The organism is uncultured Kordia sp. (assembly GCF_947496985.1).
Classification (GTDB): Bacteria; Bacteroidota; Bacteroidia; order Flavobacteriales; family Flavobacteriaceae; genus Kordia.
Genome location: NZ_CANMEZ010000001.1, coordinates 115,344 through 173,014, shown reverse-complemented (window position 1 = coordinate 173,014; position 57,671 = coordinate 115,344). Strand labels below are relative to the sequence as shown.

Sequence of the window (57,671 nt, the reverse complement as noted above, 5' to 3'; positions counted from 1 at the left end):
AAGATGCTGGCGTTCGATCTGTACGTTGATTATCAGTACAATTTAGTATAGGAGCTGTTTCATCTCGCATATCAACTTGATTATTGGTGTCATCATACACTGAACAAGTAGAAATCAAAATGTATTTTTTAAATTTACTTTTTATAGAATTCAATACATTTACAAGTGAATCAGGATAGTAACAAGATACATCAATAACATAATCCCAATCTTCATTTTCAATTTGACGAACATCATTCGTCTCTCTGTCTCCTTTAATTTTTTGTATATCAGGAAATATATCTGCTTGTGTTTGTTGTCTGTTAAATAGTGTAATGTCATACTTATTTAACTTTTGTAGTTGTTGAACAAGTGTACGTCCTATAAATTGTGTTCCGCCAAAGATGAGAATTTTTTCCATGCAAAAAAGATACTATATTTTGAATTACTATAATATTTGATCATTATCATATTTCAAAAAAATAAATATAGCATTCATGCTGAATGGAATGGAAGTGTAAATTCCTTAAATTTGTTAGTAACCAAAAACTAAATCTTGTGAAATCAATCATAACCATTTTCGCTATAGCATTAACATTTGTAAGTTGTCAATCTAATCAAAAAGACATCACTTTTCATCCTTCGCATTTAGCAGAACGTCAAAATACACCTTTTAGTGCGGCAGTTGAAACTGAAAATTTATTATTCTTATCTGGTCAAATAGGAAAAGATCACAAAAAAGGAGTTTTAGTATCAGGAGGAATAAAAGCAGAAACCAAACAAGCATTAGAAAACATAAAAGCAGTATTGGCGCAACATAATTCTTCATTAGATCGTGTAGTAAAATGCACGGTAATTTTAGCTGATATTAACGATTTTAAAGACTTTAATAGCGTGTATGTGCAATACTTTCCAAACAAACCTGCACGTACAACATTTGCTGCTGGCGGACTTGCAATTGGCGCAAAAATTGAGATTGACGTGATTGCTGCGAAATAAAAAAGCAACTCAAAAATAAAATAAAGCAGCATGACAAACTAAATTTATCATGCTGCTTTTTCATCTCTTAATAGGTTGATTACCAAGAAGTACAGTTGCCACAATTAGAATAGCTAATTGTCATGGGTCTTGGATCTTTTGTTGTTGAAGGTGGAGGTAGTGGAATGTCTGTAATAGTAACTACTGTTGATTGTAATGTAGTTGGTAAACCACCTTTTACTTGATTTGTCTGTAAATCAGAAATTGTTAATTTTTTTAATTGTAATCCTGAAATGATTTTCTGTTTTTTCATTTTCAGTGCAAAGAAACATACAGATAGATTTTTGTGTAATAGTTGAAAAGCTATTTTACGAAGATGTAAACACCTTTTTATTCGGGGAAAAATCCCTTTTGAATGCAATTTTAAAAAATAACGTCATTTTTTTTGTAACATATTTTTAAAGTTGATACTTACGGAGCAAATAGAAATTAATTGAACACTAAGATCTATTCAGCTGAAAAGTCTTTTGTGACTAAAAAACAAAAACATGAAAAAATTAACTGTAATCTGTTGCTTTATTATAAGCAACTTTTTAGTAAATGCACAAGATCAAAAACTTGAAAATTCGGTATTGTGGAAAATTGAACACAAAGATTTAGCAAAACCATCTTATCTATTAGGAACGATTCATATTTTATGTGAAGATGATTTTTCCATTCCTGAGAAAGTGACAAAAGCTTTTAATGAAACTGAAAATTTAGTTTTAGAAGTAGATTTATCAAATACAGAAGCATTAGTAGAAGCGCAACAAAAAATGATATCTTCTGGAAAGTTGACTGAAAAATTGTCCCAAGAGCAACAACTATTTTTAGATAGTTTATTACAAAAAGAACTAAAGATGACATTAGAAATGGTGAATAACTATTCGCTAATGGCAGTATATAGCCTGTTGACTCAGCAAGGCTTAAACTGTCCTACTAAAAAAATGTATGAGTTTGAGTTGATTAATCTAGCGCAAGCAAAAACTAAACCAATTGCTGGATTAGAAACTTTAAATGATCAACTTGATTTCTTCGCGAAAGCGTACCCTAAAGATTTTTTATGGCAACAAATAGAATTGTATTCAGCATACAAATTAATGTTTAAAGACATGGTAAAACACTATAAAAACGAAGATATTAGTACATTGTTCGCAGGTATGAAAGACGAACGTTTTTTTAACAAAAATGCTGAACATTGGATGTTAACGGTTCGCAATACAAATTGGATTAAATTAATGCCAGATATGATGAAAAAACAATCGAACTTATTTGCTGTTGGAGCAGCACATTTAGTGGGAAAGAATGGCGTTATTGAGTTGTTGCGAAAAGAAGGGTATAAAGTAACACCTGTACTTTAAAAATAAATGTATTGGAATTAACCGAACAAGAATTTCTAAAAGCGATTACAATCCATAAAGGGATTATCCATAAGGTTTCTCGCATCTATTTTGAAGATGCGATTGACCGAGAGGATTTGGTGCAGGAAATTATTTTACAGCTTTGGAAATCGTTAAAGTCATTTAATGGAAAAAGTCAGTTTTCGAGTTGGATGTATCGTGTGGCACTAAATACGGCAATTGTATTTTTTAAGAAAGACAAACGAAAGCCTGATGCTTATAAAATGCCTGCAGATGTACAACTAGCACAAGAAGACTATTCTGATGAAAAAGAACAGCAATTGGCAGCTTTTTACAAAGCAGTTCAGGAATTAAATAAAATTGAGAAAGCACTCATATTTCAATTCATTGAAGGTTTTTCAGGAGAAGAAATAGCTAAGAATTTAGGAATGTCCACTGTAAATGTACGTGTGAAATTAAACAGAACAAAGAAAAAATTAAAAGAAATTATAAAACTACAGAATCATGGATTTTGATAAAATAAAAGAATTGATGGACGACGAAAATCAAGATGATTTTCAATTGCCAACCAGTTTAGAAAACTTAAAAGAAAGCCAAATGCCAATTGCTAAGATTCGTAAAACGATGAAAGGCGAAATTGTTACGCAATTAGTATGTATTGTCGTCTTTTTTGCTTTTCCAGCGGTTATAAAAATGGAAGAATTGCCACGAGCTGTTTACCTAATTTTAATGTTTGTTACCAGCTTAATGACTTTAGGGTATTTGGCAAAAATGATTTGGTTTTTACGTAGAACCTCAAATGTAGGACAACAAACAAAAGAGACTATTTTGAATTTTATTCATGATATAAAACTCACGATGGAAGTATATAAAACAGGAATTATTGCAGGTTCATTATTATTACCAATTTCAATGGCAGCAATTTTAATGGGAACTTTTCATCTTGAAACCGCTAGTTTTTCAGAATGGTTTTTATTGAAAATGCCAACATCTACACTGTTATTAGTGATTTTTGGATACTTACTTTCAGGCGTTTTTATTTATTATATTACGGTATTATGGGCAGATAAATTGTATGGTATACATGTGCGAAAACTAGAAGAAATTTTGAAACAAATGGAAGAGTGATTTTTGGGATTCAACTTCGCGAGTTAAAATGTTGATGTTCCTTCGTTAGAATTTAAAATTTTAGTTTATTTACTTTACGTCATTCTGAACTTGATTCAGAATCTCACATACTATTATATGAAAACTAATATTTAGTTTTTCTAAAAATCTATAAGCGAAGTATATCTATGACTAAGAAGCAACATATTTTTTATAATATGCATACAGTTCTTCAGGTGTTGCGCCTTTTGATTTTTTAATGTGAATCATGGCAAAATGATATTGCAATTTCCAAGTTCCTTTTACTTTGTATTTTCGAGCAGAAGTTTTGACACTTTTCGGAATGATGGTGAAGTTTTCTTTTTCGTATAAACGATTTATAAACTCGCAATCTTCATAAATAATATACGATTCGTCAAAGCCACCTAAAGATTCAAAAAGTAATTTTTCAATAAATAAAGATTGATCGCCGCCACGACACCAATTGACATTAAAACGTGTGAAAAATTGTGAAACTAATAATACAGGATGCGGATAATCGAACTTCATACGAAAACAGCCAACTTTGTTTCCTTTTGTGATTTCCTGAAGAATATGATCGTCAAAATACTTTGGAGGAAATGTATCTGCATGCAAAAAATACAAAACGTCTTTCGTGGCTTTTTGTGCACCCAAATTCATTTGTTTTGCACGGCCTTTTTCAGAAGAAAACAATTGTATTTGAATGGTAGGTTTTTCCGTTTCAAACAATGAATCTACACATCTTTTTTTGCCCGTAAATTGTTGTTTGTGATATTTAGAAATAAAAGAAGTTATAATTTCTACAGTTGCATCAGTACTTCCACCATCAATAAGTAAAATTTCATGATATGTATATTTCATTCGATCCAATAACGTTTCTAAATGCTGCGTAATATGTTGCGCTTCATTCAGAATTGGTATGATAATAGAAATATTAGGTTGTTTCATTACTTTGTATACGTAACTTTTGGTTTGACGGTTTTTATATCATTTTATGCTATACCTGTCAAATGGTAACTGAGTTTATCGAATGGTAACTGAGTTTATCGAAGTTCATTCAAATTCCAGTTATAATCTTTATAACTCTTTTTTGCGTTTGCGTTAATTTTGATGTCGCTATATTGGTTTAAAAAATCAATTAAAGAACCATTTTGCTTAAAATCTTTTGAAAACCACTTAAAGATTTTAGAAATCTCAATTTTGTTTGCTGCGATTGTATTTCGTTCAGAATCTGCTAAAAATACTTTGGTAACTTGTGTCAATTGTTGTTCTAAATTTTCAGTAGAAAAAGCTTCGTTTAATAAAGGAGGACATGAAAAAGAAGCACAATTAATAGCAAAATGAATTCTAGGTTCGTTCATTTTACGAAGAATTTTATGCTCTACTTCATTTAAATTATACCACTTCTCACCTAATTTCCATAAACGTTGATCCCAAGGTTTTTTGATGTCTTTGATACTTTTTAGCGGATAACTTCTCAGAATTAAATCTACTGTCATCGAATTATAGGCATTAATCCAATACACTAATTTATCTTCCTTTGACCAAATATCTGTTGGTGTGTTTTCTCCTAAATATGTAATGTATGCACGCAATTTTGAATGATCTGTTTTAAGACCTTTATAGTTTACATTTCCTTGCTTTGAAACATGTTTTTGAAGTAAATTATTCCAAGCAGTATGATTAGAAGCTATTTTCTTTTCTTCATCTGCAGCAATTTCTACAGTTACCGTTTCCCCATCATTAGTTACATAACCGTCGGTAGTTCCTTTTTTAGTTTTTGAATTTCCGTTAAAAATGATTGAATCTTTTACTGTCGTAGTGAATTTTGCATTTTTGATAAAAAGAACGCTGTCAGTCTTTTTAATATGGTTGTTTTTGTTTTGAAAAACGTTTAAGGAATCATTTTCTGCAACTTTATCATATTGTGCATTTACAGAATCTATAATTGCTGAGTTTGCAGTAGGAGTTGTTGTTTCTTTAGGCATATTCTCAACTGTTTTTTGCTGTGTTCCACAAGAGATTATTAAGAATGTAGAGAAAAGAAGTATGGTGTATTTCATTTTATTCTTTTTTTAGATTAATAGGATAGATTTCTTGTTGAATGAAATCTTGTGGAAACAATTCATCATTTGTAAAACCTAGTTCAATATCGCGACCATTTTTAGGAACGTAATTCGTTTTAAATATATAATCCCAAATACTTAAGGTTAGTCCAAAATTTACACCATATCTTACAGGAAGCTCTTTACTATGATGCCAAATGTGCATTTTTGGATTGTTGAAAATGTATTTTAAAAAACCATAATCCCAGCCTAAATTTGCATGATTTAAATGTCCGACAGCAATAGTAAAGAAGTATACAAAAGCAACATGATTTACGCTAAATCCGCCAATAATCGCCATTGGAATGTACAACATTGATTTGTATACAAGCGTTTCCATCCAATGGTAACGTAAATGTGCTGCAAAGCCCATTTCCTTCACAGAATGATGCACTTTATGGAAATTCCATAAAAAGTCAACTCTGTGCAGCATTCTATGTGTATTCCATTGTACAAAATCTGCAACTACGAAGAAAATAATCAAACCTAACCACGTTGGTAAATTATCAACATCAAATAATTGAAAGCTATCAATAGATAAATCTATAAGTCCTAAAATATCATTGAAAAATGCAGCAGCTGTATTTGATAGCGCAACAAAAATGATGAGGTTAAAGATGAAAAAATTGAAAAACATATAGAACGTATCTAACCAAAAATCTTTTCGAAAAATTGATTGGTTATTCCGCCAAGGAAACGCTATTTCTAACACCCAAACAATCAATGAAATTACAATTAAACCATAAAAATAGTTTTCCAAATTTTGAAAAAATACTTGTCCTTGAAAGTAATTCCAATAGTCGCTATACGATTGTTTGATGATGTCGATATACTTTTCCATAGGCTAACAAAGATACGGATGATTCAAGTTAAAATTGATACTTTATTCCAAATTGCGCTTTCCATCGAGAACTTTCAGTATCTACAACCCAAGGCGTAGCATCTTCAATATTAAACTGATATGTAGGCTGGTTGTTTTCTATCCCTTGAAAATTTAGTAAACTAAAACTTGAGTTCACCACATTTGGTACAAATACAAGTTTCCCCCAATTTCTATTGACTAGGTTCAACACATTAAAAACATCTAATGAGAAGCTGATTCTGTGCGTTCCTTTTAAATTTAAACCATATTCAAAACGTGCATCTAATCTGTGATTCCAAGGTGTTTTTGCTCCATTTCGTTCGGTATATTGTCCACGACGTGAACGTAAATAATCATTGTTATTGATATAATTGTTTAAATTTTCCCATTGTTCTGCTGCTGTTGTAATCACAACTCCATTACTATCTGTAATGTCAACTAAATTAATTTCACTTTGATCGTTTGGTACATATACCAAATCATTTCTAGAAGAACCATCTCTATTGACATCTCCTTGGTTTACAAATGAAAATGGACTTCCAGAAGTTCCATTGTACAACATAGAAACGAGTAAATCACTTTTATTTGAAATATTGAATTGATAACTGTGTGAAGACACAATTTTATGACGTAAATCAAAGTTAGAAAACGATAAGTCAGGATTATTTGAGTTTATCGATTGATTCCACTCAAAGTTAGCAGCAGGTGAGTTACGAACCGTACTTGAAATATCTTTGCTTTTTCCATATGTGTATCCAAGAAAACCGTTGTATTGATCTGTTTTTTTAGATAAACCAAGTGTTAAGTTGTAACGATATCCTTTGTTTGTATTTGTCAATAAAAATACATTTGTAAAGTTCGGATTGATTTTGATAGCCTCTCCAGTTGATGTAAAATACGAACGATTATCAGCGCCAGAAAATGTTGCAGTTTCGTTTTTTCTATTAATCGATTTGAAGAAAATTCCATTGATTACATTCGTATAACTTCCTTCTACAGTTAATCCGAAATTGTTTGGTAGCTTAAAATCAATTGCCAAATTACTTTTCCATTCACGTGGTAAATCGAAATCGTTATCAATTAAATTGATTTCTGTTAAACCAGGTTGTTGACTTGCCAAATCTTCTACATTTTCAACAATTTGTGTTTCTCCCGTTGGGCGAATATCTACATTGAAATAATCCGTTCCCGAGATGTATTCAGCGTAAGCGAACCATAAATACGGAATACGACCTGTAAACAATCCGGTTCCACCGCGAATTTGTATTTTTTTACTGTCGTTGATATAATAGTTAAAACCAATTCTTGGATTGATTTGTGGTGTTGCATTAATCGTGTTTTCAAAACGACTAAATTCAGGTGTGTTTTTAACTTCATCACTTACAGGTAATTCATCTAATAATGCTTGACTATCTAAACGGATTCCTGCAGAAACTGTTAATCGATCATTAAAGCGAATACGATCTTGTGCATAAAATCCTGTTGTTAAAATGTCTAACGTTGCCGAAGGTGTATTGCTTACAAAATCAAAATTATTATTGGAAGTTCTGTACACACCACGAATTCGTGAAGGTCTGTCGTTGATAAAATTCTCGACAGAATTATATTGCCAACGCCCGTTCCAAGCAGATAAAAACCCGTAATCGATATCGTTGTATTGCAATAATGCACCTAAAGTAAATGTGTGTTTGTCTTTTGTGTACGTAAATTTATTTGTGATTTGAAACGTATTTAAATCGGTATTGTACACCGAAGCTTCTCGGTATGTACCTGCAAATATTCTGTTAGAAGCATCTTGAATAAGCAAATGTGGAAATACACGTCCGTCAAACTCTCTGTCTTCTGTTACTTTGTTATATCCAATAGACAATACATTTGAAGTATTGTTATTAAAGTTTGCATTCCATTCGGCTGTTAAACTATTTGCAATACTATTGTGTCGATATCCTTGATTTCCAAAGTTGAAAATAGATTCATTCCATTCTAAATTATCTGAAAAACTATTTACATAATTATTACGGAGCGTCAGTTTATGTTTGTCTGAAATATTATAATCTAAACGTGCAAAAATTTTGGTGCTAGCTGTTTTCAGTTCTGCATTTGTAAATGTTCCGGGGTCGTAATTATAACGTGATTTTAAGGTTTCAGAGATTAATTGAACTGTTTCAAAATCAATATTAGAAGTTGCACTTCCGGGCGCGTTTAAAACAGGTAAACTACTTAATGATTGTTCTACATTTACAAAGTAAAACAGTTTGTCTTTTTTCAGCGCGCCACCAATACTTGCGCCCACTTGAATGTCATAAAAGTTGTCTACTTCTTGTCTTGTTCCATCGGCATATTTACCCACTAAGCTCTGATTATTTCCAAAGCCATAAATAGACGTTTTTGTCGTATTTGTCCCGTTTTTAGTTACCAAATTAATATTAGCTCCAGTAAAGTTTCCAATACTCACATCAAAAGGCGTGGTTTTTACAGAAAGCTCTTTGATGGCTCCAAAAGCAATTGGCTGTGTTTTGGATAAACTTCCAGGTGTACCATTTGCGGAAGATCCGGCGGCACCACTTGCAGGTTCTTGAAAACCAACCACATCATTGTTGGCAACTCCGTCAATGTTTAAGTTGTTAAATCGATTACTTGCACCAGCAAAAGAGTTTAAGTTTGCTTCGGGAAGCGTTCGGGTTAAATCTTGAATACTTCTGCTAATCGTCGGTGTTTGTGTGATTATCTTTTTAGAAATGAGTTGTTCATTATCTTTTTTTAGGTTTCTTCTATCAACACTTAAAACAACAGCGTCTAAGGCTTCGTCTTCTTCTTTTAGAGTGAAGTCTTTCGTCGTTGTGGCACCAAGATTAATGATGATATTTTCTAATATTTCTGTACGATATCCTAAAAAACTAACTTCAATTTTATAGGTGCTTCCAGGCGGAAGATTGTTTACTAGATAATATCCAGATTCTTGAGAAATACTTCCGTATTTGAAATTTGTTTCGGTATCTGTAATGATAATATTGGCAAAAGCAACAGGTTGATTTTTGGTATCATTTATTTTACCTTCTAAACGACCTGTAGTTTCTTGTGCGCTTAGTATTAGGGGAAAAAGAAAGCATAATAAAGTTATGCGTACTAACGTGTAATTCATGTAATAATTTGATATTCAGTATTAGAGTATTTAGTCTCAAAACTCCTTTAAAACTTACAGGTTTAATGTTTTTTTTAAATATATTTATGGTATGATAAAAAAAATTCTTTTAGGTATAGGTTCGCTTGTTTTGGCTTTATTAATTTTTGGTTTGCTTCCAATATCTTCTTTTGTTAAAGATGAAACCGCAAGTGATACTATAATTGTTGTCGGATCAATTTTAACAGCATTAGCTATTTATAAATTTCTGAGCTCGAAACTTATGAAATAATATTTTTTTGATTACCTGTAAAGTGATGTGATTATTGATTTTGTTGGGTATCATTATTTACTTCTATCCAATAATCGTCAGGATCTTGAAAATACACTTGTTTTATTCCATCTTTTCGGATGTAATCTTTGTTTGACGTATTGCGCCAATCAGAATATGGAATGTTTAATTCGTTTAGAAACATTACAAACGCATCAAAGCTTGCAGTAGTTAGCGCAAAATGAACCGCTTTGTTGGTTTTTATTTGTGCATCTGGACGTGGAATGAGATGCAGTTGTTTTCCATTGCCAATTGCTAACCATCTCGTTGTAGAGTTGGAAGCTGTATTTTCAATTTCTTTGAGTTGGAAAACCTTTTGATAAAACGCAACAGATTTGTCAACATTTTTTACGGAAAGTGCAATATGATTGAATGAAAACGTGTGCATTTATGAAAGTTTAAACGAATTTAGTGTCAAATATCCTAATTATAATAGTTTTTAGCTAATGTATATCAACATATTCTTTACCGTTTTTGTTGAGCCAACCTTTTTGTCCGTTAGGCAATTCAAATCTTGCAAAAAAACCTTGAAAAGCATCTAGTTTTTTAAAACGCCCATTTTGATGAATTCCATAGTAGCCATATACATTATCTTTTTTGTAACAAATATAGTTTCCAACACGCTTAATTTCATCTACTGCGTTGAGTATATATGATGTTGGATTTCTAATATCTAGCATACTATATTTCCCATTATTTAATGCGGCAATAATATATGAATAATGATTTGTTATTATTTCTTTTTTTTCATTTTCAAGAAAGTAGATATCTTTTATACCGCTTTTTGAAATACTCAGTGTATCTAATGAGAATTCATGAATGAAAGCAAATGTATCCGCACGTTCTTCTATTTTTAACATCATTTCTAGTGTTAGTTGTGGCATGTAAGGTGGCGTATGATTTGAAAGCGTATAAACTTCAGTAGTATCATTAGACAATGGAATACACTTTAGTTTATTATGTTGAATAATTTGTAAGTTGTATCGATTGTTGTTGTTATGATAAGCAGCTTGCAGATTTGGTAGTTTCAATTTTTTCAATGTCTGATTGTACACATCGTATTTTTCATTTTTAATCCCAATAATAAAACTTCCTAGAATAATAGAATCGTAACTTTTATGCAACACATTTTCGTCACGATAGTTGTACAAATATTTCTTTTTCTTTTTAGTTATGATATGATAGTATTTGTCGAGTTGAAATAAGTGTGATGAAATATAGCGTAGTTTTTTACTATCGTATATTGGAGTATATGACTGTGTTTGGATGAAATCTAAAAGTACGATACCTAGACCTTGATAGCGTGTCCAAACTTTTAAAACCAATGTGTCTTTCTTAGGAATGATATAGTTCTGATGAGTTTGGTTTATAAGCGTCAAAATTTTTCTCTTACCTTTTAGATTGATAAATGTAAACGGTAGTACATCCAATTTATGAGATTTCCATTCTTTCTTTCCAAGATCATTAATCTCGGTATGAAATTCTTCTAAAATGAAAAATTCTTTATTGAATTGATATAGTTCATATTTGTGATTTCCTATATAAGCAACGAACTTTTTGTGTTGTAGTTTGTCAAAATCATAAGGAACAATGTCTGCAACATTTTGTAGGTTATTTGTTTTGCCCGAAAATTGGCGTAATGATATATCTGCAATTATTTTTCGTCTATATAATTTAAATTTTTCACTAAAAACTGTGTATGTGTTTTGGCGTGTGTGTACACTTATAAATCTTTCTTTTAGAGGAATGTAATGTGCTGCTTTTTTTCTCTTTAATACTCTTGCTTCTTCAGATATAGTTTGCCCAATAGTCATGTGTGAAGAAAGTAAACAGAAAAATATACACAGAAGTTTTTTCATTTTGTTACGTTTTGTGAAACAAAACTAAGCGCTTCTATATTACTAGGAAATGACCAATACGCAAACAGCACAATTCAATGTGTGAACTGTGCTGTTTGTATAGTTTGGTAATTATTTTTTATGTTTTTAGTACTTCTCGATACTATTTTTTCATTTTATTTCTAAAAATCACTCAAAATGACATTTTGAAGTAATAAGAAGATTAGCAACATCCGCCACCATCATAATGATATGTAGAACCAGAAATGAAAATATCATCTCTTCCTAAATCAGCTAAAGCTTGGGCTGTTTTGTCACAGATAGCAATTGGCTGATTTTTTAATAGAATGTGTCCTTTTTCATCATCAAAATAGTCTTCTGTACCAAAATAGATAGCTGCTTTACCTGTAAAGATACATGGACCATCTTCTGGCATTGGATCTTTTATAGCTGCAACTTCAATTGATTCGATATAGATAAGTTCGTCTGTTGGGTAATTTTTCGGATCCAAAATACGATAGGGTTTTCTAGCACGAATTTCAATCGTTCCAAACCCTGCATCTGTCAACATTTTTACATATTCAGCAATTGGTAAACTTCCACTTAGGCATAATGCACGTAAACGTTCATCGTTACGAAGCGTTTCGTTCATTGGTTGCTCGCAAGTTGGATCGCTCATCACAAGTCTTCCATGTGGTTTTAGTACACGATGCATTTCGGCAATTGCCTTTTTTAAATCTTCTGTTTTAAAGATATTGAATAAACAGTTTTGAGCTGCAACATCAATACTATTATCATCTACAGGTAAGTTTAAAGCGTCTCCTTTTCTAAGGTCTACAAACTCACTTTTGAACCAATCGTTTTGTGCTTCCGCTTCAATGAAATTTTTGCGAGATGCTTCTAACATTTCATCTACTACATCTAAACCAATAACACCGCCTTTTTGACGATTGAAATATGCAAATTGCAATAATTCCATTCCGCCACCAACACCAACATATAACATTGTTGGATTGTTTGTTAAATCACGGGCATGTACAGTACTTCCACATCCATAATTCATTTCTTGCATGATTGTTGGAATTTTTAAACCTGGCAATTCCCAAATAGGATTGGTTGTGCAACAAAGTCCAACATCAGGGGTTAAAGCCGCTTCTTTGTATACGTCGTGTGTAGTTTCTAAATAACTCATTAATCGTTTCTATTTATTTTCTTTTTAATAAAGTGTCTAGTCGATATTGATCCCATTCTTTAGGTAATAGGAGTAATGTCAACAGTAAAATTGCTCTGTACATTACCTGTGATAAATCCCAGATTGGCTCTACTAAACCGTGCCCGAAAGTTACAATTATTAATACAGATGCCAAAGCATACAATGTGTAGTCGCGTTTTAGTCCAATTATTAACAGTGCACCACCTAAAAATTCTATGTACGATGTATAATAAGCAGTTGCATATAATAAAAAGTCTGGTAGTATACCATCGTAAGTTTTTGCAAAAAAGTTATTGTATACGTTGTCAACTCCGAATTTGACGATTTTACCCAATCCTTGAAAGAAAAAGATAAAACCTAATAAAAGTCTGATAGTAAGTAGTGCAATTTTTTTGTTGGTATTCATGTTGTTGTTTTTGCGTGAGCGATAAGGCACTTCGATTGGGCTCAGTGCAAGCTTTTGTTGTAGCTCTTTATGAGATGCTGAATCAAGTTTAGCATGACAAAAACGCTTCACTCTACTAGTGAAGCGTTTTGGACACGCCCAAATTTATAGTGTTGTCAATCTGTTTTATTTATTTTTTGTTTATCTGAGCTAGTCAAAGTGTTAATTTGGTCTTCGAATGCCTCAGATCACATTTTTTACTTCTCAATACTCATTACTAAAAACTCACTACTATTTTATAGTGTTTTGATTAGCTCAGTGAAGAGTGTAATCATTTTTGGTTCTGTTTTCCCTGCAATTTCTATAATTTCTGCAATGTTTACAGGAGCTAAGTTATCAGGGTCACATTCGTCTGTTAATACAGAAACGGCTAAGCATGGAAGGCTTAAATGATTGGCAACTATGACTTCTGGAACTGTACTCATTCCAACAGCATCAGCGCCAATGATTTTGAGCATTCTGTATTCGGCACGCGTTTCTAATTGCGGACCAACTACACTTGCGTAGACTCCTTTTTGAATATTTATGTTTTGATCAGTGGCAATTTTTTCCACTTTTGCAATCATATCAGCATTGTACGGAGCGCTCATATCAACAAAACGTTCTCCAAATTCGCTCACACCTTTAAACGCTAAAGGAGATCCACCTTGTAAATTAATATGATCGTCAATAATCATGATGTCACCTTTTTTGTAATCAAGATTGATGGCTCCAGCAGCATTTGAAACCAATAATTTTTTGATTCCAAGTTGATGCATGATGCGAATTGGATAGGTAATGTCTACAAAATCATAACCTTCGTATAGGTGAAAACGACCTTGCATGACTACTACTTTTTTTCCGGCTAATGTTCCAAAGATGAGTTTGCCTGTGTGAAACTCAACTGTTGCTAGTGGAAAGTATGGAATGTTATTGTAATGTGCTTCTGCAATGATATCAATATGATCAATAAGTTTTCCTAAACCTGTACCAAGTACAATACCAATTTCAGGATTGTCAAATCCTTTATTTACTAAATATTCTGTTGTTTCTGTAATGTGTTTTAACATAAATGTATGTGCGTTTTTAGCGCTTAATCAGTTTTTTAACAAGTTTTTGATTGTCGCTTTTTAATTCGACTAAATATACACCAGAATTTAAATTTGCTAAAGAAAATGATTGCTTTTTTAATCGAGATGTTTCTGATGTAATTACTTTATTTCCTAAGATATCGTAGATGTTTACTGAAATTTCATTTTGAGAATTGTTTGTAATTTCAAAGTAATCATTTGCTGGATTTGGATATACAGCAACTGATTCTTTTAAGCTTTTTTCAGCTACGCTTAATAAGTTACAATCTGGTCCACTTGCTGCTGCCATATTTACGTATCCCCAACGTTCATTAATTCCGATACATTGAATTACAATATAATCATATGTGCTTAGGTTTACATTTGGATACATGGTTTGGTTAATGGCAAATGTTTTCATTCCAGTAATTGGAGACAATACAGGCGATGTCATCCCGTTGTCACCTAATAGTGGAGAAGTAGTGACTTCAATTGCATCTGCGCCAACTGCTAGGATATCATCTTCTTTTGATAAATAAACTCTTAAGTCGACACCTTGAACCGTCATAAAGTTTGCATCGAAAACGATGTCTTTTGAGCCGTTTGTTTGAAAAGTTACGCTGGCTGTTCCGCTAATGTTGTAAGAAGGATCACTTTGAACAAAGTTTCCAGATCGTGAACATTGTGCATTAATTTGTAGAGCGCCAAATGCTGCGCATAACATTACGAGTAATTTTGTTTTCATAGTTAGCTTTTTTAAATAGGAATTATAAATACTTTTTAAAAGCCTCGTATGGTTCTAAATCTTCCGCGTGGTCAATATCGTTTAATGTTTCTAGAAGATGAATGGATTGAGTGTCTAAATCGTTCAGCGTGTTTGCTAATACGGTTTCTGTTCCCCAATTTTTAGGTGCAAACGCTTTTTTGTGAAGTGTTTTCATGCCTAATAAATAGTATCCGCCATCTTGTGCTGGGCCAATTACAACATCATTTGTATCCAAAGCTTTGATAGCTTCTTCAATATGTTTTGGTTGTAAATCATACAAGTCGCTTCCTATGATAATTACTTTTTTGTAATTCTGTTGGAAAGCATCTTCAAACGCATGTAGCATACGTTCGCCTAAATCATTACCGAATTGCGCCTTCTTCTGATATGAATCATCGGGCCATATATCGTTCTGTCGAACAGAAACCGAATACCATACACATTTATCTGTATTTATTTTTTGAAGGACATTTTCGGTATGTTCTAAAAGTTTGATGTAGACTTCTAAAGCTGCTTGTTTTCCAATACCTTTTGCTAAACGCGTTTTTACTTTCCCAATTTCGGGATTTCGTGTAAACGTCATGAGTAGCGTTGTACTATTTTGCATGTTTACTGTGGATCTTTTTTTGATTTTTCCTTTTCGAAGATTTTGATTCCTTTTTTTAGCCAAATACTCCAATCTTCGTTGAAGGTGTGTACATTTTCAGTAGTTTGTCCGTTAGTATCTATTACTGTTTGATTTTGGTTTTTCCATTCAAATATTCCACCATAGAGATTGTAGACATTGGTATATCCAGCTTCTTTGAGTTTTTCGGCAACGTCTTCTGAACGAATTCCTAATGAACAGTAGACAACAATAGGTTTAGTTTTGTCTTTTGGAAGTAGTTTTTTTATTTTTTTGAGTTTGAATTTATCATACCCAACACATACAGCATTTTTGATATGACTGGTCTCAAATTCTACTTTTTCACGGCTATCTAATAGAACAATATCTTCTTTTTTTGCTAATTCTTCCACCGTAATGTATGGAATAGATTCTTGGTTTTCTTTTTGTAATAGGCTGTCGAGCGCCGTTTGTCCATTCGCGAAAGCAATAGTAAAAAACGTTAGTATATAAAGAATGTATTTCATGTTTAGTTATTGTTTGATATTATCTGAAATGATGACCTTTTTTGCTTTTTGTTATATGATCATTTTTGTCTTGACACAAAAACGAACCAAAAAGTCAAGACGATCTATGGGAAATTGCTACACATCGTTCGTTCTTGCTACGCATCGCAATTTCACTTTTCACTCATTACTTCTGAAGATCGTCGTTTACAATCATTGATACATTAAAAACTACCGTGCATAATTTAAACTAGGATTGTCATTAATTAAGCAACCGTTCCTTGACAACTACTTCCAGCACCAGCTGTACAGCCATAACAGTGTTGTGAGATGATGATGTTTCGTTTGCTTAAATCTTCTTCGTTGTATTCTGATATGTGTTGTGATTTACTGGCTACTTTTAAATCGAGCATTTGATTGAAATCACAATCGTATAACCAACCGTCCCAACTTACAGAAATTGTATTGGTACACATCACATTAGCAACCGCGCCAGGATTGAATGCTTCTACTAAAGAATACATATAATCTTCATAATTTTCGGAAGCAATAAGGTAATCTAAGAAACGACTGATTGGCAAGTTTGTGATTGCAAATAGGTTGTGAAATTGAATCCCGAAATCGTCCAATAACGCTTTTTTGAAATCTTTTTCCATAGCCATTTGATCACCTGGTAAAAACGCTCCAGAAGGATTGTATACCAAGTCTAATCGTAAGCCACTATCTGGCATTCCATACCCAACGGCATTTAGTTCTTGTAATGCTTTTATTGATTTATCGAAAACACCATCACCACGTTGTTTGTCTGTTTTTCCACGTGTCCAGTGTGGCATTGAGGAAACAACATGTACATTGTGTTTTTTGAAGAATTCAGGTAAATCGTAGTATTTTTTGTTGGCGCGAATGATTGTTAAGTTTGATCGAACTATGAAATCTTTTACTCCAACTTTTGAAGCTTCTTCTACAAACCAACGAAAGTGCGGATTCATTTCTGGCGCTCCACCAGTTAAATCGAGTGTATGCGCACCTGTTTTTTCAATGACATCCAAACATTGTTGCATGGTTTCGCGCGTCATAATTTCCTTTCTATCAGGTCCTGCATCTACATGACAATGCGAACATACCTGATTACACATATAACCTACATTGATTTGTAATATTTCAATTTTTTTAGGTTTTAGGGGAAATTGATTTGTTTCTTTTATTTTTTTTGCGAACGTTGGCAATTCACCACTTTGAAAAATTCCGTTAGATAGAATTTCTAATTGTCGTTGTGTATTTGCTAATTCACTTTCTCTTTTCTTAAGGGACTTTGTCGCCATTGATCAATTTTATTTTTCGCCTCTAGATTGTATACACAAATTTAGCGTATTTCGGTTTTTAGAGATCTTTCAACTTCATTTCGATTTTACTCAATGCAGTGCGCTCAGAATGATTTTTATAATTGAAAACTATAAAAATCACATTTCTAATTTATTTACTTTGTTCATCATTTGTACTCCATGTACTAATGTTGCACCACTTTTGATAGCTGCACCTACATGAATGGCTTCCATCATTTCTTCTTTAGTAATTCCGCGTTGTAAACCATCTTTGGTATATGCATCAATGCAATACGGACATTGCTCTGTGTGTGATACAGCTAAAGCAATTAATGATTTTTCACGTGGTGTTAGTGCGCCTTCTTCGAAGACTTTACCATAATATTCAAAGAATTTATTTCCAAGTTCTTCACTCCATTCTGTAATTGATCCGAATTTTTTTAAGTCTCTTGGGTTATAATATGATTTATCCATGTTGTATGCGTGTTTATATTTGAGAATTGCTAAAATACGCAAAATCAAATAGTCTACATTGAGACGAGTTTTTTTTTAAAACTTTACACCGGAATGAAAGAAAATTACTGTTGCTTGAAAAAGATCGCTAGGCTTTTAGATGTAAGGATAAAGAAGAAACGGTACTAACTGCAGTATATGGTTTATATTTTTATGCTTACTAAAATAATGTCTTTGCTAATGTATTTGTTTTAGATACTGAATTAAGTTCAGTACAAGTTTTTCGAAAATTGAATTGAACTAAAAAATCCTAAGCATTACACTTAGGATTTTCCAAAATTCAATGATTCAATGTGTTTCATTAACTATGAATGACTACAACCTCTATTCATAAAACACATGATTTTAGTTCTTGAACCTTGAATTCGTAAAAATATATGCTTCTAAAAAAGTTTGCATTAGGGAATACCTTAAAATTATACGGGAAAATGACCCTAGTTATGAAGTTTTGGTTGTAGGAATTAAAAAATCTCAATTTCTTGAATGATTAAGAAATTGAGATTTGTATGATTTTGCAGGTTTGTTTTTGAGAATTGTTTTCTTGTGAATACTTATCTATACAACCAAAAAAAGTTGAGGATATTTTAAGGAACCAACGCAGAAGGAATATTCATCATATCGTCTAAACGTAAGTAAAACATTCCTGTTCCTGAGAGTCCTAACATCAACCCTTGATTTTCTTGTTGCCCAATAGTGAGCCCACTAGGATCATTTACGCCACTAGGAAATACAACGCCTGTTGCATCGTATTGCGAAATACCAAAGTCACCTGCTTTTTTTGCAACTTCTACATATTCAGGAATGTTCAGTATTTGATGTCCGTATAATAATATGTCTGCATTTCCAGCCAAACCGTGACATAGTGAAAAGTTAGCTTTTGAGTTAGGATTCGTTTCTTGAATAACTGCTCTTTTTGTTGTTTCTAAAGCAATTTTAGCTTCTTGTAAAAAGTATTCATGTTGCGTCATTTCGTATGCTTTGAGTTGAGCAATGGCAATTCCTGGCGCGCCATGACACCACATAGTTCCATAACTTAACGGTTTGTCGCCTTTATATTCTCGTAAATCTGGCCAGTTTTGTGTTTGATCATTGAACCACTTTTTTTCGTAATTGAATCCGCCCATTGCTGCATGCCAATATTCTTCACTTTTGGTAGTTGCGTATAATTCCATTAATGCAGAGGCAATTCCGGAAGCTCCATGTGAGTATCCAGTTAATGCATTGGTGGCATCTACCGTCATCCATGCACAGGTGTCTTCATTTTTAATGGTTTTGTTTAATAAGAATTGACCGCATTTTTTTGCTATTTCTAAACATTCTTCATCTTGTTCTGCATAGTATAATTTTAATAATACAGAAATTGATCCGGCAGCGCCAGAAATGATATCTACTTCATGATTTGCAATTTCTTTGTCTTTTACAGATTTTACATAGGCGAGTCCTTTTGAGGCAATTTCGTTGTTTCTTAGTTTTTTTCCAATTTTCCATAAGGTATATCCTGCACCAATTTTTCCAGAGTAATACCCGAAGTTGTTTATTTTGTCCCCTTCTAAGTTATATTCAATTGTATTTAATGTGCCTTGCAATGTGTGCATTATGATTGGGTCTTGAGTTTTGTCATATAACTCAGTTAGAAATAGCGCAATTCCTGTAAGTCCGCTGTATAGATCAATACTACAGGCTTTTACAACAGTTTCGTATTTGTCGCCAACGATATTTACTTCGTGACCAGCCCAGTTGCACATATTTTTATACCAAATAGCTTCTTTTGCTAAATACTTTCCAATGTTGTGTGCTGTTTTCACGTACATATTTATAGCTGTTTTTGTAGTGATTTCAATATTATTCATAGCTTGGGAAGGTTGGCGTTAGTGTTGTATGTTTGTTAAGGTGTAAACGGTCTAATGTCATTCCTTTTCTTGATAAAAAGTTGATTACATTGGTAAGTGTTTCCTTTTTGTTTTTTTCTTGTTGAAAAGCATCAACTAATGCTTCTGCAATGGTTGATGATCTGCTCATACCAAAACTTTGCCCTTTCCCTGGATCTTCCGCATATCCAACACCTTTAAAAATTTGTTTGGTGAACATTGGAATTTCGTCTACAAGATACGGTTCTAAATTTGGAATTACACTTTTTAGTATGATAGAAACTAGCTGTACGTGTTTTTTGCTGAGGTATAAAACGGCAGCATCCGATCGTACATATAAATCAGGATGGTTTAAACATTTAAACTGAAATGGAATTTTGTATTCGTTGAGTGTTGTTGTGAGTAAGTTTATTAATGGCGCTGCACCTTCAGGAGTTACATTCCAGTAAATTCTTCCCAATTCTACTTCTTGTGGAAACATTTCATTACTGAATACATGATAAAATACAGGTTGAATGTTTCTGTTTTCTTTTTGACGCGCGATGTTTACTTTTGTATTAACTGCAGCTTGTTTTTGTTGCGGATTTACAAATTGATATCCATTTGGTTGCAACCAACGTAATTCACCATTTTTTTGAACGTATGCATTACCAGTTGAAGTATCTACATTGTATATATTCCAATGGTAATCAAATCCATTTGTAGAAGTGTTTGCTTGAGAGAGTGTTTCCATGAAGGCGTCACGTGCTGCTTTTGGTGGAATTTTAGAAGTATGATCTCCATTTTTGATGCCACAATAAAATTTTGCATAGATGGTATTTGTTAATGCGTTGACAAGATTACTACGTTGTTGTTTTGCATCAACACTAGTGTTACTTCCGAACGATTTAAAATCTTCTGCAAATGTTTGATACGGCATTTGATTTTTCACATATTCTTCTTCTCCATGAACTTTATAAGTGCTAAGTGAAGTAATTTCTATTGCTTTTGTAATTTCCTTTATTTGTTTTGTATGTATAGTATCTTTCATCTCCTTAGTCTATTAAATTCCATTGTTTAGCAATTCCTTCTGTATCTCCTAAAATGTGATTACAGAATTGTAGTATTCTTACGGAATTGGCATGTAGTTGTTGTTGTGCTACATTGTTTTCAAAAGCAGTTTGAATCATTCGAACTGACATGTATGAAAGTGTTTTTAATAATTTTTCTTTGGATACTATAGAAGTAAATTCTTGTTTCTCAGCATAGGTATCCCAAAGTAGTTTTACAACTGGTGTAATGGCGTCTATGGATAAAAATTCGTTTCCTTGTATTTGTTGGTGCTGTTGTATGTTTTGATTGTTGAAACTTAAAACCCAAGCACTAAAATATGATTGAAAAACACCAGCAACATCCCATAAAGGATCACCTAAATCTGCAATTTCCCAATCTACAAGTTTTACGTCTTCATTGTTTGGCATCACAATAAAATTCATCCATTTGATATCACCATGAATTAAACTAGTTGTTTCCCACTTCGTTGCTATTTTTTCTATTTTTTGAACTAAATCTTGGTGTTTGTGAATTTCGGCAATGACCGTATTTGTAATTCCATTCGAACTTGAATTTAATAGTTGTCCTGTGTTTAAAATCCAAGGTAATTGTTTGCTAAAAAACTGAAGCGAACTATTGTCTTTAATTTTTTCAGTAATATCAAAATGAAAAGAAGCTAAAATATGCGCCATTTTAACTGCATGTTGTTTTGATAATTGTTTGTCTCTGTAGGTTACTTCATGTACATTTTTTGTGTTGGCAAAATATTCTGTAACTAAAATATTATGATACGGATCATACCCATAATAATCTGGAATATGGCTTGCAGTTTCTTTGTATAAATCTGATTTATGAATTAAATAGTGACTTGTAGCATCTTTCTGCATTAAGTAACTATTTGTAGAATCTTGGGCAACCAATTGCTTAACAAACAATCCTTGTGCTTGTTGTTGTTGAATTTTAAATATAGAATTTCTGCTTTGCGTTTGCGTAAGCATATAATCACCAGACATGAAAGAAGATGGTTCTAAAAAACCTTTGTCTAGTAGATAGTGAGTAATATTTTTCTTTGTTAAGCGCATAAAAGTAATTTTTTGAGTTTTTTGAAAGCTGCCTGTAATTTACAGGCAGCTTTATATAAAAAATAGCTATATCTGATTAAGATAAGCTATTATTAACATACTGGCCATGCTCCTGTACAACTACGTGTAGGGATACAATCAGCAACTGGGATACTATGGATTTGTGCTTGTGCATTTCCACCATCACATCCTACTTGCGTACATACTGTAGCAGCAGTTCCTTGTTGGTGACATCCTTCGTAACCTGTGCATCCTAAAAGATGAGTTGGTCCACCACACATACTTGGTTGTGTGCAAAGTGTTGCAGCAGTTCCATGCTCTCCACATCCTGGATACGCAGTGTGTCCTAAGGTTTGTGCTTGTGCATCTCCACCGTCACAAGTTACTTGTGTACAAAGAGTAGCAGCAGTTCCTGAACATCCTTGGTAAGCTGTTGGTCCTAATGTTTGTGCTTGTGCAGCATTATCTTGACCACATCCTTGTGTACCAGTTGGTCCTACAAAAGTACATCCTGGATATGCAGTTTCTCCAACACAATGACCTGGTTGCGTGCAACCTTGTGTTCCTGTTGGTCCAACATTTTGTGCGTGTGCAGCAGCTGGGCAACCTATTAAGGTAGGACAAATTTCAGTAGGAAATACAGTTTGTGCTTGCGCAGTACCTGTTGGTTGTGGGCAAACAGTAGCTGGTGGTGTTCCAGTTGGTTGAATGCATCCTCTCCATCCAGTAACTCCAACATTTTGTGCTTGCGCATTTCCACCACATGGAGGAGTAATTGTTGGGCATGGTGTAATTGCTGTACATCCTATTGTATTTGGTACTACGTTTTGTGCATGTGCTCCAGCTGTAGTAGCAATAGTTGTCGTAACTGTAATACATCCAATAGTTGGCGGTATAATAGTTTGTGCTTGCGCATTTCCACCTTGAGGACAAGGTATTGTTGGGCAAGGTGTAATAGCCGTACATCCAACTGTGTGTGGTACACATGCTGGCGGTAATGTTGGAGGCAAAATTGTTTGTGGTTGTGTACAACCTTGCGTTCCAGTTGGCCCTAAACAATGTCCTGGCTGTGTACAACCTTGTGTACCAGTTGGTCCAATTGTTTGCGCTTGAGCGTGTGCTCCTCCAATTGTAGTAGCAACGGTAGTTGTTACAGTGATACATCCAATAGTTGGAGGTAAAATTGTTTGAGGTTGTGTACAACCTTGCGTTCCTGTAGGTCCAACACAATGACCTGGCTGCGTGCAACCTTGCGTTCCAGTTGGTCCTAAAATAGTTGTTGGTTGTGTGCATCCTTGGTAACCAGTTGGTCCAACAATTGTGCACCCTTGTGTTCCTGTAGGTCCAACACAATGACTTGGTTGCGTACAACCATATGTCCCTGTAGGTCCTACATTTTGTGCATGTGCGCCACCAACATTACCACAAGTTAGGGTAACAGGAGGTATTCCACATCCTTGAAAAAATGTAAACATAATAATTAAATTTAAAGGTTAATAATATGATTTTTAATTCCTTATGACTCTCATGTTTTGATTGAGCTTGACTTATTTAATTGTCTATTTTCCACATTGACCACAGCCACATACTGAAGCTTGTGGTTGCGTAGGATTATTTCCTTGTGCAGTGTTTGCATATTGTTGATAGATATCGCCTTGAAAGAATTGTTGTGCATCATCTTGTTGTGATTGCATACCATTTCCTTGTAAGTAGGAAGATGCATTTTTTACCCAGATAATGGTACCACCAATAGCACTATGTGTTTTTGTAATGTTTACATCGTGTATGATATCTTCATCTTTAATTACTACAGAAGTTTTTAGTAGTGTGTCTAAATAAAACGTGATGTTGTCTTCATCAGGACCTTCAGCAACAAACCCATAGATCATTATCACATCTTCTACTTTTTTTCCATCCACAATTAAACGTTTTGGAAGTTCATCTAATGCTAACTTTTTTGCCATGATTTTATGTTTTAGTGAGATTAAATGTGTTGCTTAGTCTAAAGCATCAATAGCTTCCATTAGTTTTGTCCCATCAGGAGATCCTAAACCTGTACATGGATTCCAACCTTCTGCAGCGATGTATAAGTTGTTGTTTCCTTCTGTAATTTGATGAAATGCCTCTGAGTTCATTAATTTATATAAGTGTTCATTAATGAACCCTAGTCTGTAGCCTAAGTTTTGATTCATACGAGCAATAAGTGCTGCCCAAAGTGGAGTAGCTAGACTTGTGCCGCCAATTTTTGCCCAGTTTCCTTCAAAGAAGATTGCATAACCAGTAGCGTCTGCTGCATTTGCTGCAACATCAGGAATACCTGTTCCTCCAGCTCTGTGGTATGGTTCAAATTCTGGGAATTTTTCTAAGTAAGCCTGAATAGCTTCTACTTGGAATGGAGCTTCTGAAATGCGTTGACTAAAACCACCACCAGTTCCTACTTGTGCTTGTCGTGTAGTTTCATTCCAAACCGTTTCAGCGATGATTCTTTCCTCATAAATTTCAAGTTGCGTTCCTCCACAGCCTAATACATTTTTAAAGTTTACAGGAACATTTACATTCGCATATTCTTTATTGTTTAAAGCTCCACTGTCACCAGAAGCACCAAGAACAGTGATTCCTTTTAAAGATGCTTCACGAAAAACAGTATTTAATTCTATGATTTCTTGTTGCGAGTATCCTAATTCTGATCCTGCCCAACTGATAGAAATTACGGTGAGTTTATTTTTGGTATCTGCTAAAGCAGTTTTCATAGCTTGTAAAATTGTAGTTCCATAATACACTACTAATTTTGCTTTTGGAGCTAATGATCCTAATACTTGAATATCTGCGGTTACTTCTACGTTATCGTTTATTGGAGTTGTAGCTGGCTTACCAATTACTTGAATTTCTGGAACTTCCAAATTGTATGATTCAAAGTAAGTTTCTAAATCACTTTGTTCAAATTTCCCTCCTAGTTCTATGATTCCAATAGTTTGTTTTGCTCCGTCACCTTCTGGAAAGTTGTACGCCTCTGCAATTTCAATAGCACTATGTCCATGTGCAGGTTCCTGAATTGGAACAGTATACCCATTACCAACTCTTTTTTCTTGATTGCTTTTCACAAAACCTGTTTTCTGATTAGGATTTACAATGTCTTCTGCGCTTGCATTTTCTTGTTTTTCATTACCTGCTGCATCTAAATGAATATCTCCTTGTGAACTTAAAAACTTTAACGCTTCAATACTTACTGGGCTATCTTCATTAGCGATATCATCTGATTTTATTCTAATCGTAATCTCTCGTGCTGTTTTATTAAATGATACATCCCAATTATTAGCTTTTGCGTGTTCAATAATTTCATCGGCATCATCTTTACTAGGAGCGAAGATTTTAGAATGTGATGTGTTTGATAAGTATTTTCGATCTCTTGGATGTTTGTGAAGTGCGTTGTCGATCATTCCTTGTTGTCGCTTCGTAATTTCATTAATCGGCACGTATACTTTGATTTCTAATACATCGTTTTGTGGGGTATTTTCTTGGCTTGTTTCCATAAAAAAAGATAAGGTTGGTTATAGACTCTCAAAATTGCACAATACACCTATAATATAGATGCGTATTTACACTTGGTTTTGAGATTGAGTATTATCACTTTTTAAATAGTTAAAAATACTTAGCGATAGTTTTTTAGAGTTTTTGTTGTTGATTTTCAGTTAATTACATTCTCTTGTTTCGCAGTGGTTGTTTCTTGTTAAGTAGAGTGGAAATAAAACTTAATTTTGAATTATGCAGTCATAGAATATTTGGGAAAGTATATGTGATTGGTCAATGTTGGTTCTACTAAAAAAAGAAAAGTTCCTGCATCTATATTTAATTAGATGTAGGAACTTAGGAAATCTAGAGAAATTATGTGTTTATTAAGAATGTTTCAAACTGTTTAAGTAGTTTGAAGGATTTACACCAGTATGTTTTTTGAAAGCTTTAGAGAAAACTTCTGTATTATTGAAACCTAACTCTTTTGCTAATTTTTTTACAGTATATGTTTTGAGTAAACTATCTTTTTGCAATTCTTTGAGGAGATATTTTATGCGTAAATCATTGATATACGAACTAAAATTTTTCTCATAATGAATATTAATGATTTTAGATAGATACTTAGGATTTGTTTGAAGTTTCTTCGCTAATAAATGCAAAGAAGTATGTTTTAAGAACCTTTTTTTATGCTCAAAATCAGAAAGTCTGTCCATGATATCTAATATGACATCTTGTTGAATTTCTAGTACTGTATTTTCAGCTTTTTGCGGTTCTCCCTTAAAAAAACGCACGAAGAATTCTATTCCTTTTTTTAATAAGCGTAGCATTTTTATTTGATAAATATAAAAAATAGTCCTAGTAACTGTTTTGGTTGAACAGTCCTAGGACTGGATTAAAAACATAGTGATTATGTATTGTTATATTTTTTCTTCATACAATCGATCTCTACGATCAATTTCACCCAAAGGACTTCCTTTGAATGTGGAAATGTTTTTGAAGCCATTCTCTTCAGTAATTAAAGATTGCTCAGCCAAAACGGCGCCTCTTCGTTTATTTCCATAATCTCCAGTTAGTTTCTTTGTAACTGGGTCTACATCTCCCCATAAAATAGCTGGTTTCCCAGAATCTATCGGTTCTACAAAATAGGTGACTCCTGTTCTTTTTGAAGTCACGAGGAATCTTCCTGAATCTTCAGTTCTATAGAAGAATCTTTGTAATACATCTTGTCTCATGACTGTTTGTTTTTATGTTAATTATTAATGTAAGAAAGGCAAGGTCTTTACTTGCATCTTTGAGATATACACTCACTGTTTTAAATTTTAAACTACATTCTTTTTGTGGAATAAATAGGACTCGAACCTATATCTCTGGGACTTCAATCCAGCGCATTGACCAACTCTGCTATTATTCCTTTTGGGTGACTTCGGGATTCGAACCCTGTTCTTCTCATTCACAGTGAGGCGTTTTACCAAATAAACTAAAGACACCATTTTTGTAGTGATAGAAAGATTTGAACTTTCATCTGCCAACTTATCAGATTGACGCTTTACCAGTTAAGCTATATCACTATTTTTAGTGGCGATAGAAAGATTTGAACTTTCAACTTCTGGCTTATGAGACCAGTGCTTTACCAATTAAGCTATATCGCTATAGTAGACCCAAAAGGATTCGAACCTTTACCTCGAGAGTCAAAGTCTCGCCTGCTGCCATTACAACATGAGTCAATTTGTAAGTCTAATAGGATTCGAACCTATACTCTTGGCTTCGTAAACCAATGTGCTATCCATTACACCATAAACTTGTTGCACTCCTTTCAAGATTGCGTTTGTACAGAGAGAGAGATTCGAACTCTCAGGAACCTGGGTCTAAGTCAGGTATGTTTGCCAGTTACATCATCTCTGCATTTTGTACCTGCGGTGGGATTCGAACCCACATGTGCTTCGCACAACAGCGTTTAAGACTGTTTTGTATACCAGTTCCATCACACAGGTGTTTTGTACTCCGTAGGGGAATCGAACCCCTAACTCTACATAGAAAGTGTAGCGTCTTCGCCGTTTGACCAACGGAGCATTTTAATTATTTCGTCTGAGAAGCAGGATTCACAAAGTGTTCCTGCAACGTCTCATTGCAAACCAAATTCAAGCATACTTGATTTTGATTTTTTCGTCTGAGAAGCAGGATTCGAACCTACATCCTCCTGTATCCAAAACAGGTAAACAGCCAATTGTTCTATTCTCAGTTTTGCAGTACCGACGGGATTCGAACCCGCAACTTCTCGAGAGACAGTCGAGCACTCTACCGTTGAGTCACGATACTATTTGTATAGCTACTAAGACTCGAACTTAGACTAAGAGATTAGAAATCTCTGGTGCTATCCAATTACACCATAGCTATATGTTAGTGGAGTCGGAGAGAAGGAGTTCGAACTTTTTGGAGGAGGATTTGGAGTTGATACTATCAATGTCAAAATAAGATAATTATAAAACCTACTAATAGGCTTAAAGTAAAAAAATACTAATAAGTTACTATAAATAACCATTATTAGTAGTGGTTTCTCGTGTTTTAGATAGTTTGATATTTGCTCTTTATTAATCCATAAACCCTAATTTATGAAAAATTCTATTCAGAAATCTAAAGGAACAGAAAGTACTGAATTAACTAACACTAAGAATGGACAATCGGAAACAGATTCTACTAATGGACAATCTGGAACAACAACAACAACAAATACAAGTAGTGGGCAATCAGGAACAGACGCAAGCACCGGATCGTCAACTACAAATCCTAAACCAGTAGTAAGGCCAGTAAAGACAGTAGTAGATATAAGACCTGGAGATGAAGATGAAGAAAATCCGAAAAAATAAAGTTAATTCTTACTTTTGTTATAGAGTATATCTTAATGCTTTACTATCTTTATGAAATGTAAAGCATTATTTATTAAACATTTATCTATTTATTCAATGTATTTAACTTCTAAATTAAAATTTCTATTTGTGTGTTTTCTTTTCTTTATGAATACTACAATAGGGCAAAATAAAATAATTAATGATTTACTTTTAACATTGCAAACTAATCAAAAAAATGACTCCTTAAAAGTAAACACATTAAATGATTTGGCATGGGAATTTACTAAAATTAATGAGGATAAAGCATTGGAATATGCTACGAAAGCAGAAAATATAAGTAAACAAATATCAAATTGGAAAGGCAATGCAACAAGTAAGATTAGGATAGGAACAATCTACACAAATCAAAATAAACTTAAAGAAGCAGAAGCCATTATTTTAGAAGCATTAGATGTTGAATTAAAGATTGAGCATATATATGGAATTGGAAGAGCTCAAAATCAATTAGGAAGAATTTATACACTTCAAAATAATATTGAAAAAGGGATATCGTACTATTTGAAGGCATTAGAACATTTTAAATCACTAGAATTACAACCCTTAGTAGCATCTATTAATAATAATATTGGAGTATTGCATGATAGAAGTGAGAATTATAAAAAAGCAATAGCGTATTATTTTGAAGTCTTGAAAATTAGAAGAGAATTAGGAGATAAACAATTAACTGCTTACACATTGTCTAACATTGGCGGACTTTATATTGAACTTGAAATGTATTCATCTGCTCTTGAATATTTAAACGAAAGTAAGTTAATATTAGAAAAAACGGACCAAGTTTATGAACTATCTAATGTTTATGCTAACTTAGGAATGGCTTATTTTAAAATGAATAAACTAGCATTGTCATCTGAGTATAATAAGAAGTCTATATTATTAAATGAAAAGTTAGGTTTTGAAAAAAAGAATGTTCCTATATACAATACTATGGGGGCTTTATTCTATATAAATAACGAACTAGACGAAGCTTTATCGTATTATCAGAAAAGCCTGAGTATAATTAAAAAATATAAGTTGAATGATTATACTTCCGAAATCTATTGTAATCTAGGAAATGTTGAGTTTAAGAAAAATTTGTATCAAAAAGCCATTGACTATTATTTAAAATCTTTAGACTTTGCTGAACAGTCAAATAATAAAAACACTCAGTTAGAAGCTAATATAAATTTAGCACTAAGTTATACACGATTAAAGAAATATGATAAGGCATTAAAATTTAATTCAAAATATATACAACTAAAAGATAGTATGTTTACTAAAACGAAAAATGCTATTGTGATGAAAGCGAGTTTAGAAGAAGAGCAAATGGAATTAAATGCGTTGGCGAAAGATAAAATAATAACCCAAAAAGAATTAGATAACTCTAAAATTAAAAATTATGCACTTTCCATAGGTCTTTTTTTACTCATATTACTTTTGATGGCAATTATTAGAGGCAGCAAGCAAAAACGTAAAGCCGATTTGGCGATAATTGAAAAACAAAAAGTATCTGAGTTATTAAAAAATCAAGAAATGAAATCTATTAATGCAATGATAGAAGGACAAGAAGGAGAACGGCAACGAATTGCAAGAGATTTACATGATAGATTGGGAAGTATTTTATCAATGGTAAAAATACATTTCAAATCAGTTGAAGAAAATATAGAAACCCTGAAAATCTCTAACATAAAGCAATATGAAAAGGCAAATCAGTTACTAGATAATGCTTGTGATGAAGTTCGAAAAATATCACATGATATGGCTTCAGGAGTACTTACTAAATTTGGTCTTGTAGCTGCTTTAGAAGATTTAAAAGAAACTTTGGAGGAAACCAATCAGGTAGAAGTTGAGTTTATAGCACACGGATTAGATAATCGTTTGGATAATGATGTTGAGATCACCATTTATAGAATCATTCAAGAATTAATTAGCAATACCTTGAAATATGCAAAGGCAAAAAATATTACTATACAGTTAATAAGTAGAGAAGATAATTTGAATGTTTCTGTAGAAGATGATGGAATTGGATTCGATACTAAAGATGAACGAAATAGAGGCATAGGATTGATTAATGTAGCCTCAAGAGTAGAATCTTTAGAAGGAGAATTGCATGTAGATTCAATGATAGGAAAAGGAACAAGTATTTCAATAGATATTCCAATAAAAGAGATATAAATATGATAAAAATAATAATAGCAGACGATCATGAAATTGTCGTAGAAGGTTTAGTATCATTAATTCAAGAAGAAGACGGTATTACTGTCATAGGACAAGCAAATAATGGAAAAGATGTGATACCATTGCTTGAAAATAATCATGTGGATGTAGCAGTTTTAGATATAAATATGCCTAAAATGGATGGAGTAGAGTTGACAAATTACATTCGTAGTGAGTTTCCAAATGTCAAAATACTTATTTTAACTATGTATAAAGACGTTAAATTCATTAGAAGAGTCTTAGAGGTTGGAGCACATGGATATATTTTAAAAAATAAAGGTAAAGAAGAACTTGTTACTGCAATAAAAACTATATATGATGAAGGTGAATATTTAGGAGATGACGTTAAAAATGCTTTAGTAGCAGGGCTCAGATCAAAAAATGTCCATGGAGAAATACGATTGACGCAGCGTGAAAAAGAAGTGTTAAAACTTATCGCAAGTGGTTTATCATCTCCGGAAATTGCTGAAAAGTTGAGTAGAGCAGAATCAACTATAAACTCGCATCGTAAAAATATTATCGAAAAAACAGGTGTTAAAAATTCTAAAAAACTTATTATATACGCTAGAGAAAATGGTTATGATTAACAAATAATTTTATTGCCATTTATCACCTTTCCAATTTCGTTTCATTAGCGGCATAGAATTGTTTGGCGTTATTTTCTTTCTTTTTTGAAAAGCTTTAAGAATCCACTGTTGATTAATTTCAGGATTTCCATGCCAAAACTTTATGTCCAAATATCCATTAGAAATATTTTGAGCTAAACGTTTAGGAATTGTTTTTTCGTCATATAAATTTTGACTATATGTAGTATAAGATGGTAAAATAATTCCTAAAACTCCAGACCTTAAGTTACTCTGTGTTTGCTTTAAAGAATTATAAATTTCATAATCAACATGATGTCTACGCCAAGTATCTTCTCCTATTAAAACAACAGTAACCGTTGATTCTTTTAAATGTTTTTCTCTAATTTGTCTTCTAAATTCTTCTGTACTAACATCTTTAATCTCTCCAGGTTTAACTGAAAGAGAATCTAGAATATCAAACTTCTCGCTAAACAACTTTTCATATTTTTTACGATAATTGAAATCATTTTCATGATGATAACTAATAAATATTTTATGCTTCATAATTAAAATTTTTACACAAAGTTGGAAAAATAATTATAAGAAGCTCTACTTACTTATGAGGATAAAAATATCATTATAACTACCATAGTAATAGTTGATTAAGAATTAAATATTTGTGATGTTAATAAAAATTAGAGGATGTCAAAATTACAAATTAAATATTCAAAAGAAATTGCCAAAGAATTAGGTAAAATAGCAGTCTGTCTTCCTGGTGAACAAGTGAAGGTAGGTGATATTATAAAATTCCCATACGGAAAAACGCTATTTGGAAAAACAAGACCAATGGGAACATTTAAAAAAATCACTTCTTTGAAGAAGATCGGAATCAAACATGATAAACCTATATTCTCTAATGCTCCCGATACTTATTACTTTACAAGTAGAAAAGCAGTTGAATTCAATACTAAATCTAAAAGTAATTTTAATCTTCAAAATGATAAATTACTCAAAACTGATGGGACAATACATGTAGAATTTTCTTCAGAAGGAGCTATTTACTTTTTAGCTATTGATTGTGATAAAAAAGAACTTAATGATTTACTAGCGATAGAAAATGCAGTAAATGTTAAAGGAAAGGAAATGTTATGGGACGATACTTATTTAGTGACTTCTGTAACAATTGCAAAAAAAGCATTAATACTACAATCACGTTCCAAATCTTCAGGAATTACTATTGAAGGTAATATTTCAGGTATTTCATCAGGTACGTTAAAAACTAATGCTAGCTCAAAATTTCATTTTAAAAATCAAACAGGAGATGTTTTCATCAAAAACTGGTCTGATGATGTTACCGTCTTTATGGATGTTGTAAAATTTGAAAAGCAAGTATTTGAATCAGAAGGTTATCGCAATGCAGTAGAGAAAGCAAAAATAAAATTCAAAAAAGTAAAAATAGACGATTTATTAATTAACCACACAAAAGAAAAATAGGTATGGCGAAGAAAGCTTTAATAGTTGGTATTGATTATTATCAAAAATATAAAAATTTAAAAGGTGCGGTAAATGATGCTAAAGCTGTAGCTTCTACATTGAAAAGGAATGGTGATAGAACAAAAAACTTTGGAATTAAGCTCTTAACTGCTTCAAATGAAGATGATGAATTATCTTCTAATACATTAAGAAAACATATAAAAGAGCTTTTTAAAAGTAATAAAGATACAGTCCTATTCTATTTTGCAGGACATGGTCATGTTGAAAATTCAGGAGGTTTCATATTAGCATCAAACAACCAAAAAGGACATGAAGGAGTATCATTAAACGATGTTCTAATATTTGCAAATCAATCTAAAGCTACAAACAAAATAATCATTTTAGATTGTTGTCATAGTGGAATCACAGGATCACTAAGAGATCTTGATGATAAAGCATTATTAGCAGAAGGTATGACAATCTTAACAGCTTCTTCAGAAGAACAATATGCAACAGAAACCGACGGTTCGGGAGTTTTTACAACTTTATTGGTTGATGCGCTTAATGGAGGTGCGGCAAATTTAGTAGGACAAGTAACACCTGGTAGTGTATATGCACACATTGATCAATCTTTAGGTGAATGGGATCAACGTCCAATTTTTAAAACAAATGTTCAATATTTTATAAACTTAAAAAATGTAAAACCTGCTATTTCTTTGAAGGATTTAAAACGTTTAGTGAAATTATTTAAAACTAAGACTTCTGAATTTCAACTTGCACCAAGCTATGAACATACTTATAAGAATGTGATTCCAAAACATTCAAAAAAGTTTTATGTCCTGCAACGTTACAATAGAGTTGGTTTAGTTGTCCCTGTCGGAGCAGTACATATGTATTATGCTGCTATGAAATCAAAATCATGCAAATTAACTCCGCTCGGTCAACATTATTGGAATTTAGTAGCTAAAAATAGAATTTGAGTTATGGATGAAAACTATAAACACGATGTAGCAATATCTTTTGCTCGCGCAGATAGAAGTATAGCACTATGTATATACTTGGCATTAAAGTTAAAGACACCTGAATCTGAAGCGTATTATTATCCAAATAAACAAGCGGAAATGATTGGGAGAAATCTTAAAAATGAATTAAAAGAAATATACAGACACAAATCAAAATATGTCATACTTATTGTTTCTAAAGACTATGTAAATAAGAATAATGAGTTTGTTCAAACTGAGATTAATGCGTTTATGCCAAGGTATCTAATGGAGAAATCTGTGTATATCATACCAATCATAGTTGATGGAACTGATGTTAAAAAAGTACATGAAGAATTAGAAGGCATTACTACGTTTGCATGGGATTACAATCCTGAAAAGTTGGCAACTTTAATCCATGAACTACTATGTAATTTGGAAAGAAAAAGTGATGAGCTACCAATAGCAGAAGGTGAAAAGCAGTCAGACAAAATCATCATCAATAATTCTTCATTTGATAAAAGCCCTATTATTACAGATGGAGGAACAATTAATATTAATTATTAAGTTATGGTAGAAGATAACGAAAATACTATAGAAGAGCATGGAGAGATACCTGAAGAGAATAAAGAATTTAATTTGGAACCTGAATTGGAAGCTTCTGAAATGGGCACTAAAACCGATTATACAGAAGATCAAAAGAATTTTGAAGTAAAAAAAGAGGAAAAAAATATAGAGACGGAAAAAGAATCAGATATAGAAAAAGTTACGCATAATGATAAAAGCCCACAAGTATATGGTACTAAGGGAGATGTGAATATAACTTATAAAGAGGAAAAAGATAGATTTGGATTACCAGTACTTTTTGATTTAATTGATAAAGAAAAGATTAAATTCAGTGTCGAAGAAGCAAGTGCTAAATATGTGAATCTTCTACTTAAGGAACACTTTCTAATTATTAACTGCGCGCATGACGGAATTACAAGTAGTTTAAAACAAACTATAGCTCAAGACGATTGTTTTAAATTATATCTTAAATACGAAGTTTCTTTTGATGAATATGATCGTTCAGATATTAAAGACTTAATTGAAGATTGTAAAAAGAGAATATTACAAAAAGAGAATCAAAAACTATTATTGTTTATTTATGATACAAAGGATAATAGTACTCCAAAATTATTAAAATCCCTCAAAACAGAAAACAGTAATGGTAAAAATGATATACTCACTAAAATAAAAGATTCGATTTGTATTATCTATATTACATATCAAGAACATCAAAATTACTTTAAAGAATCTTGTTTTCATTTCTATACAATTGCTGCCTTTCAAATTTATGCAAAAACTCATAAAATCACGGAGAATCAAGTCTATATTATAGAGGCTAAACGAAAGGAGAACTTATGGAGTAATGATGATAGAAAATTTTTGAGAGATATGGATAAAATTATTGAAGATCCAAATTTCGATAAAATCATAAAGGATAAAAAAAAAGAGAATACATCTAGTTTTTTAACGTCTTTAAAAAATAAAAATGAACCTTTGAGTCGTTACGTTCTTTTTATTGCAACATTATTTCCTCAACTTTCTCCAGATAAGTTTATAGAGTATGTAAATATATTAGTATCGCATAGAAAAAAAGTTAATGTAAATGGAGAAAAAATTTCGTTGTTGAATTTATGGGAAGATGATTCTGATTTAATTTTAGGGGAATGTAATATAGAAACATATCGAATCGATAATCAATATTTCGTTGATTTCAAATCTTCTAAAGAAAATTCGGAACGAGAATATTTAGTATTTAAAGAACTTACTTTTTTTTCCCAAAGAAGTGCTAGGTTATTAATTGAACAGCAATATCTTTTTACTTCTAACGCATCCCTCCAATTACATTATAAAATGCATCCTATAATCGCAAAGTTAGCAATGCAATTTAAAAATTACTATGGAGATGAACTTTTAAAGGAATGGTTGATACAGTTGGAGGATGAACGAAAAGAAATACTTTATATCAAAAAAAAGTTCAATAAAATAAAGGCAGATAGAAAAGGTGTTATAGATAAAATAAATGAACTTCGATTTTTAAAAAACATCAAAGATGAAGAAGATAAACTCAAACGATTAAAAAGAATTACACCAATTAGATTTAGGCAACAGCATGATGATTTATTGGATGAATTACAATTCATGCGATTTCTATTTCACAAAGAAGAAGGTATTCCAGAAAATATTTCAATTACAGAAATGCTCAGTGGACTCTATGATTTAGAGAAAACATTTTTAGATCAACTACATGTAACAAATAATGACCATAATAAGGCATCCAATAATTTGAGTAAAAATGTGTATTTGTATGTTGATTTGTTAAGTACCATACACGAAAAAGATGAATCAGATGAACTCATTTCTGATTTTTTTACAGAAGGATTGAAGTCAACTTATCATCATTACATATTACTTGATATTCTAACTAAATTCCAAATTAAAAACGAAAATTTCAATACTCTTGAATACTATAAACAATCTTTAATACATTCAAATAAAAATGTAAACGAAACTGCGTCAGTAGCATTTTGTGATTTATTGTTAGCGCAATCATCTGATTTTTATATGTACTTCTCTAAAATTAAGAGTTGGCTCCCAGAAATTGAAAAGCCTCTAAAGAAGTATACAAAATTAGAAAAGCACATTGTAACACTACTGTTTGATGTATTAAATAACCAAATGTTAAGAGACAAACAGTATGAAAAAGTTGAAACTCCATTAAAATCAGATGTGTATAAGGCAATCTTTCAAAATCAGTTAGAACAAAAAGAAAACTTTGCCATGTTGTTGGGCAATACATTTAAGATGCTCTTGATATCAGAAGAAGAAATTATATATGACTACAAGGAAATTCAGAATCAGTTAACTGAATTAATAGTTTTTTGGTATCAAATTCTAAAGAGAATAGAAGAATCTGACACTTCGAATATGGAAATTAAAAATGTAATAAAAATGTTTGTAGATACTTTGTTGAATTCTATGACAAAAGAGCAGCACAAAACAATGTCTTTGAGTTTCAAGAGAAATCGTTCATCTTTAAATAAAGAAATAAATTCTACAAAAGATTACTCTAAAAAACAACGTTTCAAGGATGAGCGGAACTACTTGATTCAATTTACAAACTTATTAAATAACTGAGAATGACAAAATTTAATATCAACCCTAAAAAATTTTCAATTAACGAAAGTTCTTCTTCAGATAATATAAACATATTAGAAAATATCATAAAAAAAGTAAATCCCGGTGAAATAAGGATTGATGAGGATAGTGAAGAACTAATTACTGTAGATAATAAGACAGGAGAACCAAAAAGGCAAAATGGATTTACTATTATAAGAGATTCATTTATGGGGAGAACTTACAGCCATTACGTAGCAAACTGGTCTAGTTTTTCAAGAATAAATGATCTGATTTGTGAAATTAGTGATCCAGAAACGGGAATGATAATAGAATTAAAAATGTCATTTGAGCTAAGTTGCATGGAGTCAAGAGGAGAAGATGTAATCTTATTTTTTCAAAATAACTTAGATAAATCTCGCGCTATTTTGAAACGAACAATTTCAAGTTGGATTCGTAGTTTTGTAATCGATCACCCCAATTTTATTTCAGAATTTGCAAGTTTTGAAAAAGTATTAAATAGAGAAATTGTAGATAAATCCTCTAAAAATATCGGGTTATCTTTAGTTAACATGATAACAAGTCCTTTCATAGTTGATGAAGGTGAAAATGATTCTCCACCTGAGCATATTACAATTGTTCATTCAACACCTTGTGAAATTCGAGATAATACTATTGAAGTTAAAAATAAAATTGTTCTAAATCTCAAAAATAGAAGAATTTTTTCGTTGAAGAATATTAAAAACCCTGAAGAATGGATCAAGCAAAAAGTAGATGCTATTATCCAAAATGAATTAATCAAAAAAACATTTCGAGATGTTGTGGATGAATTTAAATCACGATATAAAAAGGGTATTAGTAAAGAACTGGAAAAAGTTGTTAGAGAAATTGGATATTCAGTTGAGCATATAATCTCAATTCCTAGTGAAGAGATTGAAGAATTCTTGAATGGATTTACTTTTACTATAGGAGAGGAAGATACCTTTGAGACTTCACAAGCAAGTATTAAAGTTCGGCTCAATGTTACTGTGGAAGGTAAAGGAACAAAACTCAATGGAATTGATAAAAAATATATAAAACCAAAAAAATCTATTATTGATGAAGTAGAAAAAATGACTAGGGAAACAATTAGTACACAAATGAGAAAAGTTACCCCTTTAAGGTATTACAGTAAAACTAAAGAGGTCTTTAGTACTATCAAAGAAAAAATTACCTTAAATGTTTTTAAAAACTTTAAGCTTGATCAAAATGATTTTAGTGTTTCAATAAGTCTTTTAGATACTGACATAAAGGAACGATTTGATTTGCTTAGGGCAGAAAGGGGTAGAATAATTATTAATAGTAAAGATAATGTAGCTTGTTACGAGGTAAAATTTAGGGTTAGAGATGTTAGCAATTGGATCAGTTTCCATAAGAATCATATCAAATATTATGGCAATACAATATTAGAATACAAAGATATCGCCAACTATATAAAAAGCAACATTGAATTAGATTTTAAAATCAATAATAGTAGTTCTTTAAAAGAGAAAAACGCAAGAGATATCGATTTTTACATTACTAAATTGTATCAAAATACTCAAGTTAGTATTACAGAAGAGTTTGGAATTCTTTTGGGAAACCCGCATTTAACAAGAATATTAGTTTGTAATGGAGATGCCGATAATAGTATAATAATAGCATTAACGAGAAAGAGAAAAGAATTAACAGAACAGCTTGTAGAAGCTATAGTGTCTGGCGATGAAGAGTATAAAGAAGAGTTAAATTTGAGTATTGAAAAGATAAATGAGAGTATACAAGTAAATTTACAAAACTCGTTAGAGTTGCCTTTAAGTCAATCTGATGATAGTGTTAAAAGTATCGAGTACTATGAAGAAGAGTAAAACTAAAGATGATAAAAGTCATTAGAAGTAGGGAGAAGGAAATCACTACATTTCATGAAAGTAAACATCGTTTAATCTATGATATTTGAGGTATTAATTTTTCTAATTGATTTATGCAAATATTAACTCATACATACGATGTTGTCATTTCTTTTTCGGAAGCTCAAAAGGATATTGCGGTAGGTATTTGCGTCGCTTTAGAAAAACTAAATATTAAGACTTACTACTATCCTTATAACCAAGAGGAGAATGCAGGGTTTGAATTAGAAGATAATTTGGCTAAATTATTTAGAGATTCTGCTAAAATTGCTTTAGCAATTCTTTCAGAAGAATATCTTTTAGGAGAATACACGCAGCTTGAATTAAAGGTTATACTAGAGCGATTAAAAATAGACTCAAATTATTTTATTCCCATATTGTGTGAGAATACAGAACTTCCAACTAAGATAAAAAAAATAGCATATATAAAGTGGAATTCAGACCCCAAAGCTGTTGCTAATACTATCAATAAAAGATTAATTAAAAAAAAAGAATTAACGATGAAAAAGTAAATTCAGAAGAAAGATTACTGCCCAACATAATAAAGATTGACAGGGATAAACACGAAACATTTTTAGCAGATCAAAGAATAGATCCTATCAGTAAAGAGTTAATTGGTGTTGGAGATGAAGTTGTCGTTTGTAAAAAATGTAAGTCTATATTCCTAAAGGACGTTTGGATACAGCATTTAAAGAATATTCATTGTAACCAAAGCGAAACCTTGCTTGAGTTGCCAAATGTGAATATAGACTATATCTCAACCAATTCTGAAAAAATAATTAAAGAGTTAAATGAAATGATTCCTTTAATACATTTTAAGTTATATATCATTAATGCCGATTTGTTATTTGATAAAGTATTTTGTCATAAAGATCAACTTAATTTTCAATTTCATATTGAAAACAAAATGATTATAAATGTTGATATACATTTCAATTATATAAACCTAAATTCTTGTAAACTTATATCTACAAATACGGATGCTTCTGCATTATTATTAGAATCGGTAGTTGATAAGAGAGGAATAACGTTAGGCTCTAAACAGCAAGATAGAATAGGTTTTTTGTTAACATCAAATGACGTGACGAATAAGTTCTTAGCCAAAAAATTTTACAAGTTGTTATTAAAAATTATCCACAACTTTCAAACAAAAAAAAGATAATTATGGGAATACTTTCTGATACTATTACTGCAATACGAAATGAAGTAAATATAGAGGAAATTGATTGTCCAACTGATTTCAGTCAAGAAATGGATAATTATATTTCAACAAAGTGTACTGATAAAGAAAAAGGGACTGAAATCATTATGAAAATTATTCGCTTTATCATTGAAAAGAAGCAAGCAGAAATAAACCTATTAAAAACAGCTCCCGGTACAACAGATGTAGTAAGCCAAGAAATGAAAAAAGTAAAAGATTTATTGGAGCCCGAAAAAAAACCTTTTCAAAGAGATAAACGTAAATATTCGCTTCAATATTGGTTGTTTTTTAGCTTAACCATAATAACTGTTATAACATTAATATTTCTTTTAATTCTTCCTTTACATTATAAAAATTGGTTGGATTCAAAAATATCTACTCAAATTATCTATAGAACTTCGGTATTACTTCCGTTCAGTGCGATAATAGCATTACTAATATATCAATATCGAAATGCATTAAAACATTACCACAAGGCATGTGAGTCTATACACATTATGGGAAGTTATCCCGCCATAATAAACGCAATATGTGTAAATCAAGATCAAAGAGAAAAAGCATGTGCTCGTTTGTTTGATGTACTATTTGATTGGCATCCTCGACCCAACGAATGGAGTATGAAAAAGCAAAATACTCTTATGCTCAAGACTCTCATAAAAGAGGTGCATAATCTAAAACAACATCAAAAAACTGAATAAATTGAACTTCTTATCACGAGCATGGCGAAAAATTAAGAATATGTTTTCAGAAGAAGAAATACATACTGAACAAATCTATAATGATATAACTGAAACAGAAAAAAAAACCTTTAACATCAACAATCCAACAAGTAAAAAATTTCAGATCACCAATCGGAGAAGAGTTCCTGTAAAAGATGAGAAATTTAATATTATAAATAGCAGTCGTCCTAGAAGTTGCCCAAGATGTAATTCATCCGGAACAATTATTAAACATAATAATCGATGGAAGTGTAGTATTGAAAAAGGTGGATGTGATTTTATCTGGTAAAAAAAATTAAGTAATGAAAAAATTCGAGATTATAAACAGTATAAATTTTGAAGAAAATCCAACTGATAGACAAGAACGAATATCATGGTGGAGTCAAGACAAACTGAAAAATGCAAAAATAATGGTTGTAGGAGCTGGAGCTATAGGGAATGAAACTCTAAAAAATTTAGCATTACTAGGAATCGGAAATATATTTATTGTAGATTTTGATACTATAAATACTTCTAATCTAAGTAGAACTGTACTATTTCGAAAAGGTGACGTTGGAAAGAAGAAAGCAGAAGTAGCTGCAAAAAGAGTAAAGGAACTAGCATTCAATGATGATATAAATATAGACTGGTTTCATGGAGACTTAGTTTGGGAACTTGGAACAGGAATTTATGATGAAATGGATCTAGTATTAGGTTGTTTAGACAATGTAGAGGCTCGTATGTCTATCAACAGGCAATGCTGGCTCACAAATACACCGTGGATTGATAGTGGCATGTATGAATTAGGTTTGAGAGTAGAATTTTACCATCCGCCACAACTACCATGTTACGAATGTAACCTAACACCTAATCAACTCGCAAACTCAAATAAAAGATATTCTTGTGATCAAGCAAAATTAAAAGCTTTTGAAGAAGATAAAATGCCTACAACTCAAATTACTTCAGCGATTGTGTCAGCCATACAAGTACAAGAAGCTGTTAAGTTTTTATGTGGTCAGGAAGTTGCCATCGGAAAAAAAATATACTTTCAAGGCAAGAACAATGACTTTGATATATTTTCTAAAAAGATAAATGAAAGTTGCACAGCTCACGCGAGCTATCATAGTATAACTGAGCTATCAGTAGATGTAAATATCAAACTAAAAGACTTCTTGGAACATATAGCACAAGATAAATTTTCAGGAAAAGACGCTTCGTTAGACTTTAGAGGAGACAGAAGTTTTATCAAAAGTGTTTCATGTAGAACTTGCGATTCACAAATTAAACTAATGCGTCCCACTTTTAGAATTGATGCAGAAGAATTTATTTGTAAAAAGTGTAAAGATGGAGGCAGTAATTATTCAAAGACGGATAAAGAAACTCAAACATATAAAATTTCTCAAGAACAATTTAGTCTAGAAAATTCAGACGAAGAACTCCTCAATTTTACGTTACACCAATTAGGCGTACCGCACATGCAGATTCTCGCAGTATTGAATCAACAAAACGAACATAAATATTATAAACTAGCAGATAACACAATTTTAAAATCAATTAATTAAAATCAAAATTATGGCAGATGTAAACGTAAATTTTATGCACCCAACAGACGGAAGAGTAATTTCTGTAACAATAGAAGACACTATGACAGGACAAGAAGTTGTAGCAGAGTTAATTGCAAACGATTTTGTGCCAGTAAGTGGTGATGGATACAATTTGGCATTGAAAGGCGGTGCTCAATTAGATAATGCAAGAACTCTTTTTCAAAATGCTGTTAAAGACAACGACACTATTAGAGTAATTCCAGCGACAGATGCTGGACAACTAAATTTTTTAAATCAGAGCTTATGACACCACAAGAAATAAGAAACTTACGGTTAAAAAATGACTATAAGGAAATGGTCAATATAAAAGGAAGCATAATTTCTTGGGAAGCTACAAAAGGTATTGCTCCATATGTTGAGGAATATAAAGTAACCATTAATATAAGAGGTATTATTGCAGAAGGTCCTGAGTATAGAAATTCACATATTATTACTGTAAAGCTACCTTCAAATTATCCGATTGCAGCACCACAGGTTGAAATGATATCAAAACCTATTGTATACCATCCAAATTGGTATAGAGCTGGGAAATGGTGTTACGGAACATGGTTAATGTCCGAAGGTTTAGGACATCATATCATTAGAATGATACGTACATTACAGTACGATTTAGACATTACTAATGAAAAGAGCCCCGCCAATTCAAGCGCAAACAGTTGGTACAAGTCTAATAAACGTAGCGGTATATTTCCTTGTGATAATACGATACTTCCCGATCCTACAAAGAAGAAAATGACAATGCAATTTCAAGCAAAGAAAAAATTCAAAATAAATTGAGGTTTAACAGTATAAAGAGCATCCTTTTCTTTTTTAAGCAACCATTCACTACATCAGAAATATGTGTTTTTTTCATATAAATAAAACTATTCTTCATGAGCCAGAAGAGAATGGTATATTAAACTTTGAAACACTTGATAGATTTAATTCTTTGGATTCAACTTACAGTTGTTCAAGTAGAATTTATATTTCATTAATAGCAAGAAAACAATTATTTAAAGAAATAAACTGGGGAGCTAATATCGCTACTAATTCTCATGAAGAAGGAGGATTGTTAATAGGAAAACCATATTTCGATAGTTATGAAAAATTCTATTATTCAATAGTTACGTCAATTATTCCAGCAGTTGTCAAAGAGGATTCAATCAATGAAAAAAAGTATGGATTTGATTCATGGCAAGCTATGCTGAACAAGTTAGATATCTATAATAAAAATAAAACTATTGCCAATAAAGAATATGTCGTAGGATGGTATCATACTCACAAAGGAAACCGTTCAGTTTACATGTCAGAAAAGGACATGGATATGCAGAAAATGTTTCCATTACAATGGCAATTTGGAATTGTCTTAAATCCACAAAAACAAGCTTGGAAGGCTTTTAATGGAAAAAAGGCTTATGAATGTCAAGGATTTGTACTCAAGTAAAAAACACAAAAAAAGAACATGAACACTTTAAAGAATAGACTAAAAAAGAAATTTAAAATTCTCGATCAAGAATCTATCAACTTAAATTTTATGCATCCAATAAATGGTAAATTCATTAGTATTACTATAAATAATACAATGACTGGAGGCGAAATTATAAGTGAATTGATAGCAAATGATTTCATACTTGCAAATAGTCAAGGATATGAGTTAATATTTATAGGAGGAAATCTGCTAGGTAATAATAGCTTATCATCTGAAAAAACAAATCAAAAAAATACTGTTAATAGCAAAAAGATAAACGCTGTTAAAATCCAAAGTATCAATGTGAATTTTATGCACCCAACTGATGGAAGAGTAATTTCAGTCACTTTGGATGATATCATGACTGGGCAACAAATAGTTGCAGAGTTAATTGCAAATGACTTTGTGTCTGCGTGTGATGACGGATACAATCTAGCTCTCAAAGGGGGTAATCAGTTAGATAATTCTAAGACACTTTCTCAAAATTCTATTCAAGACAATGATACTATTAGATTAATTCCAGCAACAAGCGGTTGTTAAAACTAAAAATAACATGAATAAGAAATTTAGTATACACGAAACGGTTAGTGAATATATTCCAAAACTATTAGAAAAAACCATTTCGCTAGAAAAGAATGATGAATACGATTCGAATATTCAAAAACTAGGAACATCTAATAAGATATTTCTTTCTCAAAAAGCGAAGGAAGCTATTTTTGATCATATTGATTGGAATAAGGATACAGCCAATAATTCAGTAGAACAAGGAGGGTTGTTAATAGGTCATTCCTATGAAGATAAAGAAAATAAAAGAATCATTGGTTACGCTAAAAATGCAATTCCAGCGCTTACTGCAAAAGGTTCTATGGCATATTTGAAATTTGATCATCATACATGGAAATTAATGATGGATATACTTGACACTATGAATGAGGATTCTGAAAAAAATGAAGACTTACAAGTGATAGGTTGGTATCATACGCATCCAGGAAGATTATCTGTATTCATGTCTGGAACAGACTTAAATACGCAACGAACAATGTTTTCTAAGGACTGGCAATTTGCTATTGTTTTAAATCCTCAAAAACAAATATGGAGAGCTTTTAGTGAATCAGAAGCTAAAGAATGTAATGGATATATTTTAAAAAGCTAATTATGGGAATACAACAAAAAATAGATAGAGAATTCCAGCAGATAAAAGATTTTTTTTCAGAACATAAAATTGAGTATTTAGAAGTAAGTAAGGACACTCGTACTTTAGATTTTGCCTTAAAAGTAAAAAGTTACATTTCAAAAGGAGAAATCGGAAAAGGTTTTAAATTTCAACTAGTACTTGAAAAAAACAATGATTCTGAAGTTATTTATAAAATTTTCATAAAGAAAGGGTTTGAAGTACCTTATCATCCAAACTTCAGGCGTCTTAGTCCTGTTCCTAGTTTAGATTTATTAAATGAATATACCTCTACAGAAATATTTAGTAAAAAGGCATTATGGGTTGGTTCTTCAAAAAAACACGCTGGTGTTGTAGACTATGTGAAAGAAATGATTTTATCCCTACAATTTCGTAAAGATTACATCAATCCTGATAATATTGGAAATAAAAGAGCTTATCAGTGGTACTCAGATAAAATAGTTAGGGATGAGAATATTTTTCCAACAGATATTTTTCTAGAGGAACTCATAAACTCTACTTCAAATCAACAAATAAATAAACCAAAGTTCAAAATCGATTCAGATAAAAACAAAACAAGTTCTAGCAAAAAAGCACAGTTTACAATCAAAAAAAAATTCAATATAACAGCTAATGAAAAATATGAACTTGAAGAAAAAGAGCTAACAGAAGAGGATTTTAAAATCGATGAAAATTTCAATTCTAGAAATAAAAAAAATCAATCTGATAGTTTGCTGTTCATATCTCAAAAAGCAAAAGAACAAATATGGAATCATATTGAATGGGGGAATCATAAGACTTCGATAAATAAAAACGAACAAGGAGGTATTCTTCTGGGAAAAGTATTTTTTGATAAAAAAAGAAAAATGCAGTTTGCAATCGTGGAGGACGTTGTGATAGGTAAAACAGCTAAGGGAAATCCTACGTATTTAGAAATGTCTCATGAAACTTGGTCACAAATGTTAAACGATGCAGATGAAATAGCTGAAGAAAAAAATGATAATATTCAAGTAATCGGTTGGTATCACACACATCCAAATGAGTTGAGTTTATATATGTCAGGAACAGATATGAATACCCAATATCGTTTTTTTAATCAAAATTGGCACTATGCTATTATATTAAATCCTCATAAGGAAATTTGGAAAGCTTTCGTAGGTAAAGAGGCTGAAGAGTGTAAAGGGTATATATTGAAAGATGATGATGTAAATTTTACGGATGTAGATAACACCAAAGAAAAGTCGAGCGATAATAATGGATTTAAAAAAAAAAGCTTGATAATTCTGATCTCAACAATCTTTCTACCGACGATGTTAGTATTTAGTATTTATCTAGTGATTCAAAAAGAAGAAGTAATTAAAGAAAATGATCCCATTCTAAAAGAAATAAAAGAATCACATATACAAGATGTTAATTTAGACAACATCATCTATAATGATACTTTACTTATCGATAGTATAAAGCAACCTATTTCAATTCCAAATTCTAATCTTAAGGATTCTTTAGTGAATAAAAATGAATAACTCAATTATCATCAGTAGGTCAAAACATCTTTCTTTGTTGGCAGATCATCGTACTGATCCAATAACTAAAAAACTATTTGAAGTTGGAGATGAGGTATGTGTTTGTGCTAAATGCAAGACAGTCTATTTGAAAGATGTTTGGACAAATACTCAAAGAAATAGTTGTTGTGGCCAAAATTTAACACTGAAAAAAATTCCAAATGCTACGAATATTGATTTCAAAAAGGAAAAACGTTCTTCCAAAAAAGCTAAAAAATCATACAAAGGAATATTTGTTTTTTTCTTTATAACTACTTTTATCGCTTGTGTAGGTTGTTACTATTTATATACAGAAAATGAGACAATACAAAATAGATATACTTCAATTTTTGAACAGCAGCAAGATAAATATACCTCTACTCATTATGATAAAAATAAATTAGATAGTACCATAACGTACCTAAAAAGTAAAATCTCAGTACTTAAAAAAGAGAAACAAGAATTGCAAACTAGATTAAATTTATCTTCTCAAAGGTCAGAAAGGCTATCTGCTGAAGTGAAAAATGCAAATACTGTTTTATCGTCTAAAAAATTCATAACTGGAGTTAAATATGAAGAAATTCATAATTACTCTTTAGAATCTAGTAAAACTCCGACTAAAATACGTTTTACAGTTCATCGGCCAATCTATTTTAAATCTGTTAAAATTGAAGCTGAAGGTTCGGGTTTTATGACAGCATTAATCTACGATACAAATGACAGACTGGTTTGTGAAGCATATAATGGTTCTATAAAAGATGGTTTAGGAGTCTTAAATTTTTACTGCATGATTAATAAAGGAGAATATTATATGACGAATCAAGGAAATGTTAGCTTAACATTTATAAGTGATTATGATGAGTACCCTATTTCAGATAATACCATTTCTATTCAGGATCCACAAGATGAAGGTACATATTATATGAACTTTTATGAATGGGAGTATCAAATTAAAGCGTTGTAAATACCAATAGAAAAACTATCTAATTAACCAAAGGTTGTGTTCTTTTTATTACCTTAATTAAGGTTAATCATGCTTTTTTGTATAAGTCAGGTATAAATACATTAAAATGTTTACCGTCTTAAATAGGACTATAGAAAAATGAGTAATTCCATCATCATTAATAGAAAAAAACATCCTTCGATCCTTGCAGATCATCGTATAGATCCAGTAACAAAACAATTGTTAAAAGTAGGCGATGAAGTTTGTGTATGTGCTGTATGTAAAACAGTATATTTAAAAGAAGTTTGGAAAAACACCAAAAGAGGACAATGTTGCAAACAAACAAAAACATTACCCTACATCCCAAATATTGAGTATGGCGTAAAAGAAACTCCACCAGTAATAGAAAAAAGTTATAAAAATCATTTTATATTTTTTCTATTAACCACATTCCTGTTTTTAGGTCTTGTTTTATATTGGTACAATATTTACAATAATGAGCATGGCCAGAAAGAATACTTACAACGAAGAGCTGATGCTCTGAATAATGAAATTTCCAATGAAAAGACCAATCGCGAAAAATTTAAAGAACAAACAAAAATACTTAATTCTGAGTTGACTAATCTAAAATCGAATTTATCTAATATAAAAAATACAGTAGAAAGATTAAACTTTCGAGTTGGAAAAAATAGACGGAGTAAAGAAGGAAACTATGATAATGGTTATTTTATGTTTTTAGATATTCAACATCCTGTAAAGCTCCATCACTTGTATGTGCGACCACAAAAAAAAGGAAATGTAACTATTGAGTTGTATAGTATCGATAACGAATTTATTGAATCTAAAAGTTTCTCATTAAATAAATCTCAAAAATGGAATAAATTAAATTTGAACTTCAAAATCACTACTGTAGGAAGATACTATTTAAAAGAAGTTGGGGATACCGGTTTATGGTATGATTTAAAAGATATAAATTATGAGTTGTACAGGAATGATGTAATAAAAATTGTAGGATGTAGTAATGATATAAATACCTACAATGATAGAAGATACTATCAATACTTCTACGACATTCACTATTCATTACTTACAGAGTAAATAGTCCAATATATTAAACCTACGCACTTCTACCGCACACATTTTACATATCTTTACAAAAGCATCAAAAAATAAAGATATGGCAACAAATAAACACGTTATTATAAGATATAATACATTAGATCGGTGTTTTAGTAATGCAGGAAAGCGATATTATATAGAAGATTTATTAGAAGCTTGTAATGAAGCGTTATTTGAATTTGATCCAAAGTCAGACGGAATAAAAAAAAGACAACTATACGATGACATTCGTTTTATGGAATCTTCACAAGGGTTCTCAGCTCCGATAGAAAAAGTAAAAGATGGAAGACGTACCTATCATAGATATGAAGATCAATCATTCTCCATAAAAAAACAACCGTTAAATGATAGTGAAGCCGATCAAATAAAATCGGCAATGTTAGTATTGAGTAGATTCAAAGGATTGCCGCAATTTGAATGGGTAAATGAGTTAATTCCAAAGTTAGATCAAACTTTCAAGTTATCAAATGAAAGTCAGGAAATCATAGGCTTTGATAACAATGAGTACTTAATAGGTACAGAATACATTTCTCCACTATTCAAAGCAATTAAAAACAAACAAGCTTTAATTATAACATATCAATCGTTTAAAGCTAAACAATCGCAAGCAATACAATTTCATCCGTATTATTTAAAACAGTACAACAATCGTTGGTTTCTATTTGGGAAGAATAGCGAATACGATAATATAACAAATCTAGCTTTAGACAGAATAAAAAATATGGAGCATGCTTCAATTCCGTATGATATAAGTAAGATGATTAATTTTGAAGAATATTTTGATGATATTATAGGTGTTACCATGCCTAAAGATCAACCGTTGGAAAAAGTAATTCTAAAAGTATCTTCTCAATTAGCTCCGTACATAAAAACGAAACCTTTACATGGTTCACAAAAGAAAGTGGAAGAAACTAATGACAGTTTTACATTCTCAATAGAAGTAATTCCAAACTTTGAATTAAACAAAAAAATACTTGCTTTCGGGAAAGACATTGAAGTAAAAGCACCTATTTTTTTACGAGAAGAAATACAAACAATTTTAAAAGATTGTATTCAAAATTACAACTAGTGCAGAATCATTGCACACATAGAGTATATCTTTGTGAAACATTACAAGAAAAAGGTTAAAAATAAAATTTGATGAAGGACAATAGATTTTTACAAATAATAGCAACATTACGAACGCTCAAAAATACATCAGATAGTAATCTATCAAAAATTGACGCGTTGATACTGGAATGTTTCTTACTAATACTGAAAAAAGAAAACATTATACAAAAAGGGGTTGTTAATTATCATTCCAATAGGATAGAAATTAAAGATGTTATGAGTTCGTTGATAAAAAATTCTATTCATTTCGAACTAGAGGAATTATATGAACGTTACATTTTTAGTCTTATAAGTACCGTTAAAAGATATTATTTTTCAGATTTAATTAGCATCATTACTGACATACAGAATGATTTTTTAGAAGAAAAGGGAACTGAATTATTTGAATCCTTACTCGGAGAAACCAGCGGCTATAGAGATCCGTATGCTGACGCTTTACAGCCGCAAGAAGTTACTAAAATCATGAATCACTTTAAGCCAAAGCAAGCAAATTATAGTTATTACAATCCATTTGCAGGATTTGCTTCTTTAGCAGTAAACTTACCTGATACAATAGAATATATCGGTGAAGAACGGAATCTTGGAACTCAAGTACTGGCAAAATTACGCTTACTGATTCATAATAAACCCAGTAATTTTACGCTCAAACAAAAAGATAGTTTAGAAAATTTTTACGTTAATAGAAAGTATAGTTTTATTGCCTTCAATCCTCCATTCAATCTCAAGTTTAATAGAGATTTAGAGTACCTATCTCATGAAAACATGTATTTCATTAGAAATAATGCGAATGCGTATATCATATCAGAATGTTTTGAAAAGCTTAAAAAAGGAGGAAAAATGGTATTTGTAATGCCAAATGGTTTTTTATACAGCAAAAATAAAAGAGAAAATGCGCTCAAGAAATTTTTAGTAGAGAATCAGTATCTGGAAACAATTATAGCGTTGCCTTCAAATATTTTAAACTTTTCATCAATTCCAGTAAATATCATTACCCTAAGCAAAGAGAAATCTTCAAAGAAAAGTGTTCGGTTTATTGATGCAACTAATTTATATACAAAGTCATCTGCAAAAAGAAATGTAATAGATGCAGATAAAGTAATAGCATTGATTGATAGTTATGCTAAAAATGAACTTGTTCGAGACATATCATTTCAAGAAGTTTCAGAAAATGATTATAACTTATCAGTAAATAGATATGTATTTGAAGAGTTGCAAATACCTGAAGTAGAACAGAAATATCTAGTACCTCTAAAAAATATTTCAAAGTCATTACGGAGGTTGAAGCCAGAAGTTAAGAAAGGAAGATACATTAGAATAAGTGACTTATCTGATGGAGAAACAAATTTGGCAGAATCTTTTGATGAACTAGAGGAAAGAGAATTAAAGGTGAATGCATATAAATTAGTAGATAATTGTTTATTGCTTTCAACACTTCATGCGAGTTTAAAGCCTACAATATACAAGAAAGGAAAATATACGGTTTTTTACCCAAGACCAATGATTTTTGCTGTAACAGTTGATAGCTCAAAAGTTGATATTGAATATTTAGCATTAGAATTACAAAAAGAATACGTTCAAAAACAATTAAAACGAAACAAATCAACAGGTGCAATACAAAAAATAAATATAGACGATCTACTTTCTATCAATGTCATACTTCCAAGTTTAGAAGAACAAAAAAGTAAAAAATACGCCTATAAAGAAACGATTGTAAAGAATAAACTAACGGAAGTAGAAGAATTAAGAGAAAGTTACGGAATTGATGTCGCTGATGAAAATAGCTTTCTACGTCACTTAATAGCAGGGCGACTCAAAAATATAAGAGGAGCTTTGAGTGCAGTACAACAAATTATAAAAGACCAGGTTGTCAAAGAGATGCCGGAAGTGTTAACATTGAAACGCAATGAAAAACTAACGCAAACGCTTGGAGATTATTTACAAATATTAGAGAGAGACATTACAGATGTTAGTAACAGTGTTATTATTGTAGGACAAGAAATTGATCTTACAGCAATAAAATATTCAAAAATAGAAGTCCTAAAATTTCTAACTAATTATGTAGAAGAAATACAGGGGCGTGACCATAATGTTTTTGAAATTACATTAAATAAAGATCTTGAGTTATTAAAAGAAAGTAAAGTCAAAGAAATATATGTCAATGGAGATAAAGAATATTTAAGACGAATTTTCGATAACATTATCGAAAATGCAGAAAAACACGCGTTTGAAAATCAATTAAATACAAATAACAAGATTAAAATAGAGCTTCAATACGATTTTGAAAATCTTACATTGCAAATAGACTTTAAAAACAATGGAAAATCACTACCAAAAGGCTTCACCCTAGGAGCTTACACAAGAAAAGGCAGTATGTTTGGAAAAAATGCAGGTAACGGACTAGGCGGCTGGCTTATAAATGAAGTTGTAAAAAAACACAAAGGAGAATTGAAAATTATTGATAAAACAAGTGCCATTGAATTAGAATCCCATGACACAACAACAATAGAAATAAAATTACCTATAACATTAAAAGAATAACTATGTACAATATATTATGGTTTGATGACGATCATCAAAAGTATGAAACAATTAAAGAAGAAGCTTTACTTGCAGATATTACACTTAATGGATGTAGTAATGCTGCCGACGGCTTGATAGAATTAAAAACCAATGAATATGATGCAGTTATTTTAGATGGTCTATTTTTTAAAACAGCAGCAGAAGCTGGAAATGCATTAAATGATGAAGCTTTTGGAGAAGTTGCCAAATATTTAGGAGAACAAAAAGCAAAAGGAATTACTATTCCTTGGTTTATATATTCAGGACAATCTTCTTTTGTAAAAGACAGAAACAGTTTGGTAAATCTTTTTGCAGATACTTCTTTTGCCAACGGAAAAGTCTTTGATAAAGCTAAAGATTCTGATTTTGCTGAATTATGTAAGGAAGTTAAAAAGTCAGTAGATGCCTTACCACAAACACAACTAAAAAATGAGCATGCAACTATTTTTGAAATCTTTACACTAGGATATTTACCAAATACGGTAAAAGAAAACTTAATAGAAGTTTTATTGCAACCGTTACCTCAAAATAATAATGAACTAAAGGCGATATTAGTCAATATTCGTAGTATTCAAGAAAGTTGTTTTTTGGCTTTAGAAGGCATCAATGTACTTCTTAATACTCATAGAAATTTTATTGAGAAAGTAAAATATCTATCTGGAGAGACATGGAATAGAAGTCAACGAAAGTATCTAGTGACATCAACAATATATCAAACTCATGAAATTGAACTCTTGCAAAGTTGGTTGTATAAAACATGCGGAAAGTATATTCATAATACTGAAAACCAAGTGGATTATATGATTAGTAATTATAATGTAGAAGCGCTCAAAAATGGACTGTTGGAAATTTTGTTATGGTTTAAAAAAACATACCAAGAAAACTCTTAAGAAAGTTAATACTTCTCTAAAAATAGACGATACCAATCGGTTGAAGGATTTTTTCCTGCAACCGATTTTTTCTGTAATAAATTCCCTATTTTGTTGCTCACAGAAACTAACGAATGCAACTACACTGCGCAGGTGCTAAATATCTTTACATCAGTAAAATAAAAAAGCACAAGCAGTATGAAACTAAACGAAACAATGATCGCAGGAACGCTAAAAAGCACGATTGATAAAACCTGGAATGACTTCTGGACAGGCGGAATCTCCAATCCATTAACGGTAATAGAACAATTTACCTATCTTATCTTCTTACGCCAACTAGACAAACGTCAAGAACGCAGCGAAAAAAAAGAAAACCTTTTGGGAATTCCTTCAGAAAATCCAATCTATACGGAAAAACAACAACCCTTACGTTGGAGTAGCTTCAAACAGAAAAATCCGGAAGAAATGTTTGACCTATTCACCAGACCGCAAAAAGATATTGATGACTTAACGGTTTTCGATTTCATGAAAAATATTGGGCAACAAGGTGGCGTATTTGCAAAATACATGAAAGGAGCCATCTTCATGATTCAATCACCAAAACTATTAGACAAAGTTGTACAGCAAATAGATAGCTTGGAGTTGGAAAACAAAGATGCAAAAGGCGATTTGTACGAATACATGCTTAGTAAAATTGCGGAAGCAGGAACCAACGGGCAATTCAGAACGCCGCGTCATATCATTCGGATGATGGTAGAAATCACGCAACCAACACAAGACGATATTATCTGTGATCCAAGTTGTGGAACAGCGGGTTTTATGGTGGCAGCAGGACAATATATTTACGAAAAACATCAAGATTGGTTCAATAATCAAGAATTCAGAAAGCATTTTAACAATACCATGTTCAATGGTATTGAATTCGACCCTACGATGTTGCGTATTGGTGCCATGAACATGCAATTGCATGGTATGGACAATCCAACGTTAATTGGAAAAGATGCACTAAGTGAAAGTAACAGTAATATCAATGAAGCATATTCATTAATTTTAGCAAATCCGCCGTTTAAAGGTAGTTTGGACTATGATGAGGTAGAAAGTAGCTTGCTCAAAGTGACCAAAACCAAAAAAACAGAATTACTCTTCTTAGCACTCATGTTACGGATGTTAAAAACTGGCGGAAGAGCAGCCGTTATTGTACCTGATGGCGTATTATTTGGAAGCTCCAAAGCACACAAAAACATTCGAGAGCAATTGGTAGAAAAGCAACAACTACAAGCGGTAATTTCAATGCCAAGTGGTGTTTTTAAACCCTATGCAGGTGTAAGTACGGCTATACTATTCTTTACAAAAACAAACTCTGGCGGAACAGACCATGTTTGGTTTTATGATATGAAAGCAGATGGTTTAAGTTTAGACGACAAACGGAATTTACTAGTAACGGAAGATGCTTTTGAGCAATGCTTTACAGAACCAGCAAATATTTTGGAGGAAGTAAAAGGCAAATGCGACATTCCACAAATATTGCTAGATGCGCCCAAACTTATTAACATGGCAACAACGGCGACTAAAAAAGAAAAAACACAATTACTTAAACAATTCTCAGATCGTACGCAACAATCATTCTTGGTGCCAAAACAGGAAATTATAGACAATGATTGGGATTTATCCATCAATAGATACAAAGAAATTGTTTATGAAGAAATAGAATACGATGCGCCCGAACTTTTAATACAACAAATAAAAGACTTGGATACACAACGTACGGAAGCATTGGCGAACTTGGAAAAAATGATTGGATAATGGAGTTAGTTGAATTAGGGAAATTATGTGATTTTATAAATGGTGATAGAGGAAAAAATTATCCATCCCAAAAGTCTTTCATTTCAGAAGGAATTCCGTTTATAAGTGCTAAAGATTTAAAAAATAGTTCTATAAATAAAAAGAATTTGAGATTTATTTCTGAAACAGTTTATAATAAGTTGAGTAGTGGAAAATTAAAAGATAATGATATACTTTTTTGCTTAAGAGGCTCTTTAGGTAAGTTTGGAATAAATTCAGAAAATATTAAAGGTGCCATTGCATCTTCTTTGGTTATAATTCGACCAAAAGATAATTTAGAATTAAACTATTTGAAACACTATTTGTCAAGCCTAATATTTAAAAACTTAGTGATTAAATCTGACAATGGTACCTCGCAACCAAATTTATCCGTAACAAACGTTAAGGGTTTTAAGATTCCACTACCAAACCTAGCAACCCAAAAACGCATTGCAAACATACTAGACGAAGCAGACAAACTCCGCCAATTCAATAAAGCAATCATTGAAAAATATGATGCACTTACACAGAGTTTATTTTTAGAGATGTTTGGTGATCCCATTGAAAATCAAAAAAACTGGAAAGTAAACAGGTTAAAAGAAATTTCTATAAAAATTTTAAGTGGTAATACACCAAAAGGAGGAAGTAAAGTTTATGTGAAAAATGGAATTACATTTTTTAGAAGCCAGAATATTTGGAGAAATAGAATTGAGCTTGATGATGTTGTTTGCATAAGTCAAGATATTCACAATAATATGCAGAAAAGTAGTTTGAAGAATGGAGATATATTAATAACTAAAACTGGTCGAATCAATACAGAAAATAGTAGTTTAGGACGAGCTGCTATGTTCATGGGTAAGGATGATAGTGCAAATATTAATGGACACGTATATTTAATAAGGCTTAAAGAAGATATCATTAATGAATTTGTTTTATTCATACTTACCACTCATAAGTATAAAGAATATATAAGAAGCGTATGTGTTGGAGGAATTGACAAAAGACAAATAAATAAAACACATTTAGAAGAGTTTCCTATAATTTCACCACCAATCAAACTTCAAAACGAATTTGCCAAGCGCATACAAATCATAGAAAAACAAAAACAACAGGCACAAGAAGCCTTGCAAAAAAGTGAAGACTTATTCAATAGTTTGTTACAAAAAGCATTTAAAGGAGAATTGGCCTAAAATTTAAAATGGTAAAAAGTTTTTTCCTACATTTATAGAGAATTTATCACAAACTAATGATATGAGTAATTTTACATTCTTACAGCAAGAGTTTCCCAAACTGTACGAAGCAGCAATGGAGGCAGAAAGCGATACGTTTTCAAAGCCAAAATTTGCTGCCTTGCAATGTAGAATTACCTTAGAATTTGCAATGGCTTGGTTGTATGACAATGACCCAGAATTGGAACGTCCGTATGACAGAACATTAAGTGGTTTATTACATCATTACCAATTCAGAAATACGATAAATGCCACCATGTTTCAAGAGTTAAACTTGGTGCGACGTATAGGAAACAAAGCTGCACACGGCACAAAAACAACAAAACAAGAAGCACTTATTTGCCTGCGAAGTATTTTTCGGTTTACTACATTTATCAGTAAATATTACAGTGTTGCCAATCCTGAAATTCCAGCTTTTGAAGAAGCGTTCATTCCAACGGCAACACAAACGATAAAAGACAATACAGCAAAAGAACTCAAAGGCATTGCTGAAAAAGCGGCAAAACAATTAAAAGAATTACAGCTCCAAAAAGAAAAAGAAGCCGCACTTATTGCAGAAAATGAACTCTTAAAACGACAACTAGCACAACAAAGACTAGCGTTTATAACACGCAAGCAAGCACGAAAAGAAAGTATCAATGCCGCTGTTGAAATTCCAACACTAACACCTGAACTGGAAACTCGAAAACTATACATTGATGTATTGCTACACGAAGCTGGTTGGAAAGACTTAAAAAAAGGAACAGATCTGGAGTTTAAAGTAACAGGAATGCCAGTAAGTACCAATCCTTCGGGTAAAGGTGCTGCCGATTATGTACTTTGGGGAAACAATGGATTGCCACTAGCAGTTATAGAAACAAAACAAACCCTAGTTGATGCCCGAAAAGGTAAACAACAAGCGGTTTTATATGCAGATTGTTTGGAACAAATGACAGGACAACGTCCAATTATTTTCTATTCCAATGGTTTTGAAACTTACATTTGGGATGATGCATTTTATACAGAACGTCAAATCCATGGATTTTACACCAAAGAAGAACTAAACTATCGTATAGAACAACGCAATAATAGAAAAGACATTCGACAATTTCAAGTCAATACAGCTATTGTAGAGAGACCGTATCAGCTAGAAGCGATCAAACGTGTTGCTGAAACGTTAGTTGTCACACACAAAGGAGGTATAAAAGGAAAACATAGAGAAGCCTTATTAGTAATGGCAACAGGAAGTGGAAAAACTAGAACTTCTGCTGCTATTGTAGATATGCTGACAAAATGCAACTGGGCAAAACGAATCTTATTCCTAGCAGACAGAAATGCATTGGTTACACAAGCTAAAAATGCTTTCAAAGAACACTTACCACATTTAAGCGCGATAGATTTAACCAAAGAAAAAGATGATAACAAATCAAAGTTGGTATTTTCGACGTATCCAACGATTCTGAATAAAATAGATTTGCTAAATGACACGGATGAGCGCTTTTTTGGTGTTGGTCATTTTGATGTTG

General features: G+C 31.8%; 57 protein-coding genes and 11 tRNA genes (2 of these 68 cut by a window edge). 32 read left to right on the top strand and 36 right to left on the bottom strand.

Annotation, left to right across the window (positions count from 1 at the left end; translation table 11 throughout):
• A protein-coding gene (locus tag Q0828_RS00885) for an NAD-dependent epimerase/dehydratase family protein (protein ID WP_298416886.1) crosses the window boundary here: on the bottom strand, positions 1 to 400 show its beginning. The gene continues 602 nt to the left of window position 1, outside the view; only the first 400 of its 1,002 coding nucleotides appear in the window; its start codon is at positions 398 to 400; its stop codon lies off the left edge, out of view.
• Positions 401 to 537: 137 nt separating this feature from the next.
• On the opposite strand from Q0828_RS00885, the gene Q0828_RS00880 reads away from it, so the two are divergent.
• Positions 538 to 978, top strand: a complete 441-nt coding sequence (locus tag Q0828_RS00880) for a RidA family protein (RefSeq protein WP_298416883.1) — start codon at positions 538 to 540, stop codon at positions 976 to 978.
• A gap of 79 nt (positions 979 to 1,057) precedes the next feature.
• On the opposite strand, the gene Q0828_RS00875 is transcribed toward Q0828_RS00880, so the two are convergent.
• Positions 1,058 to 1,270, bottom strand: coding sequence for a hypothetical protein (locus tag Q0828_RS00875; RefSeq protein ID WP_298416881.1), 213 nt, complete (start codon positions 1,268 to 1,270; stop codon positions 1,058 to 1,060).
• A 235-nt stretch (positions 1,271 to 1,505) separates the two neighbouring features.
• Here Q0828_RS00875 and Q0828_RS00870 point away from each other — a divergent pair, with 235 nt between their 5' ends.
• From Q0828_RS00870 to Q0828_RS00860, 3 genes are read left to right on the top strand one after another with little or no spacing between them, the layout of a single operon-like run.
• Positions 1,506 to 2,357, top strand: a complete 852-nt coding sequence (locus tag Q0828_RS00870; RefSeq protein WP_298416880.1) for a TraB/GumN family protein — start codon at positions 1,506 to 1,508, stop codon at positions 2,355 to 2,357.
• 11 nt (positions 2,358 to 2,368) lie between these two features.
• Positions 2,369 to 2,872: an RNA polymerase sigma factor gene (locus Q0828_RS00865; RefSeq protein WP_298416878.1), complete on the top strand. Its 504-nt coding sequence runs from the start codon at positions 2,369 to 2,371 to the stop codon at positions 2,870 to 2,872.
• Positions 2,862 to 3,485 (top strand): hypothetical protein, encoded by a 624-nt coding sequence (locus Q0828_RS00860; protein ID WP_298416877.1) that lies wholly within the window; start codon positions 2,862 to 2,864, stop codon positions 3,483 to 3,485. Before Q0828_RS00865 ends, Q0828_RS00860 begins: the two co-directional genes overlap by 11 nt.
• A 171-nt stretch (positions 3,486 to 3,656) precedes the next feature.
• On the opposite strand, the gene Q0828_RS00855 is transcribed toward Q0828_RS00860, so the two are convergent.
• The 4 genes from Q0828_RS00855 to Q0828_RS00840 form a co-directional block, all read right to left on the bottom strand.
• Entirely contained in the window at positions 3,657 to 4,433 is a 777-nt protein-coding gene (locus tag Q0828_RS00855) for a TIGR04283 family arsenosugar biosynthesis glycosyltransferase (protein ID WP_298416875.1), read from the bottom strand.
• Positions 4,434 to 4,528: 95 nt separating this feature from the next.
• Complete coding sequence (locus Q0828_RS00850) at positions 4,529 to 5,548, bottom strand: DUF547 domain-containing protein (RefSeq protein WP_298416874.1); 1,020 nt, start codon at positions 5,546 to 5,548, stop codon at positions 4,529 to 4,531.
• Between the two features lies 1 nt (position 5,549).
• A complete protein-coding gene (locus Q0828_RS00845) occupies positions 5,550 to 6,431 on the bottom strand; it encodes a sterol desaturase family protein (RefSeq protein WP_298416873.1) in 882 nt (293 codons plus the stop codon).
• A 28-nt stretch (positions 6,432 to 6,459) separates the two neighbouring features.
• Positions 6,460 to 9,594: a carboxypeptidase regulatory-like domain-containing protein gene (locus tag Q0828_RS00840; protein ID WP_298416872.1), complete on the bottom strand. Its 3,135-nt coding sequence runs from the start codon at positions 9,592 to 9,594 to the stop codon at positions 6,460 to 6,462.
• A gap of 91 nt (positions 9,595 to 9,685) precedes the next feature.
• On the opposite strand from Q0828_RS00840, the gene Q0828_RS00835 reads away from it, so the two are divergent.
• On the top strand, positions 9,686 to 9,865 hold the full coding sequence (locus tag Q0828_RS00835) for a hypothetical protein (RefSeq protein WP_298416871.1): 180 nt from the start codon (positions 9,686 to 9,688) through the stop codon (positions 9,863 to 9,865).
• 31 nt (positions 9,866 to 9,896) lie between these two features.
• On the opposite strand, the gene Q0828_RS00830 is transcribed toward Q0828_RS00835, so the two are convergent.
• The 29 genes from Q0828_RS00830 to Q0828_RS00690 all read right to left on the bottom strand — a co-directional run bounded on the left by Q0828_RS00830 (position 9,897) and on the right by Q0828_RS00690 (position 27,968).
• Positions 9,897 to 10,292, bottom strand: a complete 396-nt coding sequence (locus Q0828_RS00830; protein ID WP_298416869.1) for a VOC family protein — start codon at positions 10,290 to 10,292, stop codon at positions 9,897 to 9,899.
• Between the two features lie 55 nt (positions 10,293 to 10,347).
• Positions 10,348 to 11,763: a hypothetical protein gene (locus Q0828_RS00825; RefSeq protein ID WP_298416868.1), complete on the bottom strand. Its 1,416-nt coding sequence runs from the start codon at positions 11,761 to 11,763 to the stop codon at positions 10,348 to 10,350.
• Positions 11,764 to 11,965: 202 nt separating this feature from the next.
• Positions 11,966 to 12,934, bottom strand: coding sequence for an arsenosugar biosynthesis arsenite methyltransferase ArsM (gene arsM, locus Q0828_RS00820; RefSeq protein WP_298416867.1), 969 nt, complete (start codon positions 12,932 to 12,934; stop codon positions 11,966 to 11,968).
• Positions 12,935 to 12,947: 13 nt separating this feature from the next.
• On the bottom strand, positions 12,948 to 13,361 hold the full coding sequence (locus Q0828_RS00815) for a DoxX family protein (RefSeq protein ID WP_298416866.1): 414 nt from the start codon (positions 13,359 to 13,361) through the stop codon (positions 12,948 to 12,950).
• A gap of 275 nt (positions 13,362 to 13,636) precedes the next feature.
• A complete protein-coding gene (locus Q0828_RS00810) occupies positions 13,637 to 14,449 on the bottom strand; it encodes a purine-nucleoside phosphorylase (RefSeq protein ID WP_298416865.1) in 813 nt (270 codons plus the stop codon).
• A gap of 16 nt (positions 14,450 to 14,465) precedes the next feature.
• Complete coding sequence (locus Q0828_RS00805) at positions 14,466 to 15,194, bottom strand: T9SS type A sorting domain-containing protein (protein ID WP_298416863.1); 729 nt, start codon at positions 15,192 to 15,194, stop codon at positions 14,466 to 14,468.
• Positions 15,195 to 15,216: 22 nt separating this feature from the next.
• Entirely contained in the window at positions 15,217 to 15,822 is a 606-nt protein-coding gene (locus tag Q0828_RS00800; RefSeq protein WP_298416861.1) for a TIGR04282 family arsenosugar biosynthesis glycosyltransferase, read from the bottom strand.
• A gap of 2 nt (positions 15,823 to 15,824) precedes the next feature.
• Positions 15,825 to 16,346: a rhodanese-like domain-containing protein gene (locus Q0828_RS00795; RefSeq protein WP_298416860.1), complete on the bottom strand. Its 522-nt coding sequence runs from the start codon at positions 16,344 to 16,346 to the stop codon at positions 15,825 to 15,827.
• Between the two features lie 245 nt (positions 16,347 to 16,591).
• Positions 16,592 to 17,647, bottom strand: coding sequence for an arsenosugar biosynthesis radical SAM (seleno)protein ArsS (gene arsS, locus Q0828_RS00790; protein WP_298416859.1), 1,056 nt, complete (start codon positions 17,645 to 17,647; stop codon positions 16,592 to 16,594).
• Positions 17,648 to 17,785: 138 nt separating this feature from the next.
• Entirely contained in the window at positions 17,786 to 18,121 is a 336-nt protein-coding gene (locus Q0828_RS00785; protein ID WP_298416858.1) for an arsenosugar biosynthesis-associated peroxidase-like protein, read from the bottom strand.
• 623 nt (positions 18,122 to 18,744) lie between these two features.
• Positions 18,745 to 20,010: a lanthionine synthetase LanC family protein gene (locus tag Q0828_RS00780; RefSeq protein WP_298416856.1), complete on the bottom strand. Its 1,266-nt coding sequence runs from the start codon at positions 20,008 to 20,010 to the stop codon at positions 18,745 to 18,747.
• Positions 20,003 to 21,058 (bottom strand): T3SS effector HopA1 family protein, encoded by a 1,056-nt coding sequence (locus Q0828_RS00775; RefSeq protein WP_298416854.1) that lies wholly within the window; start codon positions 21,056 to 21,058, stop codon positions 20,003 to 20,005. Before Q0828_RS00775 ends, Q0828_RS00780 begins: the two co-directional genes overlap by 8 nt.
• Before the next feature lie 4 nt (positions 21,059 to 21,062).
• Positions 21,063 to 22,142 carry a phosphotransferase gene (locus Q0828_RS00770; RefSeq protein ID WP_298416853.1) on the bottom strand — a complete coding sequence of 360 codons (1,080 nt, stop codon included), beginning with the start codon at positions 22,140 to 22,142 and terminating at the stop codon, positions 21,063 to 21,065.
• Positions 22,143 to 22,234: 92 nt separating this feature from the next.
• Positions 22,235 to 23,617, bottom strand: coding sequence for a hypothetical protein (locus Q0828_RS00765; RefSeq protein WP_298416852.1), 1,383 nt, complete (start codon positions 23,615 to 23,617; stop codon positions 22,235 to 22,237).
• 84 nt (positions 23,618 to 23,701) lie between these two features.
• Positions 23,702 to 24,106: a hypothetical protein gene (locus Q0828_RS00760; RefSeq protein ID WP_298416850.1), complete on the bottom strand. Its 405-nt coding sequence runs from the start codon at positions 24,104 to 24,106 to the stop codon at positions 23,702 to 23,704.
• Between the two features lie 33 nt (positions 24,107 to 24,139).
• Positions 24,140 to 25,672, bottom strand: coding sequence for a S53 family peptidase (locus tag Q0828_RS00755; protein ID WP_298416848.1), 1,533 nt, complete (start codon positions 25,670 to 25,672; stop codon positions 24,140 to 24,142).
• A 363-nt stretch (positions 25,673 to 26,035) separates the two neighbouring features.
• On the bottom strand, positions 26,036 to 26,479 hold the full coding sequence (locus Q0828_RS00750) for a helix-turn-helix domain-containing protein (protein ID WP_298416847.1): 444 nt from the start codon (positions 26,477 to 26,479) through the stop codon (positions 26,036 to 26,038).
• A gap of 90 nt (positions 26,480 to 26,569) precedes the next feature.
• The gene (locus Q0828_RS00745) at positions 26,570 to 26,884 is read right to left on the bottom strand and encodes a hypothetical protein (protein ID WP_298416846.1); all 315 of its coding nucleotides are present in this window, start codon (positions 26,882 to 26,884) and stop codon (positions 26,570 to 26,572) included.
• A 106-nt stretch (positions 26,885 to 26,990) separates the two neighbouring features.
• A tRNA-Phe gene (locus Q0828_RS00740) sits at positions 26,991 to 27,063 on the bottom strand.
• A 4-nt stretch (positions 27,064 to 27,067) separates the two neighbouring features.
• Positions 27,068 to 27,140: transfer RNA gene (locus Q0828_RS00735), tRNA-His, on the bottom strand.
• Positions 27,141 to 27,147: 7 nt separating this feature from the next.
• Positions 27,148 to 27,220 (bottom strand) — tRNA-Ile (locus Q0828_RS00730).
• Positions 27,221 to 27,228: 8 nt separating this feature from the next.
• Positions 27,229 to 27,301 (bottom strand) — tRNA-Met (locus tag Q0828_RS00725).
• 4 nt (positions 27,302 to 27,305) lie between these two features.
• A tRNA-Gln gene (locus tag Q0828_RS00720) sits at positions 27,306 to 27,375 on the bottom strand.
• Between the two features lie 6 nt (positions 27,376 to 27,381).
• A tRNA-Arg gene (locus Q0828_RS00715) sits at positions 27,382 to 27,453 on the bottom strand.
• 27 nt (positions 27,454 to 27,480) lie between these two features.
• A tRNA-Leu gene (locus Q0828_RS00710) sits at positions 27,481 to 27,554 on the bottom strand.
• A 6-nt stretch (positions 27,555 to 27,560) separates the two neighbouring features.
• A tRNA-Leu gene (locus tag Q0828_RS00705) sits at positions 27,561 to 27,643 on the bottom strand.
• A gap of 6 nt (positions 27,644 to 27,649) precedes the next feature.
• Positions 27,650 to 27,721 (bottom strand) — tRNA-Glu (locus Q0828_RS00700).
• Positions 27,722 to 27,818: 97 nt separating this feature from the next.
• Positions 27,819 to 27,891: transfer RNA gene (locus tag Q0828_RS00695), tRNA-Pro, on the bottom strand.
• A gap of 5 nt (positions 27,892 to 27,896) precedes the next feature.
• Positions 27,897 to 27,968: transfer RNA gene (locus Q0828_RS00690), tRNA-Asp, on the bottom strand.
• Between the two features lie 293 nt (positions 27,969 to 28,261).
• Between Q0828_RS00690 and Q0828_RS00685 the strand changes: the two genes are divergently transcribed.
• The 3 genes from Q0828_RS00685 (at position 28,262) to Q0828_RS00675 (ending at position 31,338) form a co-directional block, all read left to right on the top strand.
• Positions 28,262 to 28,516 (top strand): hypothetical protein, encoded by a 255-nt coding sequence (locus Q0828_RS00685; RefSeq protein WP_298416845.1) that lies wholly within the window; start codon positions 28,262 to 28,264, stop codon positions 28,514 to 28,516.
• A 147-nt stretch (positions 28,517 to 28,663) separates the two neighbouring features.
• Positions 28,664 to 30,709: a sensor histidine kinase gene (locus tag Q0828_RS00680; protein ID WP_298416843.1), complete on the top strand. Its 2,046-nt coding sequence runs from the start codon at positions 28,664 to 28,666 to the stop codon at positions 30,707 to 30,709.
• A 2-nt stretch (positions 30,710 to 30,711) separates the two neighbouring features.
• A complete protein-coding gene (locus tag Q0828_RS00675; RefSeq protein WP_298416841.1) occupies positions 30,712 to 31,338 on the top strand; it encodes a response regulator transcription factor in 627 nt (208 codons plus the stop codon).
• A gap of 9 nt (positions 31,339 to 31,347) precedes the next feature.
• On the opposite strand, the gene Q0828_RS00670 is transcribed toward Q0828_RS00675, so the two are convergent.
• Positions 31,348 to 31,881: a TIR domain-containing protein gene (locus Q0828_RS00670; RefSeq protein WP_298416838.1), complete on the bottom strand. Its 534-nt coding sequence runs from the start codon at positions 31,879 to 31,881 to the stop codon at positions 31,348 to 31,350.
• Between the two features lie 138 nt (positions 31,882 to 32,019).
• Between Q0828_RS00670 and Q0828_RS00665 the strand changes: the two genes are divergently transcribed.
• The 24 genes from Q0828_RS00665 to Q0828_RS00550 all read left to right on the top strand — a co-directional run.
• Positions 32,020 to 32,811: a hypothetical protein gene (locus Q0828_RS00665; RefSeq protein ID WP_298416836.1), complete on the top strand. Its 792-nt coding sequence runs from the start codon at positions 32,020 to 32,022 to the stop codon at positions 32,809 to 32,811.
• 2 nt (positions 32,812 to 32,813) lie between these two features.
• Positions 32,814 to 33,770, top strand: a complete 957-nt coding sequence (locus Q0828_RS00660) for a caspase family protein (RefSeq protein WP_298416835.1) — start codon at positions 32,814 to 32,816, stop codon at positions 33,768 to 33,770.
• Between the two features lie 3 nt (positions 33,771 to 33,773).
• Positions 33,774 to 34,337 (top strand): toll/interleukin-1 receptor domain-containing protein, encoded by a 564-nt coding sequence (locus tag Q0828_RS00655; RefSeq protein ID WP_298416833.1) that lies wholly within the window; start codon positions 33,774 to 33,776, stop codon positions 34,335 to 34,337.
• Between the two features lie 3 nt (positions 34,338 to 34,340).
• Entirely contained in the window at positions 34,341 to 36,953 is a 2,613-nt protein-coding gene (locus Q0828_RS00650; RefSeq protein WP_298416832.1) for a hypothetical protein, read from the top strand.
• Between the two features lie 2 nt (positions 36,954 to 36,955).
• On the top strand, positions 36,956 to 38,815 hold the full coding sequence (locus tag Q0828_RS00645) for a hypothetical protein (RefSeq protein ID WP_298416830.1): 1,860 nt from the start codon (positions 36,956 to 36,958) through the stop codon (positions 38,813 to 38,815).
• Between the two features lie 113 nt (positions 38,816 to 38,928).
• Positions 38,929 to 39,366, top strand: coding sequence for a toll/interleukin-1 receptor domain-containing protein (locus Q0828_RS00640; protein WP_298416828.1), 438 nt, complete (start codon positions 38,929 to 38,931; stop codon positions 39,364 to 39,366).
• Positions 39,367 to 39,650: 284 nt separating this feature from the next.
• Complete coding sequence (locus Q0828_RS00635) at positions 39,651 to 40,016, top strand: hypothetical protein (RefSeq protein ID WP_298416827.1); 366 nt, start codon at positions 39,651 to 39,653, stop codon at positions 40,014 to 40,016.
• Between the two features lie 2 nt (positions 40,017 to 40,018).
• Positions 40,019 to 40,753: a hypothetical protein gene (locus Q0828_RS00630; protein ID WP_298416825.1), complete on the top strand. Its 735-nt coding sequence runs from the start codon at positions 40,019 to 40,021 to the stop codon at positions 40,751 to 40,753.
• 1 nt (position 40,754) lies between these two features.
• Positions 40,755 to 41,063 carry a hypothetical protein gene (locus tag Q0828_RS00625; RefSeq protein WP_298416824.1) on the top strand — a complete coding sequence of 103 codons (309 nt, stop codon included), beginning with the start codon at positions 40,755 to 40,757 and terminating at the stop codon, positions 41,061 to 41,063.
• A gap of 13 nt (positions 41,064 to 41,076) precedes the next feature.
• The gene (locus tag Q0828_RS00620; protein ID WP_298416822.1) at positions 41,077 to 42,315 is read left to right on the top strand and encodes a ThiF family adenylyltransferase; all 1,239 of its coding nucleotides are present in this window, start codon (positions 41,077 to 41,079) and stop codon (positions 42,313 to 42,315) included.
• 10 nt (positions 42,316 to 42,325) lie between these two features.
• The gene (locus tag Q0828_RS00615) at positions 42,326 to 42,604 is read left to right on the top strand and encodes a hypothetical protein (RefSeq protein WP_298416820.1); all 279 of its coding nucleotides are present in this window, start codon (positions 42,326 to 42,328) and stop codon (positions 42,602 to 42,604) included.
• The gene (locus Q0828_RS00610; protein ID WP_298416818.1) at positions 42,601 to 43,134 is read left to right on the top strand and encodes a ubiquitin-conjugating enzyme E2; all 534 of its coding nucleotides are present in this window, start codon (positions 42,601 to 42,603) and stop codon (positions 43,132 to 43,134) included. The genes Q0828_RS00615 and Q0828_RS00610 overlap by 4 nt, the downstream gene beginning before the upstream one ends.
• A gap of 151 nt (positions 43,135 to 43,285) precedes the next feature.
• Positions 43,286 to 43,780 carry a hypothetical protein gene (locus Q0828_RS00605; protein WP_298416816.1) on the top strand — a complete coding sequence of 165 codons (495 nt, stop codon included), beginning with the start codon at positions 43,286 to 43,288 and terminating at the stop codon, positions 43,778 to 43,780.
• Between the two features lie 18 nt (positions 43,781 to 43,798).
• A complete protein-coding gene (locus tag Q0828_RS00600) occupies positions 43,799 to 44,344 on the top strand; it encodes a hypothetical protein (RefSeq protein ID WP_298416814.1) in 546 nt (181 codons plus the stop codon).
• Between the two features lie 13 nt (positions 44,345 to 44,357).
• Positions 44,358 to 44,957, top strand: coding sequence for a Mov34/MPN/PAD-1 family protein (locus tag Q0828_RS00595; RefSeq protein WP_298416812.1), 600 nt, complete (start codon positions 44,358 to 44,360; stop codon positions 44,955 to 44,957).
• Positions 44,958 to 44,959: 2 nt separating this feature from the next.
• Positions 44,960 to 46,498, top strand: a complete 1,539-nt coding sequence (locus tag Q0828_RS00590; RefSeq protein WP_298416810.1) for a Mov34/MPN/PAD-1 family protein — start codon at positions 44,960 to 44,962, stop codon at positions 46,496 to 46,498.
• A 34-nt stretch (positions 46,499 to 46,532) separates the two neighbouring features.
• The gene (locus Q0828_RS00585; RefSeq protein ID WP_298416808.1) at positions 46,533 to 47,480 is read left to right on the top strand and encodes a hypothetical protein; all 948 of its coding nucleotides are present in this window, start codon (positions 46,533 to 46,535) and stop codon (positions 47,478 to 47,480) included.
• Positions 47,481 to 47,618: 138 nt separating this feature from the next.
• A complete protein-coding gene (locus tag Q0828_RS00580; RefSeq protein ID WP_298416806.1) occupies positions 47,619 to 48,557 on the top strand; it encodes a hypothetical protein in 939 nt (312 codons plus the stop codon).
• 79 nt (positions 48,558 to 48,636) lie between these two features.
• Positions 48,637 to 49,647, top strand: a complete 1,011-nt coding sequence (locus tag Q0828_RS00575) for a WYL domain-containing protein (protein WP_298416804.1) — start codon at positions 48,637 to 48,639, stop codon at positions 49,645 to 49,647.
• Between the two features lie 71 nt (positions 49,648 to 49,718).
• Complete coding sequence (locus Q0828_RS00570) at positions 49,719 to 52,226, top strand: N-6 DNA methylase (RefSeq protein WP_298416803.1); 2,508 nt, start codon at positions 49,719 to 49,721, stop codon at positions 52,224 to 52,226.
• 2 nt (positions 52,227 to 52,228) lie between these two features.
• Entirely contained in the window at positions 52,229 to 53,137 is a 909-nt protein-coding gene (locus Q0828_RS00565; protein ID WP_298416801.1) for a hypothetical protein, read from the top strand.
• A 177-nt stretch (positions 53,138 to 53,314) separates the two neighbouring features.
• Positions 53,315 to 54,919, top strand: coding sequence for a class I SAM-dependent DNA methyltransferase (locus Q0828_RS00560; RefSeq protein ID WP_298416799.1), 1,605 nt, complete (start codon positions 53,315 to 53,317; stop codon positions 54,917 to 54,919).
• Entirely contained in the window at positions 54,919 to 56,127 is a 1,209-nt protein-coding gene (locus Q0828_RS00555; RefSeq protein WP_298416798.1) for a restriction endonuclease subunit S, read from the top strand. Before Q0828_RS00560 ends, Q0828_RS00555 begins: the two co-directional genes overlap by 1 nt.
• 61 nt (positions 56,128 to 56,188) lie before the next feature.
• Positions 56,189 to 57,671: the beginning of a DEAD/DEAH box helicase family protein gene (locus Q0828_RS00550; protein ID WP_298416796.1), read on the top strand. It continues 1,964 nt past the right edge of the window; the window shows 1,483 of its 3,447 coding nt (coding positions 1–1,483); the start codon lies at positions 56,189 to 56,191; the stop codon falls past the right edge of the window.

What these genes read in the sequence shown, in the direction of transcription:
- Q0828_RS00875 (WP_298416881.1), bottom strand. Translation starts at nt 1,270, where the DNA reads ATGAAAAAACAGAAAATCATTTCAGGATTACAATTAAAAAAATTAACA.
- Q0828_RS00870 (WP_298416880.1), top strand. Translation starts at nt 1,506, where the DNA reads ATGAAAAAATTAACTGTAATCTGTTGCTTTATTATAAGCAACTTTTTA.
- Q0828_RS00860 (WP_298416877.1), top strand. Translation starts at nt 2,862, where the DNA reads ATGGATTTTGATAAAATAAAAGAATTGATGGACGACGAAAATCAAGAT.
- Q0828_RS00855 (WP_298416875.1), bottom strand. Translation starts at nt 4,433, where the DNA reads ATGAAACAACCTAATATTTCTATTATCATACCAATTCTGAATGAAGCG.
- Q0828_RS00850 (WP_298416874.1), bottom strand. Translation starts at nt 5,548, where the DNA reads ATGAAATACACCATACTTCTTTTCTCTACATTCTTAATAATCTCTTGT.
- Q0828_RS00845 (WP_298416873.1), bottom strand. Translation starts at nt 6,431, where the DNA reads ATGGAAAAGTATATCGACATCATCAAACAATCGTATAGCGACTATTGG.
- Q0828_RS00840 (WP_298416872.1), bottom strand. Translation starts at nt 9,594, where the DNA reads ATGAATTACACGTTAGTACGCATAACTTTATTATGCTTTCTTTTTCCC.
- Q0828_RS00835 (WP_298416871.1), top strand. Translation starts at nt 9,686, where the DNA reads ATGATAAAAAAAATTCTTTTAGGTATAGGTTCGCTTGTTTTGGCTTTA.
- Q0828_RS00830 (WP_298416869.1), bottom strand. Translation starts at nt 10,292, where the DNA reads ATGCACACGTTTTCATTCAATCATATTGCACTTTCCGTAAAAAATGTT.
- Q0828_RS00825 (WP_298416868.1), bottom strand. Translation starts at nt 11,763, where the DNA reads ATGAAAAAACTTCTGTGTATATTTTTCTGTTTACTTTCTTCACACATG.
- arsM (WP_298416867.1), bottom strand. Translation starts at nt 12,934, where the DNA reads ATGAGTTATTTAGAAACTACACACGACGTATACAAAGAAGCGGCTTTA.
- Q0828_RS00815 (WP_298416866.1), bottom strand. Translation starts at nt 13,361, where the DNA reads ATGAATACCAACAAAAAAATTGCACTACTTACTATCAGACTTTTATTA.
- Q0828_RS00810 (WP_298416865.1), bottom strand. Translation starts at nt 14,449, where the DNA reads ATGTTAAAACACATTACAGAAACAACAGAATATTTAGTAAATAAAGGA.
- Q0828_RS00805 (WP_298416863.1), bottom strand. Translation starts at nt 15,194, where the DNA reads ATGAAAACAAAATTACTCGTAATGTTATGCGCAGCATTTGGCGCTCTA.
- Q0828_RS00800 (WP_298416861.1), bottom strand. Translation starts at nt 15,822, where the DNA reads ATGCAAAATAGTACAACGCTACTCATGACGTTTACACGAAATCCCGAA.
- Q0828_RS00795 (WP_298416860.1), bottom strand. Translation starts at nt 16,346, where the DNA reads ATGAAATACATTCTTTATATACTAACGTTTTTTACTATTGCTTTCGCG.
- arsS (WP_298416859.1), bottom strand. Translation starts at nt 17,647, where the DNA reads ATGGCGACAAAGTCCCTTAAGAAAAGAGAAAGTGAATTAGCAAATACA.
- Q0828_RS00785 (WP_298416858.1), bottom strand. Translation starts at nt 18,121, where the DNA reads ATGGATAAATCATATTATAACCCAAGAGACTTAAAAAAATTCGGATCA.
- Q0828_RS00780 (WP_298416856.1), bottom strand. Translation starts at nt 20,010, where the DNA reads ATGAATAATATTGAAATCACTACAAAAACAGCTATAAATATGTACGTG.
- Q0828_RS00775 (WP_298416854.1), bottom strand. Translation starts at nt 21,058, where the DNA reads ATGAAAGATACTATACATACAAAACAAATAAAGGAAATTACAAAAGCA.
- Q0828_RS00770 (WP_298416853.1), bottom strand. Translation starts at nt 22,142, where the DNA reads ATGCGCTTAACAAAGAAAAATATTACTCACTATCTACTAGACAAAGGT.
- Q0828_RS00765 (WP_298416852.1), bottom strand. Translation starts at nt 23,617, where the DNA reads ATGTTTACATTTTTTCAAGGATGTGGAATACCTCCTGTTACCCTAACT.
- Q0828_RS00760 (WP_298416850.1), bottom strand. Translation starts at nt 24,106, where the DNA reads ATGGCAAAAAAGTTAGCATTAGATGAACTTCCAAAACGTTTAATTGTG.
- Q0828_RS00755 (WP_298416848.1), bottom strand. Translation starts at nt 25,672, where the DNA reads ATGGAAACAAGCCAAGAAAATACCCCACAAAACGATGTATTAGAAATC.
- Q0828_RS00750 (WP_298416847.1), bottom strand. Translation starts at nt 26,479, where the DNA reads ATGCTACGCTTATTAAAAAAAGGAATAGAATTCTTCGTGCGTTTTTTT.
- Q0828_RS00745 (WP_298416846.1), bottom strand. Translation starts at nt 26,884, where the DNA reads ATGAGACAAGATGTATTACAAAGATTCTTCTATAGAACTGAAGATTCA.
- Q0828_RS00685 (WP_298416845.1), top strand. Translation starts at nt 28,262, where the DNA reads ATGAAAAATTCTATTCAGAAATCTAAAGGAACAGAAAGTACTGAATTA.
- Q0828_RS00680 (WP_298416843.1), top strand. Translation starts at nt 28,664, where the DNA reads ATGAATACTACAATAGGGCAAAATAAAATAATTAATGATTTACTTTTA.
- Q0828_RS00675 (WP_298416841.1), top strand. Translation starts at nt 30,712, where the DNA reads ATGATAAAAATAATAATAGCAGACGATCATGAAATTGTCGTAGAAGGT.
- Q0828_RS00670 (WP_298416838.1), bottom strand. Translation starts at nt 31,881, where the DNA reads ATGAAGCATAAAATATTTATTAGTTATCATCATGAAAATGATTTCAAT.
- Q0828_RS00665 (WP_298416836.1), top strand. Translation starts at nt 32,020, where the DNA reads ATGTCAAAATTACAAATTAAATATTCAAAAGAAATTGCCAAAGAATTA.
- Q0828_RS00660 (WP_298416835.1), top strand. Translation starts at nt 32,814, where the DNA reads ATGGCGAAGAAAGCTTTAATAGTTGGTATTGATTATTATCAAAAATAT.
- Q0828_RS00655 (WP_298416833.1), top strand. Translation starts at nt 33,774, where the DNA reads ATGGATGAAAACTATAAACACGATGTAGCAATATCTTTTGCTCGCGCA.
- Q0828_RS00650 (WP_298416832.1), top strand. Translation starts at nt 34,341, where the DNA reads ATGGTAGAAGATAACGAAAATACTATAGAAGAGCATGGAGAGATACCT.
- Q0828_RS00645 (WP_298416830.1), top strand. Translation starts at nt 36,956, where the DNA reads ATGACAAAATTTAATATCAACCCTAAAAAATTTTCAATTAACGAAAGT.
- Q0828_RS00640 (WP_298416828.1), top strand. Translation starts at nt 38,929, where the DNA reads ATGCAAATATTAACTCATACATACGATGTTGTCATTTCTTTTTCGGAA.
- Q0828_RS00635 (WP_298416827.1), top strand. Translation starts at nt 39,651, where the DNA reads ATGATTCCTTTAATACATTTTAAGTTATATATCATTAATGCCGATTTG.
- Q0828_RS00630 (WP_298416825.1), top strand. Translation starts at nt 40,019, where the DNA reads ATGGGAATACTTTCTGATACTATTACTGCAATACGAAATGAAGTAAAT.
- Q0828_RS00620 (WP_298416822.1), top strand. Translation starts at nt 41,077, where the DNA reads ATGAAAAAATTCGAGATTATAAACAGTATAAATTTTGAAGAAAATCCA.
- Q0828_RS00615 (WP_298416820.1), top strand. Translation starts at nt 42,326, where the DNA reads ATGGCAGATGTAAACGTAAATTTTATGCACCCAACAGACGGAAGAGTA.
- Q0828_RS00610 (WP_298416818.1), top strand. Translation starts at nt 42,601, where the DNA reads ATGACACCACAAGAAATAAGAAACTTACGGTTAAAAAATGACTATAAG.
- Q0828_RS00600 (WP_298416814.1), top strand. Translation starts at nt 43,799, where the DNA reads ATGAACACTTTAAAGAATAGACTAAAAAAGAAATTTAAAATTCTCGAT.
- Q0828_RS00595 (WP_298416812.1), top strand. Translation starts at nt 44,358, where the DNA reads ATGAATAAGAAATTTAGTATACACGAAACGGTTAGTGAATATATTCCA.
- Q0828_RS00590 (WP_298416810.1), top strand. Translation starts at nt 44,960, where the DNA reads ATGGGAATACAACAAAAAATAGATAGAGAATTCCAGCAGATAAAAGAT.
- Q0828_RS00580 (WP_298416806.1), top strand. Translation starts at nt 47,619, where the DNA reads ATGAGTAATTCCATCATCATTAATAGAAAAAAACATCCTTCGATCCTT.
- Q0828_RS00575 (WP_298416804.1), top strand. Translation starts at nt 48,637, where the DNA reads ATGGCAACAAATAAACACGTTATTATAAGATATAATACATTAGATCGG.
- Q0828_RS00570 (WP_298416803.1), top strand. Translation starts at nt 49,719, where the DNA reads ATGAAGGACAATAGATTTTTACAAATAATAGCAACATTACGAACGCTC.
- Q0828_RS00565 (WP_298416801.1), top strand. Translation starts at nt 52,229, where the DNA reads ATGTACAATATATTATGGTTTGATGACGATCATCAAAAGTATGAAACA.
- Q0828_RS00560 (WP_298416799.1), top strand. Translation starts at nt 53,315, where the DNA reads ATGAAACTAAACGAAACAATGATCGCAGGAACGCTAAAAAGCACGATT.
- Q0828_RS00555 (WP_298416798.1), top strand. Translation starts at nt 54,919, where the DNA reads ATGGAGTTAGTTGAATTAGGGAAATTATGTGATTTTATAAATGGTGAT.